We start from the raw sequence: 57,671 nt of genomic DNA, 5'->3' as shown, positions 1-57,671 counted from the left end.
TAAAACATATGCTGTACCATGCACATACCGGTTCTATGGGCGAAATATTAGGGGCCTTACTACCTTGCCCATGGACCTATTTAGAAATTGGCGACGAATTAATGAAGACGTATCAGCCAACACCAGATCATCCTTTTTATCAATGGATTACCTTTTATAGTGATGCTCGTACGAGGAGTACCACAACAGAAATGCGTGAACGATTAGATAACCTTGCCATAGAGGCGTCTCCTTCTGAAAAGAACCGCATACGTGATGCCTTTCGTAAAAGCTGTGAGCTTGAATTAGCATTTTGGGAAATGGCTTATACGTGCGAAGAGTGGCCTTCAGGAAAGGTAGTGAAGCGGATATGACACAAGTCCCATGTGCACTAACGATCGCAGGAACCGATCCAAGTGGGGGTGCAGGTATCCATGCTGATTTGAAAACATTTCAAGAGTTACAGAGCTATGGAATGTCCGTCATTACCTCGGTTGTTGCCCAAAACACAACTGGCGTGCAAGCGATTCACCACATTCCATTGGATATGATTGAACAACAGCTGGAATCTGTGATATCTGATATGCCTATTCACGCCTTTAAGACTGGTATGCTTGCTACTGTCGATATGATGAGAATCATTGCCAATCAACTTAGCAACCTCGATGCTCCTTATGTTATGGATCCTGTTATGGTTGCAACAAGTGGAGATACTCTAATTGAAAGCACTGCACGTGATTTTTTAAGAGAACAACTACTACCATTAACATCAGTCGTCACACCAAATATACCAGAGGCAGAATATTTAACTGGGGAGAAAATTACTTCTCTAGAAGACATGAAAAAAGCCGCTACAATTATTGTTCATGAGTTAGGTGCTAAAGCCGCATTAATAAAAGGTGGGCATTTACAAGAGGAAGCAATTGATTTTCTGTACGATGGAGAGCGTTTCTATTCCTTTGCTGCAGAGCGAATACCTAGTAAAAACACCCACGGCACAGGATGTACGTATTCGGCAGCCATTACTGCCTATTTAAGCAAAGGGGATTCCTTAGTTGCTGCGGTTGAAAAAGCAAAACATTTTATCACGCTAGCTATCAAGCACGCATCTAATCTAGGAGCTGGTAATGGCCCTACTAATCACTGGGGCATACGAGAGGAGAAAAACCGCTATGAACACGCAAATAATTGATACTGTACGAAAAAATAAGCCTTTAATTCACCATCTAACAAATCAAGTCGTAATGAATTTCACTGCCAATGGTCTATTGTCATTTGGTGGGGCACCAATCATGGCAAAGGCTGAAGAAGAAGCCGCTGCAATGGCTACGATTGCTGATGGTTTGTTATTGAATATCGGGACACTATCTGCAAATGATTTACAGGCCATGATTGCTGCTGGAAAAGCAGCTAATCAAAAAGGAATTCCCGTCGTACTTGATCCAGTTGGAGTAGCTGCAACTCCTTATCGTTCTAATGCAGTAAAACAACTATTGGAAGAGGTGCAGCCAACTGTTATTAAAGGAAACGCTGGGGAGCTTGCTCATCTAGTTAATGTCCCTTGGCAGACAAAAGGTGTCGATTCTTTTGGTGACGGAAACATAGAGGAAATAGCCAGAAAGGTTGCCAAAACATATCAGACAACGGCTGTACTAACTGGGAAACGCGATGTCATTAGTACAACAGAATCGACTACCATAAATGGAACCGGACACCCATTACTAGCGAAAGTAACCGGAGCAGGCTGCTTATTAGGTTCCATTATAGCTGCCTGTTTAACAACAGATGACTCTCCTTACGAGCAAGCTCAAACTGCAGTAGCCTTTTATGGATTAGCAGCGGAATACACTGCATCACAAGAACAGGTGAAAGCATCTGGAACCTTCATACCCCATTTTATTGATGCACTATCGATGGATGTCACAACACTTAAAGGAGAATCACTGTAATGCCTACTATGAATAAACAGCTCTTGCGAAAATATTTTATAATGGGTAGTCAAGATTGCACTAGAGACCCTGTAGAAATCCTAGAAATAGCAGCAAAAAGTGGTATTACCGCTTTTCAATATCGGGAAAAGGGGTACGGTTCGTTAAAGGGAAAGGAAAAATTGGAGCTTGGAAAAAAATTAAGAGCAGTTTGCAGAAGATATCATATCCCATTCTTTATCAATGACGATGTAGAATTAGCAAATGCTCTAGATGTCGATGGAATACATGTTGGTCAAGATGATCAGCCTATAGAGAAGGTTCGAGAAGAATATCCACATTTACTTATTGGCCTTTCAGTGTCTAATTGGAATGAACTAAATAATAGCCCTATTCATTTAGTAGATTATATTGGGGCTGGGCCAATATATCCTACTTCAACCAAAACAGATGCCAAAGCTGCAGTTGGTGTTGCATGGATTAAAGCAATACGTCAGCAATATCCTGACCTTCCTATAGTTGGGATTGGCGGAATCCAGCCAGACACTGCTGCCTATGTTATGGAGGCTGGTGCTGATGGAGTAGCCGTTATTTCAGCCATTACCCAAGCTGCTAACATTCAGGCTAGCGTAGAGAAACTATAAAATAGTATTGCTGTAAAAAATGGTTCCATTCTAAACGGATGTTTGGAATGGAACCATTTATTCTAATGACTTATTGGGATGTGCACGGTAAAAGTAGATCCTTTTCCTTCTTCACTCTCCACACTGATATTGAACTTATGGATGGATAAAATTTTCTTTACGATGGATAAGCCTAATCCATTCCCCTCTACTGACCGATTTCTAGAACGGTCCACCTTGTAAAAGCGAGCAAACAGATTCGGGATGGCTTCTTTTGGTATTCCAATACCATAATCTCTTACCCTAACCGTTATTTTGCCACCAATAATCTGTATAGCAATTTGGATTACGCCGTTTTCATCCGTATATTTAATCGCATTGGTAATCAAATTAAGCCACACTTGTTCCATTAAGTCTTTATCAGCAAAAATTTCCACCGGCTCTAAGTCTAATTGGATATCAATATGTTTCTTCGTCCATTGCGGTTCTGTCGTTAGTACCGAGTTTCGTATTTGCTCATCTAAGCGATAGGAAACAGGGTTATAAGGATGGTGCTCGGAATCTAAAGACGCAATTCGTAAGAGATTATCACTTAAGCGAGACATCCTTTCGATTTCTTGGTAAATAATCGTTAAATATTCTTTTTGATTTTCCTGAGGTACGACATCATCCATTATTGCTTTGGTGAACCCTTTAATAGATGTTAATGGAGATTGAATTTCATGTGATACATTGCTTACAAAATCAGCTCGCATCGTATCGATTTTTTCTAGCTCTCCAGTCATGTGATTAAAGCTATCAATTAACTCGCCAACCTCATCTTGATGCTTACTCCGCTTTTTATCTACTCGTACAGAAAAGTCACCCTTAGCAATTTGTCGAGCAGCAATGGTTAATTTACGAATTGGATTAACTAAATATCTCGAAGCAAGGAATATTAATAAACTTCCGACCAATAACACTAATAATAGCGATATAAAAATCCCCTGCTTCATATCCTCAAATTCATCTTCATAATCAATTCTAGTAATAAGTGCGTAGGGTTCTCCCGAAACATATATCGGAACACCGACAATCCTCGCAGACTTATTGTTCTTATCCAGTAACACTACCGGATCATCAAAGGAATGCCTTAAAATTTCCTCAACGTCCTCCATACGAACTGGAATAGAGAATTTATCTTCCTTCTTAAAAAAGATATCCTCCCCATTGGTAATCAACAATTCAAATTCGATGTCATCAAATTTATCCATTAATTCTGGGATACTCTCTGGCCCAGTCATTTGAATGACTTCAGCTAGACCGATAGATATTTTGGACAATTCTTCTTTAAAGATGACTTCCTGATTTAAGGAATACGGTGTTAGCACATAGGACATACAAATACTAACAATCACAACCGATATAAATGTACCAACGATCTTTAGATACAAGCTCCTAACCATGAATTGCCTCCAACCGATAGCCGAGACCCCTTACGGTGGTTATCGTGATATCGTGAAAGTGTTCTAGTTGCTCTCTTAGCCGTTTAATATGAACATCGACGGTTCTTTCATCCCCCTCATAATCAAATCCCCAGATTTTCTCAATTAATTGATTTCTAGTGAAAATCTTTCCTGGAGAACTAGCTAAGACCGCTAATAATTCACATTCTTTTCTTTTTAAAGTAACCGTCTCTTCTTCTGTTTGAACGACTAATTTCTCTTTATCAATAAGGGTGTTCCCTACTTTGACGATATTTTCATTGGTTAGATTATACCGCTTTAATAAGGCTTCTACGCGCAGGATTAGTTCAACTGGATCAAATGGCTTCACTAAGTAATCATCTGTTCCTGCTCGAAAGCCTTTTACTTTATCCTGGGATTCTCCTTTTGCTGTTACCATTAGGATCGGAATGTCTAAATAAGATCGAATGTCTTCTGTCAGTTCGTACCCATCCACCTTAGGCATCATAACATCAACAATAGCTAAGTCAATTTTATGCTTCCCTAACAAGTTAATAGCTTCCTCTCCATCCTCTGCTTCCACTACACCATAACGACTATTTTCCAAATATAATCGAATTAATTTCCGAATATGTGCATCGTCATCCACAACAAGAATCGTATTCATCTAGTATTCACTTCCTATAGGATTTACTATTTTTAGTTTAGCACCAGTAATGGGTACCGTAAATCTCCAACACGTTCAAAAAAAGCCAAATTCGCATCAATATTTTTCCATAGCTGACTAATACTATGAGAAACATAAAAAAGGAGTGATATATATGAAGGGAAGCTTAGTTAAACTATCGATTGGAATCCTAATGATGTTCGTGCTCGCTGCATGTAATACCGATAATGCCAATAATGAAAACCATGAAAATCCTAATATCTCTAGTATAAGCACCGATCAATCTAGTAGTGAGTACCCACATACACAACCAATCAAAACACAAGATGCAAAGTATGAGGCTCGCGAAGCACCACAACAAAACCAACAGCCTGAGCGTGGTCAAGAGCAACGTCAACAAGGGCAACAAGCACCACAGCAGCAAACAACGGAGAATCATGGTTTAAGTAAATTTGAAAGTGATGTTGTCGCTTTAACGAATAGAGAAAGAAGACAAGCTGGGTTAAATGCCTTAGAGGTTGATACAAGTCTAAGTCAAGTTGCTCGTCAGAAATCGACTGACATGCAGCAACAAAATTATTTCTCGCATACTAGTCCTACTTATGGCTCCCCATTTGATATGATGCGTGACTTCGGTATTACGTATCGTTCCGCAGGTGAAAATATAGCCAAAGGACAAACGTCACCAGAAGAAGTAGTACAAGCATGGATGAACAGCCAAGGCCATCGCGAGAACATTTTAAACGCTAACTTTACCCACATCGGTGTTGGCTACGAACAGAATGGAAACCACTGGACACAGATGTTTATAACAAAATAGTTAATAGGTGTCACGAACGTATCGTGGCACCTTTTTTCAACTGACTTATTTTGATTTATCCCTAACTATTTCTTCCTAGCCTTGAGTATAAACGTCGCCGGAATTAGCTTCGCCTTGTTGACCGAATACCACCGGTGATTATTACCTTCCGTTGCTACATTGGGCAATACAACGTCATCGATTACTTTCTCTATTTCAAACCCAACCGTAACAAGTGTATTTATGTAAGTACTTAACTTTCGATGTGGTATGATGACCGTATTATTCCATGCTTCATTATACTCGGGACCCTCTTGTAGGTAAGACTTATCTAGTATATATGAATCGTCTACTCGCTTTATTCGGTCATGCATCGGATGCTCCCAGCTGAAAACGAACATTCCACCAGGCTTTAAATATCGATGGATATGTGTCAGTGTTCTCTCTAATTCAACTGTCCACCCTAAAGCATAGATAGAATACACTATATCAAAATAATCCTGAGGTAGTCCGGGATTTTCTTCCATAGGGGATTCATATAGCTTTACAAATCCTTGCTGCTCTTGGAGTAGTTCTTGAGCAGTTTCAATTTGCTTCTTCGTCAGATCTAATCCCCATAACTCCTTCGCCCCATTATTCCCCATATATTGCAAAGAATGTCCGCTTCCACAGCCAATATCAAGCACTTTCTTATTAGCAACCTCCCCAAACAGATGTAAATCATTCTCGGTTGGTGCAAATGGGCCTAATTCCGGTAGTGCAGTTCTGCCAAAAAAACGCTCAGCCGATTGCTCCCAACCTGCTTTATTTAACTGTAATATTTCTTCCGTTTTCATACCCCTCATCCCCTACTTATTAATACTTGTAGATAAAAGCATACCAAACCACAATGATTAAGAAAATAAAAATATTTCCGAAACTAAATCCACTTTCCTTCGTAAGAACATTATCAATGCCTGATACAATCTTTGGAAAAATGATACAATAAAGATAGGAATAATCAATGTAAGGAGGGATATTCATGGTTGACTTCCAAATTGGGGATATGATTTTTCAATTAGCCTTTATTGCTTTCATTATACTTATCGCAATCGTACTTATTAATTTAATTCGTTCTTCCAGAAAGCGTAAGAAGCAGCTAGATGAACTTGCAGAAAAAATAGACGCACTTCAATCCAAATTAGACAAATAGGTCATTATAACTATTCCTATCCTTATGACTATCGGATGATTACCAATTGCTTTGTTAAGGCTACAATAAATATAAGCATGGTGAGTCGTTAGGGTGGGACCTTCACTTCCCTCTGGATCCATTTTATTGGTGAAAGGGGGGATGCCTTTGGATATCGTAATATCTATATTGATGTTACTCATCGCAGCGGGGTCTTTTTTGATATCGTTGCTGGAGTTTATAAGGCGGTTGATTGACGACAAGATTAACAATAAGTGAACCCCCACCCGTGACGGCTAAATCACTTTAGGGTGAGGGTTCTTTTGTTCATTTTTCAATTGTTAGATGTTCAGAGGGAACTCCCCCCGAAACTTCTTAACCATGTGCGGGCCGGGGATGATCGGTAACATCCTCGGTTCATATTATGCTAATTTGGCTATTATTATACATCTTACCTCTTTATCTGTCTACAGCCCCTCACCAACTATATCCCCCCATCATTTCATAAAACATTTATTCTCCCTATATTCATTTATCAGAATATTTATGATAAGCTAAATTAAAATACGAATAGGAGAACAAATATGATGTCATTAGAAAATACATTAACCAACTACTACAATAGCTGGAACGAAGGCTTCTCATCAAAGGATGATGCCAAAATAAGAAGCTATATGTCAGAACGATTTGTTGGTATTTTCGGCTATTCATCGATAGAAAAGCCTGAAGAATATCATTACAACTACGATATTAAAGCTGTGCTAAACCAATACAATGACCAAACTAGAAAAGAATTTGAGATCATATCCACTATGGAAAGAAGAAACGGAGAGAACTATGTGATAGTTGGTCTAGAAACGAGCTACATAGACGGGACTCCCCATCGAGCACACTGTATGTATATCTGGGAGCGAGAGAATAAGGAATGGAAATTACTGCGAGAGTTTATCGAAATAGAACAGTAGGAGGAAAGGCATGAAATACATAGTAAGAATGATTATTATTACCTTCTTCATGGTACTTTTAACCGCTTGTACTGAGAATTCTATTGAAGCAATGGTTACAATTAAAAAAAGTTCAAACGCTAACAATATGGAAGCCATTAAAGAACTACATTTAGGGACTTTATATGAATATGAGTATGAATGGAAACAAGCAAAAGAAACTTGGATTAAAATATGGGCTGAGGCTTATCAGGACGGTGTAAAGGTAGAGCCTAATTTGGCAGAATTGAATTACGGACGAGAACCAAATGAAGATGTTGTTACGGAACCGCTTGGATTTGGCATCATCGAAACGGACGATGAAGACTTTATCATGCTATATACTGGGAGTATTAAACAAGGCCCTAAGAAAATTACGTTAGAAGACTTCAAAAATGTTACGGCCAGTGCATGGGATGAAGCTTTTCAAAAAGAGTTAACGATGGAACTAGGCGAAACGAAAATCATCGGTGCTTATCGTGATACCTCAAATAATACGTTACGATCAGGGTACAACTTACAAGACGAACATGACATTAAGCAGATGATCGAAACCTATGACACTGTAATATTGTTTAAGATGAAAGTAGTGGAAGAAATTGAATAAACTCACTCATGCTAGTTATTTTCTTAATTTGGATTGGTCGGGGTCTTTACAAAGGATATAAGAAGCTTACATAGTAGATTTTGTGTTACAGAGAGGGAAATAAATGATTCCGTGAACAATGGAGAGATTTCCTGTTAGCTAGAATTAGGCTCTAATTCATGGATCTCTTGAAATTATAAATAAAGTTGTGCCACTTGGTACAACTTTATTTTTTTACTGTATGAAGTGAAATCACATCTATTATTTTTATATTTCCCCAAACCTAACAGAATGCTGTGTCGTCTATAATAGTAAGTGAGGTGAAAATACATGAGTGAGCTCGAGCGTGCTTTTTCTATAGAAGATACTGTCGAAGATCGCGAACAAATAATTGATGACCTAATGCATCAACATGGTGACGACATCCTCCACCTTGTCTATACATATGTTAAAAACCGGACAATAGCCGAGGATTTAACACAAGAAATTTTTATTAAATGCTATGAGAAGCTGGATCAATTCAAGCAACAATCTTCTATCAAAACATGGGCCTTTCGAGTTGCCAGTAACCATTGCAAGGATTACCTAAGAAGCTGGCATTATAGGAAAGTGATTCTCAATGAGAAGGTGTTAGACTACATCCCCTCTAAATCAAAGCAAGTTGAAGATGTCGTCATTACGAAAAGTGAGGATAATCGTTTAGCAAATGCTGTGATGAGTATACCGGTTAAATACAGAGAGGTTGTTTTTCTTCATTACTACAAAGAGTTATCCTTAGCGGAGATTAGTACTATTACTGGTGTTAATATCAATACGTTAAAAACAAGATTGAAGCGAGCTAAAGAACTAATAAAGAAAAAAATGGAGGAGTTGTCATGATGAACAATCCTTTTCAGAATTTAAACAGAGCAATGAAGAACACGGTATTTAAGGATGTTACGTTTTCTAATGAACGAAAAGAAGCGGTAAAAGAGGCGATTCGCGCTCAGCATCATCAAACAGAGCTTTCATCATGGAAGGAAGAAACGGTTCATTCCATATTACAGTTACTTCAACATGAACCAAAGAAGGGCTTTGATATTTCTAATCAATTGCTACAACATAATGAGCTTAGCTTTCAACAGAATGAAGGTCAATTATATACATTGTTACACTTACTTGAGAATAAGGAGCTCCTCGAATCCCATTGGGAAGAGGATCAAAAATACTATTCCTTATCGCTTAAGGGGAAAAAGTGGTTATCTAGATTCAGTCAAGGAAGTGTGAAACACCGTCTAGCTCTTCATTCATTAGTTGAGGAGGTATCACAGTGAGCCACTCCCATTTTGAGGAATATTTAACAAAGGTAACCTCGAAGGTGAAATCGAAAGAGGCTCGTGAAATGATAACGAAGGAGCTTCATTATCATCTAAATGAACTTAGTCAATCCTTCCAAAAGAGAGGCTTCCCTGAAGTAGAAGCGAACGATAAGGCTATTCAAGAAATGGGAGACCCCTCTGCACTTGGTGAAAATCTAAATCGCCTCCATAAACCAAAAATGGACTGGTTATTAGTCGGGATATTGTGTATTGTAGCCGCACTTAGTTTCCTTCCATTAATCGGTGGATTATATGACATTTTAAGGGAACCTGTTTCTTATTTTGTTAAACGACAAAGCTTTTGGTTAAGCCTTGCTCTACTTGTCATAATCGCTTTGATTGTATTTGATTATCGTAGGCTACAGCATTATTGGGTCTATTTTTACCTAGTCGGCGTGGCTATCCTTATATATACCTATTTCACAGGTTATGTACAAAATGATTCCATAACCTGGATACGTTTCTTTACCTTTAGCATCGACCCAAGGCCACTAACTTTATTTCTATTCTTCTTAGCATGGGCCAGTATTACCAATCAGATTAATCGATTTAATACATTGTTCAAGCAGGCACTCCTGCTGGTTCTTTTCTGGATCCCAATTTTGCTCTATTTAACACTACCAAACTATACGTTAAGTATCTTGTATGCTTTGTCCATATGTGTGATGGTCGCTTTTTCTCAAGGACTAAAGAGAATTGTCGTCAGAGTAGGTTCACTCCTATTTCTTAGCAGCGTTGTGCTCATTACGACAACCTTATTAACATTTCAGAATAGTACAGGAGCATTCCCTTTTTTACATCCAGATCTGGATTCTACTAGAGAGGGACATATTTATCAGATCCTAGGAAACATTTTCTCCCATGCTGGGTGGTTCGGTAACGGATTGGATCATGATTCTCTCATCGTATCATTACCTGGAAACCACACAGACATGGCCTTCCCCTATTTAGTTTATTCATTTGGATGGCTATTCGGGGTTATCCTATGTGTATTGCTACTGATGCTTATCGCTCGAGTATGGAAAAATGGCATAAAAACGAAAGAAAGCTTTGGCAGAATACTCATTACCGGTGGAGCAACCTTACTAACGGTCCCAACGCTTTGGAATCTCCTGATGATGCTTGGCATTGTACCAATAATCGAATTTTCCTTACCGTTTATCAGTTATGGAGGAAATATGTTATTGTTTAATGCGGCGATTCTAGGACTAGCCCTTAGTGTTTATCGGAGAAAAGAGATTATAGCAACAACCGTTAGCCGTAATGGATGAATAACTATTAGCCTGTATGCCTATCTCCTGTAGAATTTTGGTATACAGGCTTTTTATTGTAGAGATTTCTTATAAAATTTCTGTAATAGTTGACGTGGTTATTCGTCAAATAAATAGGGAGGGGGAATAGTATGAAGGAGCACACCATAGAAGAATGGTTTCATAGCTATGAGAAAGATGTAACTAGTTTTTTAGTCTATTTTACAGGATCCTTGGATGTTGAAGATTATGTACAAGATACTTTTCTAATTGCTTTAAGGCAATTTTCAAGCTTTAATGCCAGTTCACACCCAAAAACATGGCTAATTTCTATAGCTAGAAATCAAGTAATAGATCGTTATCGAAGAAAAATGGTATGGGAAAGATTAAAACTTGTTCTATCAAATGAATATACAAGCCAGAACGTTACTGAGATCCATTTCATGCAAAAACTAGAACATAATGAGTTGAACAGGGCAATTCAGCAATTATCCCCTGCTTATCGAGAAGTAGTCATCCTCAGGGGCATTATGGAACTCTCCTCAAAAGAAGCGAGTTTTATCTTACAATGTAGTCCAAACAAAGTAAATGTAATGTTCCATCGCTCGTTAAAGAAATTAAAAATGATATTGGAAAAGGAGGGCTTTAGTTATGAAGGATAACCAATCTATTCAGGAAGACCTACATAACCTTCCAACACATTCCTTAAACAAGGAACAAAAACAACGAATTTTATTACATTTAAAAGCCGGGGTAAGACCCGTAACGAGAAAAGTAATACGATTACCAATTTTAGCTATGATAATTTCCATCGCCTTCTTTATGATTCTTGTTATTTACGAATTTAATGATAATAACTCCCTTCCTCAAACAGCACATTCCCCATTAGAACTTCATGCCATGGAAGGAAAAACCTTTATAATGCCTGGTTCTGGGCAAGAACTGATCGGGATTGAAGATAATGTAGCACTATTAAATGTGTTTGATCACTTTGTTGCCGAAGACACAAGAAGAGTTGCTAAATTAATGATCTTTTATTGGGGCAATCCATCTGAATTAATTGAAAAGAATTATCGAGTGGAGGCAATCAATTCCTATGGACAACAACTTACCCTATCAGAAGGCAGCCTAAATTCCCCACTTTATCAAGAGGATGCTCATACATTAACTAGCTTTTCGCCTTTTCCGACTGAAGGAACGTGGCAGCTTTCCTTTTTAGTAGAAGATGAAATACACGGAGCTTTTACACTAGAGGTATTGCCGGCATTTCCAAAGACAGAACATTATACATTAATAGATTCACCACTAGAAATAGAAATTGGTCAAAAAACGGAAATATCCATTGAAAGTTCCTGGAAAGACAAAGAAGAAATTGAGGTGACCTTATTAGATGAAAACGGCATAGAAGTTGACTCAGATAATTTCTTGCAGAATGCAACAAATATTGATTCCGCAACTAATAATCCCATTTACCTCTATAGTGGCAGTCTATCGTTTCCAGAGAAAGGAACGTGGGTACTCGTTATTGATGGTGAGAAAACGGAAGTATTTGATAATTAGTAGAGACCCGAAAACAACTGGCATCCTAATCGAAAAGATTGTTATTAAGGACTTTTAGGGTATTCCTCTAAGTCCTTTTCTTATAAGTTACCCAAATTCTATCCTCTTTTATATGTTCAACTTCGAGTAACAATGTTAAACTAACGAAAGTAAGAATGAAATCGTTTCACTTTATCTTTATCTCATTCGAAAATTAAAATAGGTAATCCTAATAACAGGAATAGATGTAACACAACATTTATGGACTATACGGGGAAGGAAATATACCAATGAGCATAATAACTGAGGATAGTAGGAATTTCAAGAAAGCCAATCCACATTCCACCTACATTTCATTATCTAGAGAAGAATGGTCTAGTCTATATACTAGCCCTCCTATTGACCTATCCCAAATTGAAATCAAGAACTTGCAAGGGATAGTAGGAACCTTAACCAAAGATGAAATTTATAGTGCGTATCTTCCACTTATACAATATTTGTCTGTTCATATTCAGGCTACTAATCGCTTGCATAAGGCGAGAAATGATTTTTTTAAGATGGATACAAAGAAGCTACCCTTTATAATTGGAGTTGCTGGTAGTGTCGCAGTTGGGAAAAGTACGACATCACGGATCATTCAATCCTTACTTTCCAACTTACCTGATCGGCCAAAAGTAGATCTTGTGACGACTGATGGATTTTTATACTCTAATGCTGTTCTAAAGGAAAAAGGACTATCCGATCGAAAAGGGTTTCCAGAGAGCTATGACTTAAAAGCGCTGCTTGATTTTCTAACGGAAATTAAATCAGGAAATCCATGTGTTCAGGCTCCTGTTTATTCTCACTTACACTATGACATCATGCCGGACGAATACTATGATATTTGTCAGCCTGATATTGTGATTATAGAAGGAATTAATGTTTTGCAAACACCTAAACCGGTAGGGGATAGTATTCCGAGTAAGTTTGTTTCCGATTTCTTTGATATATCCATTTATGTCGACGCAAATGAACATCATATACGTCAGTGGTATTTGGAAAGGTTTAAGCTGTTAAAGGAAACGGCCTTTACAAAACCGGAATCTTATTTCCACCGCTATGCAACCTTAACCGACACCGAAGCAGAGGAATTCGCAACAGATATTTGGAATCGAATTAACAAGGTTAATTTAGAAGAAAATATCCTACCAACCAAGTTCCGAGCTGACATTATTATGGAAAAGAATCAAAATCATCAGGTACAGATGGTTAGAGTAAGAAAGATATGATGTTGATTTAAGACCTAAAAAATGGTAAAGGCCCCATGAAATCTCTTATTGTCCTATTGATTTCATGGGGTCTCTTTTCTAATCCGCTGTTTTATAGACATTCCTCTGAAACTTTTCGCCAGCTTTTGCGTCTAAATCTAAATCACATACAAAGGGGGTGTGCTTCATGAATCCACCAGTAGAAAGACAGATAAAGGAGCTATATGAAAGCTATCATCATGAAATTTTTAGCTTTATTTTTATCATGATTGGGGAACGACAGCAGGCGAAGGATCTAATGCAAGATACTTTCGTAAAGGCATTTATCCATTTGCAGGACTTTAGAGGGGATGCTAGTGCTAAGACATGGTTGTATCGTATTGCACGAAATGTAGCGATTGACTTTCTTAGAAGAAAAAAGCCTGTATCCTATTACTTAGATTATTATTCACCCATTCGTTCCAAGCAACCAACTCCAGAGGAGATTCTGCAACTAAATGAAAATAAACAACAGCTTTATCAGGCTCTTTCCCAGTTAAGAAAAGGATATAGGGATGTTATTATCTTGCGGAAAATCCAGGAGCTTTCCATTAAAGAAACCGCTGCAATCCTAGCTTGGAAGGAAAGCAAGGTCAAAACAATGCTACACCGTGGACTTGAAGCACTTCGAGGCGAATTGGAGAAGGAGGGTTTTGTCCATGAATCGAAATAATGAAAAACAGCATAACCTAGAGAACGAGCTAAAAGGTCTAAGCCAAGTTTCCTTAACAGAAGCGGAATCCACAGAAGCATTTCAGATAATCATGAATAGAATTAGTAAAACGAACAAGCAAGCAAATAGACGTCTATATGTAACCCGAGCTTTTGTTACCACTTCTACCTTATTCGTAATTGCTATCATAGGATGGTTTATATACAGTGGAATAAGTCCAGAACACGATTCATTCCGAAGCGCATCCAACTCCAATCAACTGGACGGGATTGAATTAGAAATCACAATAGATAAAAAACACTATTCCTTACATGAGGGCCTTATCGCTAATGTCACCCTAACCAATCATACGAATAAACAAAGAGTAATCTATGTACCTACTTCAGTTGAGGAAGAAGAGGGCATTGCGGCTGTCATGATAGAAAAACGAAACGAAACAGCAGTCCAATTCTTAGACCCAAAAACTAATCTTGACCTGCCAAATATTAATGGGCGCGTATTCGATGATTATGTCCAAGTAACATTAGGAGCAAATGAAACGATTGAACAGAAGTTCCAGTGGAATAAAGCATTATTTAACCAGGAAGCAGAAGATATTGTGCCAGCGGATACAGGCGAGTATATACTAAGCTCCTTTGTTGTATTAGATGATTTACAAGCTCAAACGGAAGATGCTGAGCCTGAGAAGCAATTGATTACGAAGCTCACCCTTAATCTATATGATAAAGAAAAACCTCATGACTTATACACGGAAGAAGCATGTGCAGATACTGCTATCGTATGTGTTAATGCTAGGACAAAGGATAATGCTATCAAGGTATCGATTGGTAGTAGTCAATTGGGTAATGAAGAAGGTCGCATGATCATGGGAGACAGCTTCGAGCGTGATATAAACACGGAGACCCTTCTAGTAGAGCCTCATGGTACTATTACATTAGAATTTATCCATCACTATCCTGAAAAGCTCACTATCTATCAACTAGATCATCATGAGCGAGGAGAAGGAAAAGAGCTTGAACTGCCCAGCTTTCAGGCACCGGAAAAGTCCGGGTATTATACGTATGAAATTGATGGCGTCTACTCCAACGGCCATGCCATTCATTATTTAAAAATAAAAGTGAAATAAGTAAAATTGGCTGGTTTACGTTCTTTGAAATACAGAACGATAACCAGCCAAACCAATACAACATGATACTTCTTTGAATCACAATCTTTATATAGACCTATTTCCATTAAGATTCATTCGTTAACCCATCATAAATTCGGTCCAAATTCCATTTCATCATAGCGTAGTAACTATCTCCCTCTTCGCCTTCTTCTGCTATAGAATCGGTGAAGACTTTGGAGAATATTTCAATTCCGGTTTCTTGAGATATAGTTTTCATAGGACGATCATCTACACTTGATTCGACAAACAAGGATTGCACTTCGGTATCCCGGAGCTTATCTACCAGATTTTTAATTTGATTTGGAGTCCCTTCTTCTTCCGTGTTTATTTCCCAAATATAGGCGGAAGGAATGTTATAGGCTTCTGAAAAATATTTAAAGCACCCTTCACTCGTTACAATCCATTTCTTATTTGCCGGAATAGAATCGAATTTACCTTTTGCTTCCTCATCTAATTCCTTTAATTTATCCACATAATTCGCTAAGTTCTCCTGATAGTATGCTTTATTCTCCGGATCCTTTTCTGATAATTGCTTTTCAATATTTTGTGCATAGATAATGCCATTTTCGAGGTTTAACCAAGCATGTGGATCTTCTTTTCCTGCTTCTTCTTTTCCTTCCAAATACAACGGTGCTACACCTTCACTAACAGCAAAGTAATCCTTATTTTCTTCTTTGTTAGCATTTTGCATGAGTTTCGTAAACCAAGCATTTCCACCTGTCTCCAGATTTAAACCGTTATAAAATACGATATCCGCATCAGTTGCTTTTACAATGTCATCTGGTAGTAGTTCATATTCATGTGGGTCTTTCCCTACCGGAACGATACTATGCAAGTTGACATTGTCACCTGCAATATTTTTCGTTATATCCCAAATAATCGAGTTGGTAGTCACGACATTCAATTTATCATTATCATAAGAGCTATTATCCGTTCCACATCCAGCTAATAACAATAGGCTTCCTACTACAATGGTTAGAAATATTGTAGCTTTTTTCGTTATATTCATGCTCTTACTACCTTCTTTCTAAAGACGTTTTGCTTTGGTGATAAGAAGAAGCTAACCGCAAATAGAATGGCGGAAGTGAGTACAATACAAGAACCAACAGCTATATTAAACGTATATCCAATTACTAGACCGATGATGGATGATGCACCTCCAAGAATAGAGGAGAGAATCATCATTGAGCTTAATCGGTTGGTAAACAAATAGGCTGTGGAAGCTGGTGTTATCAGCATAGCCACAATTAAAATAGTACCGACACTTTGCATCGCGGTAACGGACACCACGGTTAATAGAATCATTAATAAGTAGTGATAACGGTTGACGTTCATTCCAAATGCTTTTGCCATATTAGAATCAAAGGATGTAATCAGTAACGGCTTAAAGAAAATAACTAAAATAATAAGGACGATAAATAAAATCGAAACCGTAAGCCATTTATCAAAATTCTGTACCGCTAATACATTCCCAAAGAGAATATGGAAAAGGTCGGTTGAGCTATTAGCAATTCCAATTAATATAACCCCTAATGCCAGGAACGAGCTAAACGTTATTCCAATGGCGGCATCGTTTTTTATTTTACTGTTATTGGAGATATACGTAATTATAAAGGAAGCTAATAATCCTAGCGCGATTGCTCCAACTAGGTAGTTAACACCTAATAAGAAGGAAATCGCAACCCCAGGTAGTACGGCATGGGAGATAGCATCGCCCATTAGCGACATCCCTCTAAGAATGATGAAACACCCAACGGCACCAGCAACAATACCGATTGCGGTCGCTGTAACAAATGCATTCTGTAAGAAATGATAGTCAAAAAAGTCATGGATAAAGTTCCCTAGCATTATCCCTCACCGCCTTTCACTACAATGGAATCTCCATATGTTTTAATCAGATTATCCTCTACAAATACTTTTTTTGTATCTCCATAGGCAATTAATTGCTTATTCATTAGAATGAGCTGGTCAAAGTATTCCTTTACTTTCCCAAGATCATGGTGAACGATGAGAATCGTCTTTCCTTGGTTTCGAAATTCAACTAGCAAATCCATGATAATCTTTTCACTCACCGTATCAATTCCCACAAAGGGCTCATCAAGGAAAATCAAATCTGCTTCTTGTACTAATGTCCTAGCAATTAGAACGCGTTGGAATTGCCCACCAGACAAAGCCCCAATTTGTTTATTTTGATACTCGTGCATGTGCACCTTCTTCAAAGCATCCTCTACACGCTTCCAATCTTGTGCCGTAATTCGTTTAAATAACTTCCCTGAAGGATATAAGCCTAATGATACACATTCTCTAACCGTAATCGGAAATGTATAATCAATAGCGCTCTTCTGCTCTACATAAGCAACTTTTCTTTGCACATTTTTTAACATGGTTCCGTTATAATAGGTTTCCCCACTACTTGGTATTAATCGAAGAATTCCTTTTATAAGGGTTGATTTACCCGCTCCATTCGGACCAAGTATACCAACTATAGACGGCTTCTCTATTTGGAAGCTAACATTTTCCACTACATTGGTTCTGCCATCATAGCTAATGGAAAGGTCTTTTACTGCTAACATGTGTATCACCCCTGCTTTGTGTCATCATCTATTTACGAAAGAAGTCAATTCTCGAAAAGAACTAACTTATTTTGCACTCCCATCGAAAAATGTCCTTCATGTAAAAATGTTTCCCTCGGTAAACTTTATACTTAATATACTCCTTTCAGTTGGTTTTGTAAAGTAAATAATTTTATGGGTTTCTTTCATAGAATGCGCTTGTTTCTAGGTTTTCAATACTAAAAGAGGAGGCTTTTTTCCAATATAAAATGTACCCATGAATAAATCTCATAGGTACATTTCAACCTTAAACAATTTATAAACCAATCTAGTATTACAGTATTATTTCCCTAATCACGAAACACTACCTCTTAAACACCCGATCCCCATCATAACTATAAACCACAAGCTTATCATCCACATATGTCTCCATATACACCTTCCTTCCCCATAACTGGTATATATAAGGCAGGACATTTTCTAAATAATGTAGATCAAGCTCGGTACCTTCGTAGCCATGTACCAAATAGAGCTCGCCATTACGTAAATAGTCCCCATCTACTACACGAATATACGGAAATCCACCATTCACGCGCATAGACACTAGTTGATCACGGATATTTTCATAATCCTTATCCGAAATGCGGTAGTAGGCACCTTGCTTTTCGAATAGGTACAGGTCCTCTTGCTCTACTAATTCCTTTGTCAGATAGTTACGGATGAAGGAAATGTCGGATTCAATTTCCCGTACTTCGAAAATCTTTTCCCGACCTGATCCTGGTTTTATTCCTCTTTCTTTCATCTCCTCTGTCGGGTTGTTATAGCGTTCTTCGATGTCTTCAAATATTTTTAACCCTAAATAGTATGGGTTGATTTGTTGTTTGGACGGCTGTACGACAGCAGAGTTTAGTTTAGCAAATTCGACGGTTTCATCGGATGTTAAGTCCAGTTCACGTAAGATGCGTTGGTGCCAGTAGGAAGCCCAGCCTTCATTCATGATTTTCGTCTCCAGCTGTGGCCAGAAATAAAGCATTTCCTCGCGCATCATTGTCAAAATATCGCGTTGCCAATCCTCCAATTCTCGGCTGTAATGCTCAATAAAGAGGAGCAAATCCTTTTCTGGCTTTGGCGGGAATTTCTTCCGCTTCTTCACACTTGGCTTCTCCTCTTCTTCTTTTTCTGTTTCATCTAATCCCCATAAATCATCATATGGGGAAGTGGCCTTCTTAATTGGGGACTCCTCCTCATCCCAAGCATACTCCGTAAGCTTAGGGCGCACGATGGAAGGGTCGATATGTTCTTGAATAGCAAGTACTGCATCTAAGAATTTCTCCACTTCATCTCTACCATGCAGAAGCTCATAGTGTGCAATACGTTCTGCGGTCGCTGTCATGCTTTCGACCATATCCCTTCTCGTATTGGAGAAACGAACATTATTTTTAAAGAAATCACAATGAGCTAGAACATGAGCAATGATTAATTTATTTTGAATCAGACTATTCGTATTTAATAAGAAGGCATAGCATGGATCTGAATTAATGACTAGCTCGTATATTTGACTTAAGCCTAAATCATATTGTAACTTCATCCGGTGGAATTGTTTTCCAAAGCTCCAATGGGAAAAGCGTGTAGGCATCCCATAGGCACCAAACGTATAAATGATATCGGCTGGACATATTTCATAACGCATCGGATAAAAATCTAACCCAAACCCTTCTGCAATTTCTGTAATTTCCTCAATTGCATTATGCAGCTCTTTTGCATCGGTCAATGATGATCCCTCCAAAATATGCTTTTTATAGTTTATGAGGGAGTAAAGGAATGATGAACCACATAAAGGAATAATGTGACACTTCATGTAGAAGAGATAGTAAGTTTTTCCACTTAAGGCTTAGCAATGAAAGGCTATAAATAAAGGATTCCTATACAAATTCGTTATTCTGACGGCACTTGAATTTCAATTCGCTCATTGTTACATCAATTATGACAACTTACGAAACCAGCTTAAATCGTAACAACTACTATTTACAAAACGTAACCGTTCCGATATAATCATTTCTGAACGATTTAAGGGAGAGTTGTCATTTGAAAAATATCTGGTTATTAACTAGTTTTATAGGATTACTATTACTATTAGCAGCATGCAACACGAATGATGAAAATGCATCATCAGCTGCTGGTGTTCAAAATACAGACGATACACTAACGATTTTCACTTCTATCTATCCATTAGAAGATTTTGCCAAAAAAATCGGTGGAGAGCATGTACAAGTAAATACCCTTATCCCACCAGGAGCAGACAGCCATACGTTTGAGCCTACCTCTAAGGATATCTTAGATATTGCCAAGGCAGATGCCTTTATCTTTAATGGACTTGGTATGGAGTCGTACGCGGAAAAAGTAAAGGAAACACTGAAGAACGAAGATGTGGTATTCGTGGAGGCAGCAGAAGGTATGGAAGCTATTCCACATGATCATGAGCATCATGGCGAAGAAGCAGATAGTCATGGTCACGACGGCGATGAGCACCAGGATTCAGAACACGATGATGGTCATCACCATGGGGATCAAGATCCACACGTATGGATTGACCCAAACCAGGCGATTGTTCTCGCTGAACATATTAAAAATACCCTCGTTGATCTTAAGCCTGAAGCACGTGAAGCGTTCGAGGAAAACTATGAAACATTGAAACAAGACTTGGAAGCATTAGATGAGGAATTCCATCAATTAGTAGATTCCAAGGAAAATCCGGAGATGATTGTCTCACACGCTGCCTATGGATATTGGGAGAAAAGCTACGGCATTAAATCCATCCCAATTGCCGGTCTATCTTCTAGCCAAGAGCCGTCTCAAAGTGAATTAACAAAGCTAATTCAAGTAGCAAAAGAAAAAGATTTAAAATACGTTATCTTTGAACAAAATATAACCCCTAAAGTTGCAAAAGTTATTCAAGACGAGATTGGTGCGGAACCCCTGTATTTGCATAATATATCCACACTGACAGATGAGGATATCGCAAATGAAGAAGATTACTTCAGTTTAATGGAGCGAAACTTGGAAACATTAGATAAAGCACTACGATAACACTTCACATCTGAAACAGTACGTGAACAACTAAAATATACTACAAGAAAGCTTGGAAATGGGTGTGACCCTCATTCCAAGCTTTCTTCATCTTGCTATTGTATTTAACGTACCCGCTATACCGCACATTTATCCTTAAGCTTTTTCGTCTCTAGCTATTTTATTAGAAATTCGACTTGCCTATCTTGGTTTAATAAAAGGTACAAATTTTTAAAGTGACTTATCTTATCCTGATCCTTCATTTCAAAATTAACATCACTAATGCTTGCAGAATACTTACTGAAATCCTCATCACTTTCATGAAGGGTTAATTTTATTTCTAAATACTCATTTTCATTTTCAAATTGAAGGACAAGGAGATCATCCTGTAGTTCATACTTCCCGTCACCGTACCTATTACTTGTAAATCCATTTCCACCTTTAAATTCTATTGTCATAATAGAATCATATTTCATCGATCCACCCTCTAGTGGCATATATGGATGAGCAAGTCTGAAGGTTTGACCAGATAAATCATCGCTAGGTGTAGAGCCAAAAGGTAACATGCTTAACGCAAGTGGAACAAAAATAGCTAGGCAGGCAATAGCCGCTATATAAGGAAGAACTTTGGAAGTTATCTTTCTTTTCCTAGGAATAGGCTTCACCTTAGCCCATAATTCTTCTTTCAATCCCTCTGGCACTTTAATTGAATCCATCTCCTTGGTTATGTGTTCTTTTATGTTCTCTTCTTTTAGATTATGATTCAACACCATTATCACCTCCCAATTGATACTGATCATATAATTTCTGTTTTGCGCGATATATTCTTGATTTAACGGTTCCTAATTTAATCGAAAGTAGGCTTGCAATTTCTTTCTCTGTTAAATCTTCTATATATTTCAAAACCAATACTTGTTTTTGGTCTGGTGGAATAGCATCTAGATATTTTTCTAACTCATCTTTCTTATAGTTAAATTCATTTGAGATGGCGATATGTTCTTCTTTTAATTCATATGCTAGTTGTTTTTTATTTTTATTATAGATATCAATAGCCGTACGTGTTGCAATAGTAGTAATCCAAGCATTAAGTTTGGATTGCTGCTTCATTTTCCCCCAATTTTTAAATACCTTTATAAAGGTATCATGTGTCGCATCTTTGGCTAGCTCCTCATTTTTCAAGATATAAAAGGCAGTTTTATACACTTTCTCGAAATAGACTTCATATATTGCTGCTTCATTTAGCCCACTAATCCCAAACACCCCCTGTATATATACAGACCGTATAACACCTTGAAAAGTTCCTCTTTGACTAAAATTTTTAGGCTCTACATTGAATTACAATATAACAGGATTTTAACATACCTAATACACAACCAATTCCATTTTTAACAACAAAAAAATAGTGCTATCCCCAGGATGAGATAGCACTATATATTTCTCTATAAAATTAAAAATTTCCCACTACTATTGTTAACGATTATTAAGCCGTTACCATAACTTTACACATATTATTCGTAAATTCAACTGGATCCTCTACTGGTAGGCCTTCAATTAGTAGTGCTTGATTGAACAAAATGTTAGTGAATAAATCTAATCTTTCTTTATCCTTCTCAAATGCATCCTTTAATGTTTGGAATACTTCATGGTTTGGATTAATTTCTAGTACCTTTTCCGCTTTTACATGCTGGTTATTATCCGGCATCGCATTAATAACCTTTTCCATCTCAATTGAGATTTCCCCATCTGCAGTTAAGCATACTGGATGAGAACGTAAACGCTTGGATAGTCGAACTTCTTTTACCTTTCCAGCTAGCTTTTCCTTCATGTATTCGAAAAGCTCTTTGTTTTCCGTTGTTTCTTCTTCTGTTGTCTTATCGTCTTCTGAGTCAATGCCTAAGTCTTGGCTAGAAACGGATTTGAATTCTTTTTCCCCATAGCTCATAAGCATGCGGATAGCGAATTCATCAATTTCTTCTGTAAAGTATAGAATTTCATAGCCTTTATCCGCTACAAGCTCTGTTTGTGGAAGCTTGTCTATACGGTCAATCGAATCACCTGTTGCATAGTAAATATACTTTTGATCCTCTGGCATTCTGGATACATACTCTGCCAAGGTCACCAGCTTCTTCTCTTTAGAGGAGTAGAATAGCAAGAGATCTTTTAATGTATCTTTATTCGCTCCAAATTCGTTATACACACCAAATTTCAACTGACGACCAAATGCTTGGAAGAATTTCTCATATTTTTCTCGATCATCTCGTTGCAGATTAATCAGCTGTTGTTTAATCTTCTTATTAATATTTTTGGCAATCAGCTTTAATTGTCGATCATGCTGTAGCATTTCTCGGGAAATGTTTAGGGATAGGTCCTCTGAATCGACAAGTCCCTTTACAAAGCTAAAGTGGTCTGGAATCAAGTCTCCACACTTCTCCATAATTAGTACACCATTGGAATATAGCTCTAATCCCTTTTCATAATCCTGCGAGTAGTAATCAAATGGACGGTTCTCCGGAATAAAGAGAAGCGCATTATAACGAATCGTACCGTCGACACTTAAATGAATATGTTTTAATGGTTTATCAAAACCATATCGCTTCTCACGATAGAAGTTTTCATAATCCTCATCAGATAGCTCGCTTTTATTCTTTTTCCAGATTGGAACCATGCTGTTGATGGTTTCTTCCTCTTTATAGTCGATATATTCATCGCTATCGTCATCCTTCTTGCTTTTCGTTACTTCCATCTTAATAGGATAACGAATGAAATCGGAATACTTCTTCACGATTTCTTTCAGACGATATTCTTCTAAGTACTCATCATAATTCTCATCTTCCGTGTTTGCTTTTAGCTTTAATGTAATTTCTGTTCCAACTGAATCTTTTGACGCAGCTTCTATTGTATAACCATCTGTACCTTTGGATTCCCATTTGAACGCTTCGTCACTTCCTAATGCTCTACTTACTACTGTTACAACATCTGCAACCATAAACGCTGCATAGAATCCGACACCAAATTGTCCGATAATGTCATGACCATCTTTAATTTCATTTTCATTTTTAAAGCTTAAGGAACCACTTTTAGCAATAGTACCTAAGTTTTTCTCTAGCTCTTCTTGGGTCATCCCAATACCAGTGTCAGTAATGGTTAATGTTCTTGCCTCTTTATCCGCTTCAATCTTTATATAATAATCACTTTGATTAAAGGTTAAATTCTCATCGGTTAATGCTTTGTAGTAAATCTTATCGATTGCATCACTCGCATTTGAAATTAGCTCACGCAAGAATACCTCACGCTGTGAATAAATCGAGTTAATCATTAACTCTAATAATCGCTTGGATTCTGCTTTAAATTTCCTTTTCCCCACGCTCAACACTCCTTTATCATGATTCCATAGATTGGTTTAGATTATTTTTAGCACTCTATAGCCGAGAGTGCTAATCACTACCACATAAATACCATATTTTATGAAAAGGTGTCAATTGGTAAGGATAGATTTCGCATATTTCTATACGTTTCAGGAGAATTTATAAGCAGGAGGGATCGTTATGGAACATCAATTTTTATCTGTTGAAGCATTTAACGAGCTTATTCAACAGTGGAGCGGAAGACAAGTTAAAATAACGAAGCACGAAATGGACGATGTTGACCAAATCGTGCTTCATTTACAAAGTGTATCGTACGACCGTAATACGCGTAGAATAGATGATTATGTGCCCATGCACAGTCTACAGTTACATGGGGAAGGTCAGATTCAAACATTAGCAACGATGAGTACACAGCCCCTTCCTTCTCCTTCTTACGAAATACCGCTACAGGACAGTGCCATGTATGAATTTGATGGGGAAAAATTTTTTATTACGACAGAGCGTGGGGTTTATAAGATAGAGTTGGCTTAAGTAGTAGGGGCTGATTTAACGGCCCTTTTTCTTTGTACAAAAAGCCCTCTTTCGTATGCTACGACAGGAATTCGCATGGCATGTTTATCCATCCGCTCAGATAAAATTCCATTACGTTAGGATATTCCTCACCTATCATGTGTAATATTTATACTATAGTTCAACCAAAGAAATGGCTGTTTAATTGACTCTTTTTGCTGTAAAAATAAAACGCTCTGGTGCATCTCCAATATAGCCAAAAGGATAACACGTGGTAACAGTTAATATTTCTTCGGGCGCAGTAGGCTTAATAACCGTAAGATCATCAGCATCGACGATTTTGGTATCCACAATCTCGTAGGTAAAATCTCCATATTGTAATTTAACAATAAACTGATCGCCAATACCTATTTGATCAAATTTTTTAAATACCGTGTCACGATGTCCGGACAACACGATTTGATCATTTTGATTAGGTAAAGCAGTCCCTATATAGTGGCCAACACCTTTACGAAGCTGCTCACTATCAGTACCTTCAATTATTGGTAGCTCCTCATCGATTTTAGGCACCTCTAATATACCGATCGCATCCCCTATTTGAAATTCCGGGATATCAATCTCTTCCTCTTCTTGCAATGGAGATTCGGAGATTAGCCCTTTAGCTTCTACCAATAATTTATCCTGCTGTTGGGCTGAATTCCATATATTAAATATAGAATATCCTGACAAGGAAACACCAGCTACAATTAATAATACAGTAACAAAGGAAAGTATCTTTTTTGCCATGCTATTTCACCCCTAGCTTTCGCATGATTCTAACTACTCTTATCATACCTATTTTATTGGTAAATGTTAAGAGGAGTTAATTTATTTTACATTACCAAAAAAAGCCCTCAAGATTGTTAAACCTTGAGGGATCCTATCATTTATACGGTTACTGCCTCTTGTTGGAAGAAGCTTTTCATTGCATGGTACACATCACGTTTTTCTTTTAAAATATAATGGCGAAATTTCTGGTTCTCAATGCTATTATAAGCTCGCATTAGAGTGGAGTGGCGATTATAAATATTAACCTCTGCATAACCGAACATATTGGACACATCCATAATTTCATTCACAAGCCGGATACATTTTGGATTGTCAGAGGTAATATTCTCACCGTCGGAAAAATGAAAAGGATAAATATTATAGCTCGAAGGATTATAGCGATCTTCAATCAATTCAAGGGCCTTCGTATAGGCGGAAGAACATATCGTTCCACCACTTTCCCCTTTTGTAAAAAATTCTTCTTCGGAAACTTCCTTTGCCTCTGTATGATGAGCAATAAAGGCGATATCAACTTGCTCATATTTGGTTTTAAGGAATCGGTTCATCCAGAAAAAGAAGCTTCTGGCCATATACTTCTCAAAAGACCCCATCGAGGCACTCGTATCCATCATTGCTAAAACAACTGCTTTGGACTCTTTTTTCACTTCTTCATTCCAAGTTTTGAATCGCAAGTCGTCATTATAGATTGGGGTAATACCAGGATTTCCTTCTCTAGCATTTCGTTTTAATGCGGTTAGAATGGTTCGTTTCTTATCAATATTTCCCATTAAACCTTTCTTTCGGATATCATTAAATTCTATCTTTTCGGTTACAATCTCAGCCTTTTCCTTCTCTTGCAAATTCGGTAGCTCTAACTCTTTAAATAGGGCCTCCTCTAGCTTCTCTAACGATACCTCAGCTTCATAGTAGTCACTTCCAGGCTCATCGCCTGCTTTCTTTCCATCGCCAGGACCTTGCTTTTGTTGTCCTTTCGCATTAGGATCTTTTGCTACTACATCTCCTACTTTACTATCTCCATCCCCTTGCCCTACATGCTTTGACTTATTGTAATTGTACCTGATTTTATACTCATCTAATGAACGAATCGGTATTTTGATTACATCTCGGCCATTGGACATCACGATTGCTTCTTCACTAATTAAATCTGGTAAATTATTCTTAATGGCTTCCTTAACTTTATCCATATGACGCTGTTGATCTTGAAAGCCTTTGCGATGGAGGGACCAGTTTTCCTCAGAGATGACAAAGTTATGTTTACCTTCCTGCACAACATCCCCTCCTATTCTGTTTAGTAAAAAGTATCGTGCTCCTCTTTTAGAAGATTACGATACTTTTCTCTATACTATGCAACTTGTCGCATATTATTGCATTCTATTTTAAAAAATGGTTTACAAAAAGGTAACAAGACTAGCCCGTTTGCGAGTCTTGTTACCTTCCTCCATTGTATGACTACCGATTTAGCAAGCTTCCCACATAGCGTAAAAGCTCATTAGCAGAAACAGAATTATAGCCATATTCATCTATTAATCTAGCAATTACTTCATTAATTTTCTTCAGCTGTGATTCATCCGGTGTCTTGGACGATGTCGTTATTTTGACAACATCCTTTAAATCAGCAAACAATTTCTTTTGTATAGCTTCGCGTAATCGTTCGTGTGAATTGTAATCAAATCGTTTTCCTTTTCGTGCAAAAGCAGAGATTCGGATTAAGATTTCTTCACGGAAAGAGCGCTTTGCATTTTCTGAAATACCAATTTGCTCCTCAATAGAACGCATCAGTTTTTCATCTGGATTCATTTCTTCTCCGGTTAATGGATCACGAAGCTTGTTTTTATTACAATATGCCTCCACATTATCTAAATAATTATTCATTAACGACTTAGCCGATTCTTCATACGAATACACAAATGCCTTTTGAACTTCCTTCTTCGCAATTTCATCATATTCTCTTCTAGCTACTGAAATATAATTCATATATTTCTCTTTATCTTCATCTGATATAGAAGGATGTTGATCGAGACCTTCTTTTAAGGAGCGTAGTACATCCAGCGCATTGATTGAAGGCACTTCTTTTCGTATGATAGCAGAAGATATTCGGTTTATCACATATCGAGGGTCAATCCCCTCCATCCCCTCCGTAGGGAATTCCTTTTTTAGCTCCTCTACATCTAGCTGATTAAAGCCCTCCACATTCTCGCCATCATATAGTCGCATTTTCTTCAGTAAATCCATTCCTTGTTTCTTGGATTCTTTTAATCTCGTTAAAACCGAGAAAATAGCCGCTACTCGTAATGCATGTGGAGCGATGTGGACATGTGCCATATCACTTTGATTAATCATTTTTTCATAGATTCGTTCTTCCTCACTAACCCGTAAATTATACGGGATAGGCATCACAATAATTCTAGAATGCAGTGCTTCATTCTTTTTATTGGAAATAAAGGAACGATACTCCGATTCATTCGTATGCGCTACAATAAGCTCACCAACTGTATAATGATATATACTAAAATTATACAAATATAAAAATGACCACTGGATTATTAATTTCCAGTGGCTAACCTTTTTTGTTTCATTAATAAAATCCTTGCTATTAGTGAGTTAATATCTGCATCTCCTTCTACATTTTCTTGGGGAAACTTCATTACTCTAATTCCCCCAAACTTACCTTCTATTTCTTTAATGACTTCCGCTGTTTGTCCCTCAGTATGTTTGGTATTAGGATTGTTTAAATCATTCATTACAACCCCTCCCCTTGAGACAATATATGTACCTCAAGGGTTAAACTTTCCTGTAATATTCTTGTATTTCCTTCATATATTTACTAAACTTTTTATAGACAAGCATACCCAACTAATCAAAGTTGGCTGACTTTAATTGAAGTACTTTTATTTGCGCCACCTATTGAGATGGATTGAAATATTGCTTTTTCATATTCATCGATTACTATCAACTCATCAATATCATATTTTCCGTCATTAACAAATTCAAGTATTTTTAGTACTTTAAGTTCCTTTCCTGAAACTCCTTTCGCTAACTCATTTGCCAACTCTGTGTAATAATCTTCTAATTCTCCGTTTCTAAGAATTAATATGTTATTGTCTAATAAGTCATTAAGAAACTTATCGATTTTATCTTTAAGTGGTTCTTCTATGTCTAAGTAACTTATTTTCTTACTCACTTTTGGCCTTAGGTATTCCCATAATCCCAATAGATCCTCATTAAAGTTACGGCTCTCACACATTTCATCTAACACTTCACATAAAGCCTTTGCGTCATTTTGATTTGGATCTAGTATTTTCTTCTTAATTTCTTTCGACTTTTTAAAAGTTGATTTATATGAGGTCAATTCTTTTCTAATAGAATTAAGTGTATCAATTTTAAAGTTCCCAATATACTCTCTTATTTGTTCTAATCCATTCTCAAGGTAATCAAAATCTGCAACGACAAAGTAGTCAATACCTAAATCTATCAATAGTGATAGGTATATACCAAATTGGCTTTTTCCTCCAACTTTAATTACTGATACATTATGCTTATCTAAAACACCTTTTTGTCCTATCGAGAAGTCTGCAATGGCTGGGATTAAATATTCTTCTCCACCTTCCACTAAAATAACCTTATCAGCAAAGAATAATTCAGAATTTCTACTCCAAAGTAATTGCTTAATTTTTTGTATATCTTGTAGATTCCTTCCACTTGAAGATAGAGAGAAAGTTTTAGTACTCATAATTTTCGACTTTCTAACTACAATTATATTCTCTATTTCTGTATTTCTAATAAATTCTTGACTATGCGTAGCAATAATAACTTGATTAGAATATTCGTCATTTAAAGAGACGAATTCATCTAGTTTATTAGATAACATCCTTCTTGCATGTGGATGTAAAAATAATTCCGGTTCTTCTACTGCCAACAACGAGTTTGTTTTATGAAACCTCGAACAATAATAAGAAAAAAGACCAATGATCAATGCACTTTGAATACCTGACCCCTTTTCTGAAATTTGGGATTCAAATCCATCATTAATATAGATGCTTATATTCTTGAAAATGTCGTCTTTTGAATCTGGTAACACTCTAAAACTTAGATTACTATAACTGATTAATTCTTCTAGTTTTTCTTTCAAGTCAATGGTTGCGCTCTCAAACACCTTATCGGTTGATTTTCTAATCAAATCACTATAATTTTTAATATCTTTATCGATTTCATCGCTTCTACTATCCCAAAGCGACTTTATTAGTTTTCCATACCAAGTCCAATTGTTTGCTTTTAACTGATTTGCAGGTTCCCTGAAAGCAGGTAATATAGAACTTGTTATGAAAGAATCTCTTAACTTTTTTGTTACAGGAAAACACCTAAAATACTTATCGTCTATTTTATCTTTTACAAACATACCATGAATTAAATTAATTTCTTCTGTTCCTTTTTCCCTTTGAGCATAGATATAAAATACAACTTCTTCTTTTTCCTTTATCCAATACTTTATTTCATTGCTAGAAAAGTAATCAAAGTCATTCTTCTCAAAATCAATCGAATCCTTTTTAATATCTTCACTAATATTTACCGAGTCAATTTCGAAACCACACCAATATCTAATGCCAAATCGCTCTTGTCTAATATGATTTATTCCTTCTAAACCTTCCACCTCTGAAACCTCTCCAATTAACTTTACTGCAATAAATAAATCATTCTTATGCTCAAACAGTGTATTATCTCCAACTATCTTTTCCTCTGCATGAAAGTCTTTCAGATTTAGAGAATTTCTGGTAGGAAGTTTCTCACCCATTAGTAAATCAAGCGCCTGAATAATATTACTTTTTCCTGAGTTATTCTTTCCAATTAAAATATTTTTACCACTTTTAAACTCTACATGGATATCCTTTATACTTCGGAAGTTTTTTATATATAAATCAGATATATACATTGTTCAATCCCCCATCAAAGTCTTTATTCTCTTAATTATATCATTTCTCATTGGTTAATCTTACAATTGCCAATAATCACTTAACATTGCAATAACACTATATATTTAAAACAACATATAAAGAAAGAGACTAACCATTCTGTTTGGCTAGTCTCTTCTGCTTCTTAAGTAAAACTCTTGCTAATAGACTATGGAGGTCTTCACCTGTATTAGTATTATCTCCAGAAGCGACCTGAACAGTAATTGTCCCGTAGTTTCCTTCAATCTCTAGATTACGTGAAAGAATTTGTGTCTCCAAACATTCTCTGTTTTCACATATTGTATGAGAATTAACATTGAATTGTCGTATTGCAGCATGTTTTACTATAAGTTCCTCTTGTTTTTGAATAGTTGCCTGTCCCATTATTTGTTTCCTCCCTATATAAAAATGGGAGATTTTGCGACAAATAGGGATATATTATACTGTCCTATAGTTGGACATTGCCCCTACTCCATTAGCATATTGTTTCCCAGGGATTCGTTTGCGAACAGGGATTTATTAAGTTTCCAATAAACAAGATTACTAGTATTATATCGAATTTATTGGATTTTGAACATCGAGATTTGCATATTCAGCATATCTAGACTTTGTTTGCTTTAATTTATTTTAGATCCTTTACCTTATTCAGTATATTTCCTCCATCGTAAGGCTGACTATATAAGACTTTACCGCACTTTAAGCACTCTACATCGCATAAGCGATTGTAATTAACCTTATCTTTAAGTCCTTCAGGGTACTTTTCAACCCTGATAACATGAAAAACTCCGCCACATTTACAAATCATTTGTACACCTCACTGACATTAATCAATATTCCTCTGCTAACATTGTTGTGACACAACTTCCGTCATCAATTATAAATACTTTTCCAGTAAATTGATTTACTCCCCCGGTAAACATTAATTGTTTATTATATTTAGGTTCTTCTTGACTATGGTTTATATAGGTGGTTTTGCCATTGGTAGATAAGGAAATATCAAATACCTGAAGATAATCTAGTTGCGTTACCTTTTTCATTTCCATAATAGAATCTAACATACCTTTTACCATATCAGCACAGATGTTAGTTTTAACTCCTTTTGTTATGTAGTAACTTTTAGTAGTATCAAACATTATTTTCACCTCTTGTAGTTAAAAAACTTATTATCTTTTTATATATCACGTCACGAATTTATAATTATTTTCATTTGTTATTATAACATCATTAATTAGTTAATCTATCATCAGAGTAAACACGAATATCCCTCTTTAAAAGGAAGTGAAATAACAAAAACGGGAACAGAATAAAACTTCAAAATGTCATTTTAATAACAATCATAAGCCATCTTTCCGTTTTTCTGTTTTTTACAAGAAACTCTAATATAACTATGATTTAAGTGCCAATTTTAGAGACTTTCCTTTTTAATACCTTTTTATAAAAAAGTGGGAAAACGGGATTATATACATAGGAACCTATAATTTCAATAGTTTATCCATCCCGTTTTAGTTTTCGTATCCCGATTTACTATAAATATCCCTTTTTTACTTTATAATTCGAAAGAAAAAGACACTTATTTAAAGTGCCTTTTAACCTTGAATAGAAGGAATTCTTATTCCCTTTATTGCCCTTTTCCCATTCTCCTTTATATTATCTCCATACTGACAACCAAATTCAGTCTGAAGAGTTTTTAATACTTTATTCCTCCCCAGTGGGGTTTTAATTCCTAAATCAAATTTGCAAAAATCTTTGTACTCTCTCATAAAACGTTCAGTTGTTATTTTACTCTCAGAATCAAACTTACACTCTTCCTTTACAAACTGGTGTAAAGTGCTACTTTCCGTTTTGTAATTCAACACTTCATTTAGTACAGTTCTTGAGTCAGAAAACTTAAATCCTCTTGAGTAAAGTCGCTTTAGTCCTTCTAAAGCCCACATAAATATGTAGTCTGCTTCATTTTTAAACTTTTCACCCAAATTTGAATCCAGTTCATTTTGTGGCTTTGCATATTTAAATGGAATAATCATAAGACGATTATAAAATGCTTCACTCTTATCCCCATAATTACTAGGCATTCCGTTTGTACTAAAGAGCATTTTAGACCTATTATAGAACTTAAATGCCTCTTTATGTTTCCTATCGGCTAATGCTTCATCTTCTCCTGTTAATACCTTAATTTGATTATCATCACTTATAGGAGTATTAGGTAAATCAGCAAAAACATTTAGGGTCTTGTTATACAAATACTGTATGTTAAACCCATACAAGTTTTGTAATGCCACATTCGATACATTTTCATTTCCAATTAGGTATGTCAAAATTTCTATAATCTTAGATTTACCACTGTTAGATACTCCATCAAAGACGAAGAACTTCTTAGCATCTACGTACCTAGTTAAGCAGTAGCCCATGATCTCTTGCAATACACATTGTACTTCCTTATCTGGTAATGCATAATCAAGATAGTTATGCCATGCCTTTCCATTTACCTCTTTAGTAAGTCCTTCTTTGTACGATGCGTTAATCCTTATTGTAATTAAATGATTTTTATCATGCCTCGGTGTAAACAAGTCCTTCTCTACATCATAAATACCATTCTTTAAATTTAGAAGGTTGTTATCCTTATTAACTTCATTTTCATCAACTTGCATCGAAGTATGGAATTGCCACATATTAAACACATCATTAATAATGTGACCTGTTCGAACACGTGGATTTATTTGATTCTGTATAAATCCTTTAATCTCACTGTCTGTCATTTTTTTATAATATCCATCTAGATAGATATAAAAGTCTTGATTTAGACAGAAACCAACAATCTTATTAACGAGTTCCTCTACAAACACCCCTCTGATAAATCCAGTAATATTACCATCTTTATCATAGTTGTAATATTCCTTCTGTGATTCTGTTCCTTTGAAAGAAATATTTTTATTACTAGATTTTTCGTCACGCAAAGGTATAAGGTGTACACCAATATGCTCCTTGTTTCTTTCTTTTCTAATAGATTCCATTTCGTTTCTTTTTTGATCACTAAATTTAAATAAAGACATATTATAACATTCCTCCCCACTTATCCTGTATTTCCTTCTCGGATTTCCTACTAGATAGAAGGAATGTACCCACTATCATCTCCTTTAAAAGTTCTATGAATAAACCTTTCTCCGATCTAGTAACTATTAGACCTTTCATAATATTACCTCCTAAATATATACTTGAGAATTTGTTATCCTCAGATTTTTTTACCCTCAAGATTTAGGAGCCCTACTTATATTAAAGATGTATATAAATCAAAGAAATCTTAAACTATTAATCATTAATAGTAAGATTATTCCGGTATATTTATTCTACTGAATCCAATAGAGAATATATAATCAGTCCACTAATAATGTATAGTGGTACATGACCACTATACATTATTATTAAAAAGGTAGTTCACTCAAATCTTCGACCACGAAACTTCTCATAGAGTCCAGCATCTTATCCAATCCCTCCATCTTACTAGTATCAATTTCCTCTCTTGCAATAATAAGTGGTATTCCCAAATCTATTAGACCTTTGACGCATCTAATGAATCGATCTAACTCTTCAAAATTCGATACTTGGTCCACTAAAATTGCTTCAATCAGATTATCATTTAATAACTTTGCGAAGTTACTACCATTTCCGATAATATTATTGTTCAACTCATTAATATTTTCCATTATCTCTTTCTCACCTATAAAATCGTTAGGACTAGAGGGATATTTTGAAATTTCTACCACCTCAAACCCTTTAATACGAGCAAGTTCTTCTGCATAATATTTAACAAATGAAATGTTTACAAAGCCGACCTTTTTATAATTAAACTCCATACTCAATTGAAATTCCTCCCATATCTTATTTTTTTGTCACAATTACTTTTTCAACAAAGCACATTATTTAAAGCCATTAAAAAAGTCCCCTCCTTTTTATTACAAATAAAAAAGAACAAATAACCTTATACAAATACTCAATTAGTATTGAATGCTTATTAAAAGCACACTCAATCAACAAAGAACTTAAAGTATGCTTTATAAAAGCCATACTTGTCCTTGTCCTGTTTATTGTGTATATTTGTATAATTTTATTTGCTCTTCCGAAAGGTAATAAGAAGAAAGAGACTTAAGTATATTAGTTATATAAATTTAATTTGTAAAACTATAATATATATTGCTTATAATATATATTATAGGATAATTGAATATTTGTAAAGGACCTACCTTATTTTTTTTGGGGGAAGACCTCTAGAAAGCCTTCCCAGTATATTAAAGTATATTAGATATATTATATCTAATATTATATAACGTTCAAATAAATAAATATAGTAATCATGGAAAAGAATCCGTCTACAACACTAATTTGTAATCACTAATTTAGACTTAAATGTAAAAATCCCACTAAATATGACAATATAATACCGATCAATAATAACCTACCAATCCATGGACTATAATCATCGCTATATTTCTTTCCTTTATTACTTTTTGCCCAGATATATCCCCTAATCACGCAATACCAAAAATAGCCCCCACTCCAAAGACATAAAACAAAATATAAATTAGGAAAAAAACTATTGATTGGTAGTTCTAAAACCAAAAGTAGCAGCGTATATAATACTACTTTTCCACAAAAAATCTTTATTATAAAATTTATTGGTAGACCACTTTCTATTTTCTCTTTTTTATTATGATATTTTACTAGTAAGAGACTATTAAAAACTAGTCCACCAGAAACCAATCCCACAAAAGTAGCAAGGAAGTAATCAATAATGGAAACTTTGTAATATGTCCACATTGCAGGTAAACAAATAATAGAGAACATGAAAAAATAGCAAAATATAATTCCTAATAAGGCTATTTTATGCCAGTATTTTTCTACTATAAATCCCAACTTTATATCCTCCATTCCATAGTCATTTATAAACAATAGTAATAAATTAAAAAATTTATGTTATGAGTTTTTTGGTGTTCATATCTTCCAATATGCGACATCCATTTCTAGAAGTCCTAATATAAACCATCAGAATCCATCATCTAAGAAGTATTATTTTGCTCCTCTTCGCATTGCTACTTTAATCAAAGTAAGTGCCTGATATTCAGACAAACTTTCTATTTTCTGATATATTGTTTCCATTGTGTTTTTCTTTAACTTTTTTGTTTGCCACAAATTAATTAATCCGTGAAATAATCTTTCCTTGAAGGAATATGCTTCAGGAGATTTTCTGATACCCTCCAACCATACTTCCCTAATAAGGGGTAATCCACAATCTACAAACATTGCTGAAACTTGATCTTCTGTTTTCTTAACTTTTTCATCCATTGATTTAAGTCTTTTATTAATATAAACTTCTTCTTTATCTGTTAAAGATAACTGATACTCCATTAATATTGCTCCTTTCTACATGCTGTTATTTTAATGTTTCTATATAATATTAGTAAGATAACCTAAAGGTATGTCTACATCGCTGTGGATATCCTGCTTTATAATACTATACTCAAGACCATATGCTTTACAGATATTAGAAAATCTCTTAAACTCTCCCCAACTTCCTAATTCTTCGTAATCATACATTAGGACTCTATCTATTACCTTTGGATCTATAAACTTAAGATGTAATTCCAATAAATCAACATTTACTAAAAGGTACATTTGTAGTTTCTTATGGAAAAAGTCTGCATGTATTTGTAAACTTTTTTCAATGTCCGTGTATCTTTCCCCATTAAATGTAATGCCAAAGTAAATTCCCAAAACTATTCCTCCTAAATGTGTTTGATGACAACTATAGCGCGAATCTAATCATCCACAAGTGTTTTGTTTAAAAAATAATTAGTATGCTTTTTCCAGAAAAGAGTAGCAAAGTAATATTTTCCGGTTTTCAGGGATTTAAGGCTAAAACAAGCAATTTTAGGCATTTACAATTAAATGTCGGGAAATATCTAATTAATTCTATTTAAATCTTTTTTTTCGTATACACTTATTTTATTTATTGCTATATAGCATTTTTTTCATCTAAGAAAGTTTATTAATTTCATCTAACTAATTTTAAGTGAATTTTTAGTAGTTTTTCGTATGAAACTTTTATACATTAGTATTTATAAATAATCAGAAATAATGATTAACAAACAATATAATAAAAACCAACAATTATATATATAAACAATGATTATAATCAATATAATCATTATCGTTGATTAGGTTTTAGAGAAAATGATTATATTTGTTGTATCTTTAGCAACAAAAAATGTCCCCGAATAGACAGGAACATTTAAAAATTCTATTTTTCTTTCACTAAAAGGTCTACCACACCTAAGATGTCATCTAATGCATCCTCCTCTGTTTTGAATCTATTTCCATATATTAGTTCAAATGATTCATGCACTTCGTCCTTAAATATTTGTGCAAAGACAGTGTAAAACCATAACTGTTCCTTCTCTTCTCCTGTAAGAATAGCAATACGGTATACACTATCATCAACATATATATCTTTATTCATAATATAATCATAACCCATAATAAATCCCTCCTTTTCTATATAATTATAGGAAAGGAGGGAAAATCCTTTTGTATATGCAAGTCACATAATAAAAATTATATACCCTTCTAATGTGGTTTGTAATTTATCAGTACAATATATTAAATTGCTATAATCGTTAAAATTCAGTTTTCTTTAATGCACTTTGTAACTCCTGAATGGAAGGTGTAACATAAATTCTTGTAGTATCAACACTGCTATGTCCAGCAAGTTCCGCAATAGATTGAATATCAACACCATGCTGCGCTAACTGTTTGCAGTATGTATGCCGAAGCGAGTGAGGCGTAATCTCTATACCTAGTTGACTACTATACTTTTTGAAAATATGCTGTATGGCTCTTGTACTTATATGATTGTTTTTACTACTTACTAACAAATACTCCGATTCTTGATTACGTTCCCTTAACCAGTTAACTATTGCTTCCTTAGTATTTTCGGTCAACGGTATGATTCTGTGTTTATCCCCCTTACCGTTAACCTTGATAATGCTCCTCCGCAGATCCACATCAGAAATTCTAGCATTACACATTTCATGCACACGAAGACCTAAATTTACTGCTAAATAAACTATCGTCTGATGAAGCAAACCTTTTTTATAATTTTGTTGCTTAGTCAATTCAATAGCATGCAGTAACTTACCAACTTCTTTTCTCGTTAGCCAACGTATGTTATTCTGTCTTTGAACCTTTTTGATTTTAATGTTAGTTGCAAGATTAATATTTGTTGAACCAATAGTTACTAGAAATTCAGACCATTTCATTAAAGATATTAATCTCCTATTTATTGTAGAGGGGGCAATTGTGGAGTCAGACTTGAGTTGACGTTCATAATCCTTTAAATCCGTCGAGGTAAGAATAGAAATTAAATGAGGCGGTTCATATCTTTGATGAACCCACTTGAAAAAATAGTTTAGATCCTGACTGTAACTTTTAATTGTGTTTAAACTTTTGTCATTCTCAAGAAGATAAATTTTAAATCTCTCAATTGATTGTGAAATTGTGGCTGGAGCCGTGTTCATAATGATAATCCTCCCTGCTATGTTATACGACGAAATTAGTATTTCCTTTATTGGTGTTATGCGACAAGAAAACCAATGATTGTTAGGTGGTATTGTCGTATAAACCATATTATGTGACAACACTAATTTGATCGTATTATAACGCGTTAATGAACTTTTGACAGCCTATTTAATTTCATTATTCACAACAACATTCATCCTCAAACTTATCTATTTTTTGTTGTAAACTCCCATCAATATCTAATATATGACAATCTTTGCGACCACATTCCCAGCATGTAAATAAAGGCTTTCTAAATCTAAACATAATTTCCATACTTTCCAGAGAGAGTAGGCTTGTTCTTACCCTCTTTACATTAAGATACTTATTAGATTTCCAGACGGTGAATGTAAATCCATCCATATAACTTTGGAAGTAAACGGCAAGGTAATCCCCATTAATGTTTTTATATATTTCAATGTATGGGTTTTTTGTACCGTAAAATGATAAAAATGTTTCTCTTTCAATTTGCTTCCAGTTTTCGGAAATGTTTATACTATCATCAACAATAACATTTTTATAAAAGACACCTAAGTTTTCATGAACTTTTATAATATAAGAATTTAGTTTTTCATCTTTAGTAATTACTTCTACCATTTAATCCCCCCCCTTCACCATTCCTCCTTGAAGTTTATTTGCTTTTTAATATACTATTTTTATTTAAGAAATAATTTTCTTCACATAAGAAAGTGCACTGTCCGCATAATATTCATATTCATACTGATTTTTGGCAGTACCAACACAAGTCATTGCACCTATAATTTTGTCATTTTCTTCATCCGATAAATTATGTTGTTGTTTGGTAGCCCAAAGGTAATACATAGTCATTTTTTTCTTGTTAATTAAATCCAGTTGCTCATTTAGTTCAAAGTTTAGTTGTTCATAAACATTTTCTTTCACTCTAATCTCCTCCTTTATTTATTCCTTACTGAAAGTATAACTTAAAAGTTAAAAGACGAGAAAAGTATGTTATAACATAATTGTAAAATACCATAGTTTTTTTAAAAATTTAACAAAAAGACAAATGTCTAAAGACTATTAAAGCCTTTAGACATTTTTTTCTTGTTAATTCATGTTAAAAAAACCTATCTTAGGATCAATTAACAATGTTCTATCTAGAAAAAGATTACCAAGTTCACAAGAAGTTTCAGGAAGATAGGAACAACTATGGCATGCAGCAGGTTATTTCCCATCATCATTACAAAGTCTATATTTGTCCAAGAATTGTTAAAACTCAATTTTGGCATGGGAAAACACACCTAAAATTCAATTTTGTCCTAGAGAAAATTGAATTTTGATGGTGTAAATACGCTCCAAAATTCAATTTTAGCCTTTTGTCAAAAACAATCAAACTTGCTAATCTATATGCAAATAACGATAAAGGAGGATATATTATGACTGAGATATTACATTGTTCTATTTGTAGAAATCCAGTAGACTTTTACGACAAAGTACACTTAGATTTCCTCAATACTATTACTCATCAATACTGCGAAACAAAAATGGAGATTAAAGATTTTGGTACCTTCATAGAAATAATCAATAAGTATCCATTCTTTAAAAAATCCTTCGTTACACCTAATTAAGAGTGGAATCTACAGTGTAAGTAGTTCAGATAACTTGGAGAAGAAGTAAAATATCATGTTAAATTCAATACCAACAAACTTCGACACTAACACTCTTAGTAACATACAAAACGCTTGGAGAAATCCGGGCGTTTTCTAATTTCTTTTATTTTTGTCGTTCACCTAAAGCACCCGTTAGCACAATAAATAAATCTTACTCTTGACTCGTTTTCCTAAACCCGAAAAAGCCACGAAAACCCAAACCTTCATAATATGAACGAGATGAACTATTTGCAAGTAATTCAATTCTTGTGTTCGGATATAAATTATGTAAAAAGCGAATAATTTCTTTACCTAATCCCAAACCTCTATGCTTTTTATCAATTAGCAATTCACAAATATATAGGCTTACACATTTGTCAGTTAGTCCTCTAACATAGCCAACTACCCCTTCTCCTTTTGATTCAACAACATAGGCTACATTTGAATTTCTCCACGCTTCCTTGGTATCCAAATTATTCTCGACTAAATTTGTCCAACCTTCTTCTTTGTTTAAATCTTGTATCTTATTAAAGTCTTTATCTTCATATGGTCTTATATACGCTTTTGGATTTTCTTTCAACCTATTCCCATAATACATCTCCTTCCGTGAAAATATTCTTAACTTCTTACCCAACAATCCTGCCCCTTTAATCAAATAAGATGCCATCGTGACGAACTGCTTGTTGTGTTAAAGCACCCGTTACTTCAAGAAAGAACAACTGCGAATCTTTTACCCTTCACTTTGTTTCTGTTTTGTAAAATAGAGGTTTAAGTCGTCATCTACCAAAACTTGACTTCCTGGAGAAACAGGCTGTTCTTTATACATGACACCTCTCCCGTCTGGGATATAACCCCTCTTCGCATAAATGCGTTGGGCACTTCCATAACTATCATACAAACCAACACCAATTCCGACTATTCCAAAGTCCTTTAAAGCAATCTCTTCTATCGCATCCATTAAGGCACTTCCAATCCCTTTCTCTCTTAATATAGGGATGACGTTAAAATCGTTGACTTCTGGAATTCCATTTTCTAAAAAAAATGGATAGTATGATTTAAAAAGAAGATGTAAACTCCCGGCAAATTGTTCTTTGTAAAACGCGAGTAATGTTATTCTTTCACCTGTTTCATTTTGCTTCCAGCATTCTGATATGTACTCCAATGATTTACCAATATTGTTCTCGGCGAAAACTCGATATACGGTGTCTATATCTTTACTTGTCATCCGTCGAACCTCTATTTGATTATACAAATTCAATTCCTCCAATAACTCTCCGTTTGCACAACAACTTCATAGTTAAATATTAACATAATATTCAAAACATATATTATGAAAATAAGAACCATCAAATTTGATGATCCCTTATTGAACTATTGCACTCGTTACTTGAATAACGAATCATTTTATGTTCACTATATTTTTAATAATAATGTTTACAATCTCGGATAAAGGTAACTTCCCATCTACAATGAGATCAGAATTTGGTTTTGTCGTTTTTAACATATCAAGAAAACCCTTTCTTCCTCTATCTATGTAGTTTTCCAAATCTAGTAAAAGATTCTCAACTGTACCATCTTTATAATCTCTAATTATTCTTCTTGCCATTGCAACATCAAGTGGTGAATCAACGAATACTGAAAAATCTATAAGTTCTCTAGTTTTACTATGTAGGTAGGAAAATGGAAAATCTAAAATTATGTAATCTAAAGGTTCGATAAGTAATCTTCTAATATCCCTAATAAGTGGTGTTAAGTCCCATTCATCAGGATTACTACCATTTTCAATCCATCCAACAAAGTCATCTGGACCATCAAAATCGTATTCATCAAAAAATAGTGCTTTAGAATTATGTAACTTCCCTTTTAATTCAGAAGTTACCGTTGTTTTGCCCCCACCTGAAACCGCTGCAATCGCAATCACAATTGGTAAATCTCTTTCCATAAACTCCCTCCAGTAACTCAAAATTTTTAACCTAAACTATCCCTTTTTAGTTAAAAAAACCGCCTCTAGTGACGATCTCTTGTTGTATTAAAGCACCCAATAGTTTAAGTACAATATTTCACAATATCAATACATTATAGTCAAAAATTTATATAGTAATTTCCATCAACTTCATAAAAATCCCCTTGTACTTCTCCAAGCCCCTGAATAAGGATAATATCATTTCGAATGACTGGTTTTTGATCTAAAACAATATGTAATCTATTTATTGTATTGATTTTGTCATTATAATGAACAATAACAGGTTGGTTAATATGGTATTCTCTTTTGTTTATTGAAACAGTAATAAAATTTTTATGTAATTGCTTATTAGCATCTACAATGACATTCATAGGATCGAATGCTTTACGATTTATATCACCTGAAATATAAAGGTGATGACCATTTTCATGTTCAAATTGATGGAAAATTTCATCCCTCTTTTCATTTATTCCATTAATAATGGAAATGGTCTCCTTACTAATTTTAATATTATCTATATTATTAAATTCCCATTCAACTTTTTCTTTTAACGTATCGTATAATAATATTTTAGAACCAAAAAACGTCTCTTTCCAATTTGCAAAAAGTTCATCTAACAATAAACAGATAAATAAACCAGAACTATAGCAACTTTTTCTAAGGTGATAGGTTGATTCTCGATTATCTTTTAAATCCTTGCTATATTTATTTAATACTTCCTCGTATGATTTGTTGCTATATTGAATATAAGCATGTAATTCCACATAGAATGCTGGTCCTTCTACTGTTTCGACAGAGAGTTCGTAATCCAAATATCTATCTATGTAAACTCGTCTATTCTCTCTTAAATTAATAAAACTCATTAAGTTCTTGACTTTTTCTTCTTTAACAGAAGATATGACTGCGTTGTAAAGAAAATCTCTTTCTCTATTACGCATTTCCACATTTTCCTTTAATAATGGATAGTTCATTCCTAACACTTCATTAGGAAACCTTGTTTCTCCTTGAAGATGTTGAAAACCGTGAAATAGTTCATGAATAATTATTGAGTAGATACTTTCCATATCTTTATAGTTATCCAAATTTACTATAGCAGTAGGATAGTCTTCATATAATATAATCGTATCTGCTCCATTGAATTGCTCATTCCATTCCAAATAGTAGGATTTATTTTGGGATGAAAAATTGGGATGATTATACAAATAAGCCCCTTCTTTATCATATAATGCAAAAGCGACTAATTTAAAGTTTGGCCAATATAAATTTACTTCTTGTTTTATTTTCTCATAGAGATAATCTAAATTTAACATCACAACACCTCATTACATAAATTTCATTTTCCATGATTTAATTATAATTCTTCTTAAATAATCCTGCCCGTTAGTGTAAGAACGATCTTTCACAATCTCTATATCTATATTTTACCATAAAAATTTATGTATCTCTTATAAACCTTTAATTAGCATAGGTTTTGACCTCGTTTTTAGCACACATTTGACTTGCTAACAATAACTGTTGTCCGCTTGTTAAAACCCATGCTAAAAACGTTGCTATTTCAATGTTAAATCATAATAACGCTTGTCATTACAATAAAAAGAAACAAGCGAATTACTATGTGAATTCGCTTGTTAAAAGACTTGTGATTTTACATTTTCTACTTTATAACCGAACTATTTAGATTAACCTTGTCTTTTAATACTTATGAAGCGGATTAAGTCTTTCAATTTTTTCTATACATGCTACAACTTCTTGTCTTTCAAGAATGTATTCGCTTAATATCACTTTTAAATTAGATTTAAGAATTTCGAAAGTTGGATAAGAAATGTTTAATAGTAAATTCTCAAAAAAGTTTTCCCCACGAACTAAACGGCTGTCGAATATATAAATAAAATACTTGTATTGATTGACACCCTCGTATTCCATCCAGTTGACCCTTTTAAAACGTGTAATTATAAACAAATAATTATTAAACTGATATTCTTCGATATCATTTTCTTTATATCCCTTTCCTGAGTTATTCATGTTTGGCATAATTAATCTCCTCCATTATCTTTAGTTACAACTTCACAATCAGACTCTTAGATATGGAGAAGTTAATACCTTTAAAACTTTATGTTTTACGCTTATCCTACGCAGCATGAGTTTTCTTCTCAACTTATGAATCCGGCTGCACATAATTAAGGTATACTGAATTTAAATAATATAATGAAAGAAGGGATTATATTGGCTGATACTACAGGCTCGTCAAGTGTGAACAAAAGAGTTCTTGTTGAAAATTTAGGGCTACAGCAACTCTCTAACACTACTATATTTAAGAAAGGTAATTATTTTGTACTATCTCCTTCTGTACAAAATAATTATAGGTGGTTTGATTTACGAAAAAAGAATTTAAATCGTTACAATAGAGAGGTCTATAAAGGGTATTTGCTTATTAGATATCTAGATACATTTCTTTTAACAAATCTGAATAACTTTGCGGATAGAATGTTACCTTTAGACAAATATGTAATAACAAAGAGTATAGGAATACATTGGAAGTTTAATATTGAGCGTATAGATGGTAAATACTTAATTGTTAATCGGCAAAACAAGGATTTAACTTATGAGATAGAAGAAGTATCAGTAGAGGAACTACAAAAGACATTAATATAACCCATCTCATATCTTAATATAATTCAAATAAAAAAGAGTTGAATTTATGGTTCAACTCTTTTAGTTTGTGACTAAATATCCACTTTTAGTTCTTCATTCAAAATGTAATCAAATAGATTATCGAGATTTTTCCATGAGGAAATATGAATTTCATTATCATCAAATGAATCCAAATCTTTTATATTTGACCAACCTACCAATACTCCACTTAAATTATTTTCATTACCCTTCACACTTTCAAAATCCTTTAGATAACCAAATAATTTATAGGCTCCATCAACAAGATATCCCCTCTTGTTTGACCTTTTAACTTCAATAATGTAATAACTCTTCTTTGTACGATTTGTTACCTCAACAACTATATCCGGCCTTCTAAACCTATCACTTAGTCCATACTTATTCATCAACGGCCCATATCTACTCTCTTTTTCAAACTCCTTAGGTATGGACTGATAGTACACTTTTAACTTCTTAGTACCTAATTTAAAATGACTAATAATAGATGAACTACCACCAATAAGACCAATATTCTTTTCAATCCAGCCATTTCTTCTTGTAGCACTAAAAAACTTAAACAATACAGCAATTTCATATAATGTATCCTTGTTAAGTGGCTCTAAGGTCTTTATATTAAGTACTTCTTCAAGGTAATTTATAGGCTTATTTAAAATTAAGTAATACATCCTTCCAATATTCGCTAATCTTGTATACATTTGTCCGCGTGTTTTTTCTGTCTCCATAATAACTTTAAATGACAAATCATACATTTCGCCAATCTCTCTTATAAAGGGGTTTTTTAGTAATTTATTTGCCTTAAGACCAAATTCAGTGACTGTATCAACCCATTTATCACTAAACCTATTTAAATCAATATTTGTTTCACTTATATCATTTCCTGATAAGGATTTACTAATAGATACAATTCTTTTTAAAAGAAAAAGTAATAATCTGTTTTCAGGCAAGTCAAATAATGATGACCTTTGACTACAAACAAATATTGATTGATCTCCACCAGATGCATACCTTTCAGTTAGTGTCTTACCCCAATTCACCTTTCCCCTAATATTTCCTCGAAGAACTTTATACTCCCTTAATGAAACCTTTGATAATCTGTTTAAAATCGAAGGCGCAATCTCCTCTACAAACTCTCTAACTTCATCGGATAACAAAAAGTAAATTTCGCATAATAATTGTAAATTCTTTTTTGATACACCTGTTAAATTAACAAATATATCTTCAGCAGGAGCAACAGAGGCATTCTTTTGTACAAACCTCCATAGTTCATTATTAGTTTTCTTTAGAATATACCTGTGATCCTGTTCAGTCCAACTGTCATTTCTACCATGTAGGGACATAATTATGAACCCCTTTTATAATATTATTACTCTTCTGAGTCATCGTCATTTTCATCTTCTGTAATAGTTTCATTTTCTTCTACGATTTCTTGCTCTATATCTCTGTCTGCACTCCTAAATAAATTGTTAGGGATATCAAAGAAACTACTGATAAAGCCTTTAAGCATTTCTCTTTCTTTAGCCGATAGAAGCGGTCCTATATTCTTATATAAATTAAGTATTTCATTATAATCTAACCCCTCATATTGAGGTATTACTGTTCCACAAATTGCCTCAATTCTACCAGTGTTATTTGTAATATTTATATAATCAATTAGTTCTAATACAATGGCAGGTCCCAATGGTTTCGGCGTAAATTCAACCAGTTTATGAACAAACTCTTTATTCTCTTGTGTAAGTCCTGTATTTCCATTTATTAAATTTGAGTAAAATGACAAATCCGGGATAGCAATTTCTATAAATGCAAACCTCCTCATAAAAGCATATGAAAAAGCAAAAAGACTATTTTTATCAAAGGAATTCATAGTACCAATAACTCGCCAATTCCTTCCAATATAGTAAGTACTAGATGAATCATCATAATATGAGTTATTACCATTGTAATGACTAATTCTGATTGGTTGTCCATTCCTTTCAAACTGCAATTCCACATCTTTTCCAGACAATACTGTAAATAGTTGGCCAAATGCCTTATCGATATCTGCACGGTTAAGTTCATCAATAATAATCCATTTATTCTGTCTTATACTTTTTAAAACTATTCCCTCATGGAACTTTAATTTACCTGCTTCATCAGGATCTGGCATATAACCGCCAATTGTATCAAAAGTACTCCAGTCATCCGTTGCTGTACTTAGTATAAAGCCGTCAATATATTGAGTTCTCACACCTTCTTCCGCCGCTCTTTCAGCAATGGTTGTCTTACCTGTCCCCGGTGGTCCTGTTAAAATAATATTTTTTCTGATATTTATATAATTTTTCAGATATTCCAATGAATTTTTTTCCATTTCAAAAGAACCTTTTATATTTTCTATGCTAGGTTCATACATATCATTATTTTTAGTTGGCGATTCACCTTGATTCTGTTCTTCCTCTTCTTCAACTTGACGACGCCTATCTTCAAATGACTGCTTTTTTTCGATTAAATATGTCATTTCATCCTTTACATTTATCATAAATCTTTCACCAAAGATAGAAGTTAGTTCTACTTCTAAGTCTGGATATTTATCTAATATTGCTCTTACTAACCCAACTGTTTGTGGACCGTATATTGCACTTAAAGCCTGATTAGGCTCCCCTTTTGTCATTGGCGATATTCCCGGTAAATTGTATGTAGTTATGTATGGAACCAAATCATCCTTTTTGATATTGCTTTCAAGCAATATATCGACATTAATCTGTAATTTAAAATTTCTTCCTTGGTACCCAATCTCATAAGGTGCTCTTGCCACATGGCCGATAGCAATTAAACCTGTTTCCCATGTAACTTCTGGTCTTCCCCTATCACCACCAAATACAATAAAAATAATTTGGTTAACTTCCAGTTCATCCCTGAATCTATTTAACTGTAGTATTTCTACTGGATTATCAAGTTCCGATATCGAATCAACAGTTGTTGGATTACCGGTTTTAATACTATAAAATACTAGTTCATTAAGTTCGTCTTCAGATAACGGTACATCCTCCAACCCTACCTTTGCAGTTTCATTTGAATTTATGTTTTCTGTCATTTCCAATCCCCCTAATCTAATATCTTTTATCCTTACGCGTCTTATTAAATTTTATCAAAGCATTCTAATAAAACATAGGACCTTTTTAGACCTAATAAAAAATAAAGACATTTAGGAAAGGAGATTGCGTTGAAATTAAAAATAGAAGCCTTTTAATTGGGCTTCTATTTCATTTCGATAATTCAATTATTATTAATTATTTACCTTGTACCTTTGATTATCAATTATATGATTTATATATCTAAGTTCTTCTAAATTACAGTAATACTTATGCCCATCTTTGAGAGTAATCTGTACTGGATATCGTTCTACGGTCTTATCTACTTTAACTTCAATAGAATCGTACACTCCAGAACGAACAATGTTACAAATATCTTCTACATAAAAATTGCTTAGCACCATTATCAAGTCTCTCTTGCTCATTAAGAACTCTTCTATAACACCATCATCATAAAGTGTTAGTAAAGCAGAATTTCCTGTCATATAAATAATAGTTGCCTTTGTAGCACCATTGTAAAAATCATTAATTTCAACTAATTCCTCTACCCTTAACAATGATTCCACCCCCCTCTACCGTTTACTTCTACAATAAAGCGGTTATTACTTCATTTTAACAATTAGTTTTCTATATAAACTGAATAATGTTTGATTTAAGAGGGAACAGAATAACCCAGAATATTTGGGAAGTATTAAATTAGCCCTAAATTATTATAATCAATCTATACGTCCAGTAGAAAAGAAACGTTGGAATGATTAATACTCATGAATGGCCTAATAGCCGCTCTTTTATATAAACACCTTAACCATTATATAACTCGCAGTAGAAACGTGATTTAGGATTAATTTTTAGCCAATTTCTAAACAAAAAGAGACCCATAAGCGGGTCTCAAGCAGTTATCACTTCGTTATTTCTCGTATATACGGAATGTAGAGCCACTAACATATTTGTTGCTAAACGTTTTATAACAGGAACACTTACTGCGTTTCCTGCTTGTTTGTATACATGAGAATTAGCCATACCTTCTACAATCCTGTAGTCATCATCTACTGGGAATCCCTGAAATCTTAATGCCTCTTTTGGTGTTAATTTACGGAATCCCCAATCGTCAATTATTAAAGGAACATTATGACCTCCGGTGCCCATGTTGGCAGTTAATGTGGGACATACATTGCTCTGGTTCTCCCGTACATATACCCTTCTAATTTGATAAACAGTGTCCCTTTTTCGCATTGTTTCCTGCAACATTGGGTAGTACTGAGAATCTTGAGTATAGTAGAAGTTATCATCTTGTTTCTCATGACGATCTAAAATATCATCAATTGTTTTAGTTAATGGAATTTTATCAGGCCATGTGAAGTTCTCTAAAGCCTTTTCTTCCCTAAAACCCACAATGAAAATTCTCTCCCTGTTTTGTGGGATATTTCCATATTCCATCGTATTAAAAACTCTACTATCAAAATAATAACCACTTTCCCGTAACATTTCCTCGATAACTTTAAAAGTATTTCCCTTGTCATGACCTTTTAAGTTCTTAACATTCTCCAAAAAGATTGCCTTAGGTTTCTTTACACGAATGAAGCGGATTACATCAAAGAAAAGGGTTCCTCTAGGGTCAATGGCATCCGTGTAACCCCCACATTCTGGACAAACGGCACCGTTGATATATTCCTCGTAAGTCACACTATGCTCATGTTCACATACATGACATTTATATTTCATACCGTGCCTATTGCCTGCTACTGAGAACGCAACACAAGGCCATCCAGCCGTTAATATATCCGTATCAGGCATATCATTGCCATCTAAATTTCTAATATCATCTTCTATTAATGTATGGTTAAAGTTTTCACGATAAGTGATACAGGCATTTTTATCTATTTCATTCGCCCAAATAACATCTGCTCCTGCCTGTTCAAATCCTTTATCAATTCCACCTACTCCCGCAAAAAGCGAAGCGACAGTAAAAGTACTTTCATTCATAAGTTATACCTCCAAACAGAAACTAGTGTTCCTATTAATTGTGCATACTTAATTGTACCATGAATCGATAATTTTGGCTGCCCCTAAGTTTAATTTCCTAAAAGTTTTTGTCTAAACCAATCAATTTTAATCATATCGCCTGATTGTATGTAGTAGTTATCAGCATCTAATTCTGTGTATGTATTATTTAAATAATTCCCCTTTACTACTGTTTTCGAATCATTAATAACTTGTCTAATAAAATCTATAGGGATATATGATAAGTCAAATTCATAACTAAAATCAGATAATTCTTTTTCCAACAATTCAGGTTGTATGGTTGCTTCTTTCAATAAATCTCTTTTTCTTAACCTGCTTTCTACATCGTATTTTACTCTTACAAATAAAAAATGGTTATAATCAGATTTCCCTTTATTTAAATTAGGGATATATTGTGCATTGTTATTCCAGTCCCCAGTTTCCAATAATAAAAGGTTACCAAAACTCTTTGTAGTTTTTACACCTATTTTTTGAGAGTTATATTCAAAGTCATAATCATCCCACTCATTTTCCCCGGCAATAGTTATATCAGGAAATGGCATAAATATTCCAAACGACTTAAAATACTGATAGACAGCAAATTCCCCCAGTTTTCCTAAGAAAGTATTAGAAAACACTTCTACATTACTTCTTTCGTGGCCACCACCAGTTCTATTCCTTCGATGATGTCCTTCATCTGAAAATGCCATTCCATAAGCAAAGGCAAAACTTAAAATTACGTATTCATATTTTACCGTACCTATTTTTTTAAAATAGTAGGGCTTAGTAAATTTGTAAATTGTTTTTCCATATAGGGTTTCTTGACGTAAATCGTTAAACTGATACCTACTCACACTAACATCTCCTATTCTTTATATTCATCCTCGAAATCAGCATAAGACCCTTTGGACGCAAAATTGATTTTAAATCGATAGTCATCATTTTTTGTGATTAACACTGAATCAATACCAACTCGGTCTAAATCATGATAAGTTACTAATTGCCCCGGCGGAATCTCTAAAATAGTTCTTAGAATCCAATGTCCAAGTTCTTTATTTGGCTTACTCATGAACCCTTTCCCACCTTGTTGGCACACCTTAGCAGGTATTTCCCTTCCATCAGGCAATATAAGAGTAAATGATTCTTTATGATCCGTTTCTATATCATAAGGAAAGAATCCTTCAAACTGTTTGTGTATCCATCTTGGAATCGGAATATATACTTCATCTTCATGTCTAACCCGCCCTCCTGCATTCCATTGGTTCAAGCCACTCTTTTCTTCAACTTGACCACTTCTTGCAGAGTATAATGGAAGAAATACTTGTTCGTACTTGTCTTCTTGTTCGTGTACCATATAGTATTGTTTACTTTCATCGGATAGTAGGAACTCAAAGGGATTATCCAAAATTTCTACAGCAAATGATGCAATAGGATTATCACAGAAAAATTGTTTATACAATGTAGATTTTGCTATGTAAAATTTGTAATTTGCATGTTGGTCACTGAAGAATATATTTTTATCAGTAGTTTTCTTTTTATCTAGTTTCAATGTATCGAAATCTATATAGTGCATTTCTTCTTCGTAAAGTTCAAATTTACCATTCTTTCGTGTAACAAGATGATACAATTTCTTCGTTGTTCCATGTGCCCTTTCTGTAGCGGCTATCCGGTTGTTTCTAAGTTCCGCAATCTTTTCCATAGTACCTATTTCATCTAAATGCCTAAACTTTTCTATATCCTTATTGAATTCGGCTACTTTCTCAAACTTTTTTCCATTACCATGAACAAATGTCTTTAACCCAATACCTACATCACCTTTAAAAGCATCAAAAGAAACATCACCACGTGCAAGGTTATTAGCATTTAATCCCTTGCAGAAAATGTTTTCAGCGGCTCTATAATACAAATATGGTGTTTTGCTCTCACTAAATAGATTTGAGAGAGACCCTACAACTTGAAGAAGTTTTATATAATGCTCTTGTTCTGCTTTCGTTTGCTTATCAAAAAACATCCTATCACCCCTAAACTAATTTAATAGTATCAAAGAATTGTCGAAAACTTAAGGACCAAAATAATAATCTTTAGTATGCGTAACACATATATTTTTAGTAGTATTTAATATAGATAGATAACTACTAAAGGAGGAAATAACAAAGGTGCTTCCAGAAACGGTTGAATATATTTATGGATATATTAGAAGAAGTAGACAAGATGCTGAAAGGGAAAAACGGGTAGACCAAGACACTTTAGCAGAACAAAGAACATTAATAGAAGGATTACTAGAAAAAGACTATAAGAGATTCGATTGGGATATGTACGAAGAAATAGGTTCCGGCGGAGACGAAATTAATAGCCGTCCTGTTTTCTCATCTATCATCGAGGAAATAAAATCCAAGGAACCGAGATCATGTGCTATATGCGTAAAAGAGATTTCCCGTCTAGGACGTGGGGATTACTCTCAAATGGGTATTGTTTTTGACTTACTTTTAGAAAAGCACTTATACATTATTACTCCGGGTAAAGTATATGACCCATATGATAGCCATGACCAAAAGGTTATTAAATTTAATATGTTTATGGCTAACATGGAATATGACATGATAAAAGAAAGAATGGTAGAGGCGCGTGCTCACTATGCCTCACAAGGGCGCTGGATGACTGGAGGGGGTGGTATTCCTATGGGATATAAATTTGATAGTTATACTCAAAAATTGGTCCCTGACCCAGATACTGCACCTATAGTGCAACGCATCTTCCATCTTTACGTTAACGAGGACATTGGTTACAATGCAATTAGCACGCAACTCACCCGTGAGGGAATAAAAACGGCCACAGGGAAGGATTATTGGAAACCCATGGTCATTCGTAGGATGCTATTAAACAAAGCCTATATTGGAACAGTAGAATTCAGAAAATATAGGACATATAAGAAAAAGAAAATAAAACAAGAAGAAAAAGATTGGATAGTAGCGGAAAATGCCCATGAACCAATTATAGATAAAGACATCTTTGAAAAAGCGGGTCAAAAAATGGAAAAGAATAGGAGTAGTCCAAGAGTGAAATTAGAGTTCGAACCTACCCCACTTGCATCATTGATTGTCTGCTCTAGTTGTGGTAATAAAATGCAGAGACAGTATTCTACACAACACTATAAAAAGAAGAACGGTGAAGTGTCTGTTTATAAAAAGGAATTTATGATTTGTCTTGAATGTAAGGTATATATGAAGTATTGGGATATAGAATCTGAATTAATTAGAATTCTTGAAGAAGACTTTATTCAAGTTAATGAAGATAAATTAAAAGAAAAACTTCAGGAAATGGTTGATATAGAAAGATTACAACAAAGTAAGCAATTAGATCCAGAGGATAAAATAACTCTTTTAGAAAAGCAATTAGAAGATATAAATGGACAAATGAAAGAACTTAGAAGAATGCTAAGAAAAAAGAAAATATTAGATGACGAGTATGATGAAGATCGCGCGGATTTAATAAAACATAAAGAAGAAATAGAAAGACAAATTAAATTCCTCAAAAAGGAAACACAAGCAGAGCAAATTGAAGAACTAAATATAGATGTTATTCAAGCAGGCTTTAAAGATATCCTTGACCTATATAGAAATGGTGAATTATCTAAGGGAGAAAAAAATGAATTACTTCGTGGAATTTTTGACCATGTAGTTTTAGAGAAAACTGGAAAAGGCAAATTTAACCTACATGCATATATAAATCCATCAATTATATTGAATACTACTATACATTAAATATTATATTAGGGGATTGGGAATCGTGATTGTAAAAAGAGGAGAAATATATTTTGCTGATTTATCCGATGTTATTGGTAGTGAGCAGGGTGGCATAAGACCCGTTTTAATAATACAAAATGATATAGGAAATAGATTTGCACCTACTGTTATAGTAGCAACAATAACTTCTGCTATTAACAAAAAAAAGCAACCAACACATGTAGAACTAAGTGGAGAAGAGTACGGTTTTAAGAAAGATGTAGTTATCCTACTTGAACAAGTAAGAACAATAGACAAAACAAGATTATCGCATAAAGTAACCATCATTGATAATAAAAAAATGGATGAGGTCTCTAGAGCATATCAAATTGCTGGTGGAATTATCACAGATTTTCAAAATCAAGAAGTAGTAAATCAATACAAGTTTATCCTAGGAGAATCTGTTGAAATGATGGAGGATCATGAGTATGAATTTAAAGAAACAAGCCATAATCCCCCCCGTGAGATAATTAAAAAAAATGTTGCAGAAAATACGGTCTCATTCTTAAATTCGCATGGCGGAAGAATATTTTATGGTATTTCCAATGACAGAATAGTAAAAGGACTTGCCGCCACTCCAGAAGAAATAGATGATATTCAAAAATTAATACATGATAGGCTTAGAAAAATTGAACCTGCTGTTTCAGGTAACAGGTACACTATTAACTTTCATGAAGTGTACGATAAGAATTCCAATATAGTTAATGACGTATATATTTTAGAAATTGTTGTTCCAGTTCCTACTGTGTATGAGAGGCATAATATATATTTCTCAGACGGCAAGTATCTATATGTAAGACTAAAAGGAGCAAAACACAAATTAACTGGACCAGAGACCGTTTCTTTCATTCAAGATAAATTAACAAAAAAAGAATTAGACCACGAAATCTGATTTTCCGTGGTCTAATTAATTAATTTCAACATATTATTTTAGTAGTTATCAATTAACAATGAGTTCATCTGCTGAAATAAGTGCAAATCTTCCCGCCTTAAAGTTTCCTTCCTGTGTAAGCGATAGTAAATGCCACAAAAATTTCTCATCACATTTCAGCATTTCCTGAAACTCCATCATTCCACGGTTGGCTTTATTCAATTCGCCATCAAATCGATATGCCCTCGGATCCGATTCAGATCCATACTCGGCAATCGTTGAAAAATCAATACTTCCGGTTAAATCCGCAATATCCTGGGACTTCGGATCGGACGGACTGAAGGTTCCAATCCCAACACGCTTATCCTCTGATAAGAAGATGCGCTCTACCATGACATCCTCTACACGCCCACCATAGTCCTTTTCCAGTCGCATCGTATTAAGCGGTGACAGATTCCCTTCGATTCGAATGCCATATTCATGGAAAAAGTCCTCTCGCAAATGTTGGGGAATAAGATGCAAGGGGTCCCCATGTATTCGATAAGTAATCCATTAAATCCTCTTTAAATCATACATCCATTTCCCTTTTGTGGCTTTTTTTAATATGTATCTTCTTTCTTTTGAACGATTATTGTCTAACATAGATTTGCTATCTGTAATTATATTTTCCAACAAAGTAACATCTCTAAATGCATGTGTCAATATTAGTGAAGTAATAGAAGCTATTGTTAGTCCTGTTACATATGACAAAGTATCTATTCTTTTATAATCATTCTGTTTTAAGCGTAGACTCAATCTTTCCTTGGGGTCAGTTATTTTTAATCTCCTGGAATAGTTTTTTGCTTGAGCGATGTATATTAATCCTTCCTCGGGTGAATAATCCCTGATGAAATACATAGATACATGATCTAATACAAATAACGATCTAGCTCCTTTTACAACTAGTAACTCACATACATCCTTAATAGGCATTCTAGTTATATATGACAATCTCAATATACAGTCGTATAGTTCGAATGGAACAAATGGTTTTACATCATGTTTTTTATCACTACGAATCTTTCTTATTTCTCCTACCCTACTCATCTTTTATTCACTCTCCCTATGATTTTCCTTTGAACTCTGTCCTAGTGTCCTAGACTTATAGATATCTTTATGTGGGGAGGGGGAAGAGTATTCTTGGTAAAATAAATATTATTAGAGGATATTTGGGACTTTTGCAGAAATATTATATAAAGGTATTTTTATTAGGAACATTTGATTAAATGAGGGAGATTATTATGAATGATCTGGTTAAGAAATTTGTAGCCTACCCACTTGCAGTAACAGTGTTTAAACAAGATAAGGATAAGTTTAACGACTTTAAGCTAGGTAATCTTTATCTAGATATGCTGGACTCTGTCATCGAGCGTATGCAACGGGATTTCTTTCAGCTAAAAGCTGAATTACTATCCAAGCATCACATTGATGTGCAGCGTATCGAAGTTGGAAAATATAGAGTAAATGGTGAAATTGTTGAGTTTTCTCCGGAGGAACTTAAACAATTGACTAATCAGTTAATGAGTGATTATCTTTATGGGGATAAGGCTCAAGGATTTGAAAGAAAAGATAGGATATGGAAGAAATAATAGTAAAGGTTAAAAAGGGGGTGTAATCATGACTGGAAAAAGGGTTGATATTCAAAAACTTTATAGTAAAGAGTTAAATGACATAAAGTACATTCTAGATAACCTTGAAAAAGGAAACATCTACGAACGCACAGGAGCTACAATGCATGGATATCTAGCAACTAATGTTATTGAATTGAGAAAAAAACTCAATTTCTTACTTAATGAAATTCAATATGGAAAGACAACAAGTTTGGATGAGATGGATGACCTATTTAATTAATAAAAAGCCCTCCTGTTTTTACAAGAGGGCTTTTTCTATATCTACTCTACATCTTTTTTGTAAACCCAAGACATAATTTCTTTTAACAGAACACGATCAGCTTTAATTTGCTGTATCGTGTATTTTTTGCCTTTTACCCAATTAGGAATGTTTTCCCCTGTAGCGTATTTTTTAGCAGATTTTTTAACTTTAACCTTGGCATTTACTTTTAACGACGGCTTAGTTGCAGCCTTTTTACTGTTGCTAGGCAGTTTAAGTTTTTGACCAGGTACAATTAGATCACCACTTATTTTATTTAAACTCTTTAACACTGCAACAGTCGTATTGTATTTTTGAGATATGCCCCATAGCGTATCACCTTTTTTAACTACGTGTACACCACTTGTGCTTTCAACTTTACTCTTAGATTTCTTCTTCAAGCCAAAATGAGCAGCAAGAGCATCAGCTAGCGCCCTTCCAGCACGGTCTAATACGTTGCTATCTCTCAATTTGACAATATCGATAGTAGAATCCATAAACCCACCTTCAATTAGAATAGCTGGCATTTTAGATTCACGTAGCATATGGAAGTTTTCCGATTTAATACCGCGATCACGTAAGACCATTGCCCCTACAATTGCTGGATGAATTTTACTAGCTAATGCATAACCAGAAGATGAACCAGGATAATGATAGGTTTCCGTACCAGTCCAAGTACCCCATTGGCCTGTGTTAGCGTTGTGGTGATAAGATATCAAAATGTCTGCACTTTCACTGTTTGCCTTATTCGTTCGTTTAGTTAAAGATATATCCGTCTTGCCTGTAGGGTCATCTAAACGAATTACTGTTACATTGTCATACTCGTTTAGATATTTGGTAGCTGCAGTCACTACTTTACTGTTAAAAGACCACTCACGTTCACCATCCGGAGTTCTCTTCCCCGGTGTATTCATACCATGTCCTGCGTCTAATGCGACTTTTACCATAATTATTTATCCCCTTTCGAATTTAATGTATCTACTGCCTTTTTCAACACTGCCGGTATTGGTAAATTAGTTCGACCAACCGTTTCTAAAATTGATAGCAACTCATTTGCAATATAAAAGAAGATGACCGCATCTCGGATAAGATGGCCATCTCCTAGGATTGAATCTATAGCGTGTGCTACTGCTACGAGCACTAGAATTGTTACCTTTTTGGCGATACCTCGAAAACCTTTTTTACTGCTTAACTCTCCAAAACTCGCAGCTACTAGAACTGCTAAGATGTAATCAATTGCAATAAATAATACAAGTGTTTGAATCAAGACTGACCATCCTCCCCATAAAAAAGAGGCTAGTCCGCCCCCCACTCCTACGATGATTTTAATAAAGTTTTCCAATTGTTTTCCTCCTGTTTTTAGACATAAAAAATAACGCCCTATTCAGCGTTTTGTAATTGCTCCAATTCGAATTGAAGCCTTCTTATTTCTTTTTCCCTTTCGGTGAGTTCAGGTTCAATTATTTCCTCTCCC

At 34.7% G+C, this 57,671-nt stretch carries 65 protein-coding genes and 3 pseudogenes (1 of these 68 running past the window's edge); 26 read left to right on the top strand and 42 right to left on the bottom strand.

All coding sequences use genetic code 11. The features are described from left to right. The 4 genes in view from tenA to thiE are tightly spaced (at most 8 nt apart) and all read left to right on the top strand, a layout consistent with a single transcriptional unit that may run on beyond the window. Window positions 1-353 carry the 3' portion of a thiaminase II gene (tenA, locus tag AAIB49_RS06445; RefSeq protein WP_343457549.1) on the top strand. It extends 337 nt beyond the left edge of the window, so only the last 353 of its 690 coding nucleotides appear in the window; the start codon falls outside the window, past its left edge; its stop codon occupies window positions 351-353. Continuing rightward, a complete protein-coding gene (gene thiD, locus AAIB49_RS06440; protein ID WP_339212749.1) occupies window positions 350-1,171 on the top strand; it encodes a bifunctional hydroxymethylpyrimidine kinase/phosphomethylpyrimidine kinase in 822 nt (273 codons plus the stop codon). Before tenA ends, thiD begins: the two co-directional genes overlap by 4 nt. After that, a complete protein-coding gene (thiM, locus tag AAIB49_RS06435) occupies window positions 1,152-1,928 on the top strand; it encodes a hydroxyethylthiazole kinase (RefSeq protein ID WP_343457548.1) in 777 nt (258 codons plus the stop codon). The genes thiD and thiM overlap by 20 nt, the downstream gene beginning before the upstream one ends. A gap of 8 nt (window positions 1,929-1,936) precedes the next feature. Next, window positions 1,937-2,551, top strand: a complete 615-nt coding sequence (thiE, locus tag AAIB49_RS06430; protein ID WP_445254544.1) for a thiamine phosphate synthase — start codon at window positions 1,937-1,939, stop codon at window positions 2,549-2,551. 62 nt (window positions 2,552-2,613) lie between these two features. On the opposite strand, the gene AAIB49_RS06425 is transcribed toward thiE, so the two are convergent. Both AAIB49_RS06425 and AAIB49_RS06420 read right to left on the bottom strand, forming a co-directional pair. After that, on the bottom strand, window positions 2,614-3,975 hold the full coding sequence (locus AAIB49_RS06425; protein ID WP_339212741.1) for a sensor histidine kinase: 1,362 nt from the start codon (window positions 3,973-3,975) through the stop codon (window positions 2,614-2,616). Next, window positions 3,968-4,642: a response regulator transcription factor gene (locus AAIB49_RS06420; RefSeq protein ID WP_186868090.1), complete on the bottom strand. Its 675-nt coding sequence runs from the start codon at window positions 4,640-4,642 to the stop codon at window positions 3,968-3,970. The genes AAIB49_RS06425 and AAIB49_RS06420 overlap by 8 nt, the downstream gene beginning before the upstream one ends. 154 nt (window positions 4,643-4,796) lie before the next feature. Between AAIB49_RS06420 and AAIB49_RS06415 the strand changes: the two genes are divergently transcribed. Beyond that, the gene (locus AAIB49_RS06415; protein ID WP_339212738.1) at window positions 4,797-5,462 is read left to right on the top strand and encodes a CAP domain-containing protein; all 666 of its coding nucleotides are present in this window, start codon (window positions 4,797-4,799) and stop codon (window positions 5,460-5,462) included. A 65-nt stretch (window positions 5,463-5,527) separates the two neighbouring features. On the opposite strand, the gene AAIB49_RS06410 is transcribed toward AAIB49_RS06415, so the two are convergent. Beyond that, on the bottom strand, window positions 5,528-6,277 hold the full coding sequence (locus AAIB49_RS06410) for a class I SAM-dependent methyltransferase (protein WP_339212736.1): 750 nt from the start codon (window positions 6,275-6,277) through the stop codon (window positions 5,528-5,530). A gap of 185 nt (window positions 6,278-6,462) precedes the next feature. Between AAIB49_RS06410 and AAIB49_RS06405 the strand changes: the two genes are divergently transcribed. The 12 genes from AAIB49_RS06405 (at window position 6,463) to AAIB49_RS06355 (ending at window position 15,413) form a co-directional block, all read left to right on the top strand. Next, window positions 6,463-6,633 carry a DUF4083 domain-containing protein gene (locus AAIB49_RS06405; protein ID WP_343457547.1) on the top strand — a complete coding sequence of 57 codons (171 nt, stop codon included), beginning with the start codon at window positions 6,463-6,465 and terminating at the stop codon, window positions 6,631-6,633. A 141-nt stretch (window positions 6,634-6,774) separates the two neighbouring features. Further along, a complete protein-coding gene (locus AAIB49_RS19960; RefSeq protein WP_366480634.1) occupies window positions 6,775-6,891 on the top strand; it encodes a putative holin-like toxin in 117 nt (38 codons plus the stop codon). 308 nt (window positions 6,892-7,199) lie between these two features. Beyond that, complete coding sequence (locus tag AAIB49_RS06400) at window positions 7,200-7,577, top strand: DUF4440 domain-containing protein (protein WP_186868086.1); 378 nt, start codon at window positions 7,200-7,202, stop codon at window positions 7,575-7,577. A gap of 10 nt (window positions 7,578-7,587) precedes the next feature. Next, window positions 7,588-8,202 carry a hypothetical protein gene (locus AAIB49_RS06395; RefSeq protein ID WP_343457546.1) on the top strand — a complete coding sequence of 205 codons (615 nt, stop codon included), beginning with the start codon at window positions 7,588-7,590 and terminating at the stop codon, window positions 8,200-8,202. Between the two features lie 309 nt (window positions 8,203-8,511). Beyond that, the gene (locus AAIB49_RS06390; RefSeq protein ID WP_186868080.1) at window positions 8,512-9,060 is read left to right on the top strand and encodes a sigma-70 family RNA polymerase sigma factor; all 549 of its coding nucleotides are present in this window, start codon (window positions 8,512-8,514) and stop codon (window positions 9,058-9,060) included. Beyond that, window positions 9,057-9,494 (top strand): PadR family transcriptional regulator, encoded by a 438-nt coding sequence (locus AAIB49_RS06385; RefSeq protein ID WP_186868079.1) that lies wholly within the window; start codon window positions 9,057-9,059, stop codon window positions 9,492-9,494. Before AAIB49_RS06390 ends, AAIB49_RS06385 begins: the two co-directional genes overlap by 4 nt. Continuing rightward, a complete protein-coding gene (locus AAIB49_RS06380; RefSeq protein ID WP_343457545.1) occupies window positions 9,491-10,810 on the top strand; it encodes an FtsW/RodA/SpoVE family cell cycle protein in 1,320 nt (439 codons plus the stop codon). Before AAIB49_RS06385 ends, AAIB49_RS06380 begins: the two co-directional genes overlap by 4 nt. A 131-nt stretch (window positions 10,811-10,941) precedes the next feature. Continuing rightward, complete coding sequence (locus tag AAIB49_RS06375) at window positions 10,942-11,451, top strand: RNA polymerase sigma factor (RefSeq protein ID WP_339212721.1); 510 nt, start codon at window positions 10,942-10,944, stop codon at window positions 11,449-11,451. Further along, window positions 11,441-12,349, top strand: a complete 909-nt coding sequence (locus AAIB49_RS06370) for a hypothetical protein (protein WP_339212719.1) — start codon at window positions 11,441-11,443, stop codon at window positions 12,347-12,349. The genes AAIB49_RS06375 and AAIB49_RS06370 overlap by 11 nt, the downstream gene beginning before the upstream one ends. Before the next feature lie 269 nt (window positions 12,350-12,618). Then, window positions 12,619-13,596, top strand: a complete 978-nt coding sequence (gene coaA, locus AAIB49_RS06365; RefSeq protein WP_343457544.1) for a type I pantothenate kinase — start codon at window positions 12,619-12,621, stop codon at window positions 13,594-13,596. A 166-nt stretch (window positions 13,597-13,762) separates the two neighbouring features. Next, a complete protein-coding gene (locus AAIB49_RS06360; RefSeq protein ID WP_343457543.1) occupies window positions 13,763-14,287 on the top strand; it encodes an RNA polymerase sigma factor in 525 nt (174 codons plus the stop codon). Continuing rightward, window positions 14,274-15,413 carry a hypothetical protein gene (locus AAIB49_RS06355; RefSeq protein ID WP_343457542.1) on the top strand — a complete coding sequence of 380 codons (1,140 nt, stop codon included), beginning with the start codon at window positions 14,274-14,276 and terminating at the stop codon, window positions 15,411-15,413. The genes AAIB49_RS06360 and AAIB49_RS06355 overlap by 14 nt, the downstream gene beginning before the upstream one ends. 106 nt (window positions 15,414-15,519) lie before the next feature. Here AAIB49_RS06355 and AAIB49_RS06350 read toward each other — a convergent pair whose 3' ends face one another. From AAIB49_RS06350 to AAIB49_RS06335, 4 genes are all read right to left on the bottom strand, one after another. Beyond that, window positions 15,520-16,464: a metal ABC transporter substrate-binding lipoprotein gene (locus tag AAIB49_RS06350; RefSeq protein WP_339212712.1), complete on the bottom strand. Its 945-nt coding sequence runs from the start codon at window positions 16,462-16,464 to the stop codon at window positions 15,520-15,522. Then, window positions 16,461-17,303 carry an iron chelate uptake ABC transporter family permease subunit gene (locus tag AAIB49_RS06345; protein WP_343457541.1) on the bottom strand — a complete coding sequence of 281 codons (843 nt, stop codon included), beginning with the start codon at window positions 17,301-17,303 and terminating at the stop codon, window positions 16,461-16,463. The genes AAIB49_RS06350 and AAIB49_RS06345 overlap by 4 nt, the downstream gene beginning before the upstream one ends. After that, window positions 17,303-18,028, bottom strand: a complete 726-nt coding sequence (locus AAIB49_RS06340) for a metal ABC transporter ATP-binding protein (protein ID WP_339212707.1) — start codon at window positions 18,026-18,028, stop codon at window positions 17,303-17,305. Before AAIB49_RS06340 ends, AAIB49_RS06345 begins: the two co-directional genes overlap by 1 nt. Window positions 18,029-18,371: 343 nt before the next feature. Then, on the bottom strand, window positions 18,372-19,778 hold the full coding sequence (locus AAIB49_RS06335; RefSeq protein ID WP_343457540.1) for a SpoVR family protein: 1,407 nt from the start codon (window positions 19,776-19,778) through the stop codon (window positions 18,372-18,374). A 314-nt stretch (window positions 19,779-20,092) separates the two neighbouring features. Here AAIB49_RS06335 and AAIB49_RS06330 point away from each other — a divergent pair, with 314 nt between their 5' ends. Further along, on the top strand, window positions 20,093-21,094 hold the full coding sequence (locus AAIB49_RS06330; RefSeq protein ID WP_343457539.1) for a metal ABC transporter solute-binding protein, Zn/Mn family: 1,002 nt from the start codon (window positions 20,093-20,095) through the stop codon (window positions 21,092-21,094). A 155-nt stretch (window positions 21,095-21,249) separates the two neighbouring features. Here AAIB49_RS06330 and AAIB49_RS06325 read toward each other — a convergent pair whose 3' ends face one another. The 3 genes from AAIB49_RS06325 to htpG form a co-directional block, all read right to left on the bottom strand. After that, window positions 21,250-21,843 (bottom strand): hypothetical protein, encoded by a 594-nt coding sequence (locus tag AAIB49_RS06325; protein ID WP_343457538.1) that lies wholly within the window; start codon window positions 21,841-21,843, stop codon window positions 21,250-21,252. Further along, window positions 21,830-22,333 (bottom strand): RNA polymerase sigma factor, encoded by a 504-nt coding sequence (locus AAIB49_RS06320; protein WP_339212698.1) that lies wholly within the window; start codon window positions 22,331-22,333, stop codon window positions 21,830-21,832. The genes AAIB49_RS06325 and AAIB49_RS06320 overlap by 14 nt, the downstream gene beginning before the upstream one ends. A 220-nt stretch (window positions 22,334-22,553) precedes the next feature. Beyond that, window positions 22,554-24,437, bottom strand: a complete 1,884-nt coding sequence (htpG, locus tag AAIB49_RS06315; RefSeq protein WP_339212695.1) for a molecular chaperone HtpG — start codon at window positions 24,435-24,437, stop codon at window positions 22,554-22,556. 181 nt (window positions 24,438-24,618) lie between these two features. Between htpG and ymzB the strand changes: the two genes are divergently transcribed. After that, the gene (ymzB, locus tag AAIB49_RS06310) at window positions 24,619-24,969 is read left to right on the top strand and encodes a protein YmzB (RefSeq protein WP_343457537.1); all 351 of its coding nucleotides are present in this window, start codon (window positions 24,619-24,621) and stop codon (window positions 24,967-24,969) included. A gap of 180 nt (window positions 24,970-25,149) precedes the next feature. Here ymzB and AAIB49_RS06305 read toward each other — a convergent pair whose 3' ends face one another. The 17 genes and pseudogenes from AAIB49_RS06305 to AAIB49_RS06225 form a co-directional block, all read right to left on the bottom strand. After that, window positions 25,150-25,734 carry a class D sortase gene (locus tag AAIB49_RS06305; protein ID WP_343457536.1) on the bottom strand — a complete coding sequence of 195 codons (585 nt, stop codon included), beginning with the start codon at window positions 25,732-25,734 and terminating at the stop codon, window positions 25,150-25,152. A gap of 140 nt (window positions 25,735-25,874) precedes the next feature. Beyond that, window positions 25,875-27,044, bottom strand: a complete 1,170-nt coding sequence (gene yhbH / locus AAIB49_RS06300) for a sporulation protein YhbH (RefSeq protein ID WP_343457535.1) — start codon at window positions 27,042-27,044, stop codon at window positions 25,875-25,877. Window positions 27,045-27,225: 181 nt separating this feature from the next. After that, window positions 27,226-28,260 (bottom strand): annotated as a pseudogene (locus AAIB49_RS06295) (protein prkA); the annotation flags it as partial. Between the two features lie 59 nt (window positions 28,261-28,319). Next, a complete protein-coding gene (locus tag AAIB49_RS06290; RefSeq protein WP_343457534.1) occupies window positions 28,320-28,517 on the bottom strand; it encodes a hypothetical protein in 198 nt (65 codons plus the stop codon). A gap of 116 nt (window positions 28,518-28,633) precedes the next feature. Then, complete coding sequence (locus AAIB49_RS06285) at window positions 28,634-30,703, bottom strand: AAA family ATPase (protein ID WP_343457533.1); 2,070 nt, start codon at window positions 30,701-30,703, stop codon at window positions 28,634-28,636. Between the two features lie 130 nt (window positions 30,704-30,833). Then, window positions 30,834-31,106: a hypothetical protein gene (locus AAIB49_RS06280; RefSeq protein ID WP_343457532.1), complete on the bottom strand. Its 273-nt coding sequence runs from the start codon at window positions 31,104-31,106 to the stop codon at window positions 30,834-30,836. A 443-nt stretch (window positions 31,107-31,549) separates the two neighbouring features. Then, window positions 31,550-31,855 (bottom strand): DUF960 family protein, encoded by a 306-nt coding sequence (locus AAIB49_RS06275; protein ID WP_343457531.1) that lies wholly within the window; start codon window positions 31,853-31,855, stop codon window positions 31,550-31,552. Between the two features lie 453 nt (window positions 31,856-32,308). Beyond that, the gene (locus AAIB49_RS06270; RefSeq protein WP_343457530.1) at window positions 32,309-33,772 is read right to left on the bottom strand and encodes a DNA primase family protein; all 1,464 of its coding nucleotides are present in this window, start codon (window positions 33,770-33,772) and stop codon (window positions 32,309-32,311) included. A 1-nt stretch (window position 33,773) separates the two neighbouring features. Beyond that, window positions 33,774-33,911: a hypothetical protein gene (locus AAIB49_RS06265; protein ID WP_343457529.1), complete on the bottom strand. Its 138-nt coding sequence runs from the start codon at window positions 33,909-33,911 to the stop codon at window positions 33,774-33,776. A 230-nt stretch (window positions 33,912-34,141) separates the two neighbouring features. Continuing rightward, window positions 34,142-34,579: a hypothetical protein gene (locus tag AAIB49_RS06260; protein WP_343457528.1), complete on the bottom strand. Its 438-nt coding sequence runs from the start codon at window positions 34,577-34,579 to the stop codon at window positions 34,142-34,144. Window positions 34,580-35,108: 529 nt separating this feature from the next. Then, entirely contained in the window at window positions 35,109-35,630 is a 522-nt protein-coding gene (locus AAIB49_RS06255; RefSeq protein WP_343457527.1) for a hypothetical protein, read from the bottom strand. Window positions 35,631-35,783: 153 nt separating this feature from the next. Next, the gene (locus tag AAIB49_RS06250; RefSeq protein ID WP_343457526.1) at window positions 35,784-36,122 is read right to left on the bottom strand and encodes a hypothetical protein; all 339 of its coding nucleotides are present in this window, start codon (window positions 36,120-36,122) and stop codon (window positions 35,784-35,786) included. A gap of 39 nt (window positions 36,123-36,161) precedes the next feature. Continuing rightward, window positions 36,162-36,488, bottom strand: a complete 327-nt coding sequence (locus AAIB49_RS06245; RefSeq protein WP_343457525.1) for a hypothetical protein — start codon at window positions 36,486-36,488, stop codon at window positions 36,162-36,164. Between the two features lie 526 nt (window positions 36,489-37,014). Then, window positions 37,015-37,251 carry a hypothetical protein gene (locus tag AAIB49_RS06240; RefSeq protein WP_343457524.1) on the bottom strand — a complete coding sequence of 79 codons (237 nt, stop codon included), beginning with the start codon at window positions 37,249-37,251 and terminating at the stop codon, window positions 37,015-37,017. 139 nt (window positions 37,252-37,390) lie between these two features. Then, complete coding sequence (locus tag AAIB49_RS06235; protein WP_343457523.1) at window positions 37,391-38,290, bottom strand: tyrosine-type recombinase/integrase; 900 nt, start codon at window positions 38,288-38,290, stop codon at window positions 37,391-37,393. A 178-nt stretch (window positions 38,291-38,468) separates the two neighbouring features. After that, on the bottom strand, window positions 38,469-38,927 hold the full coding sequence (locus AAIB49_RS06230; RefSeq protein WP_343457522.1) for a hypothetical protein: 459 nt from the start codon (window positions 38,925-38,927) through the stop codon (window positions 38,469-38,471). 63 nt (window positions 38,928-38,990) lie between these two features. Continuing rightward, complete coding sequence (locus AAIB49_RS06225) at window positions 38,991-39,230, bottom strand: hypothetical protein (protein WP_343457521.1); 240 nt, start codon at window positions 39,228-39,230, stop codon at window positions 38,991-38,993. 494 nt (window positions 39,231-39,724) lie between these two features. Here AAIB49_RS06225 and AAIB49_RS06220 point away from each other — a divergent pair, with 494 nt between their 5' ends. Beyond that, entirely contained in the window at window positions 39,725-39,916 is a 192-nt protein-coding gene (locus AAIB49_RS06220) for a hypothetical protein (protein ID WP_343457520.1), read from the top strand. 193 nt (window positions 39,917-40,109) lie between these two features. Here the strand turns inward: AAIB49_RS06220 and AAIB49_RS06215 are convergent, their stop codons facing one another. From AAIB49_RS06215 to AAIB49_RS06195, 5 genes are all read right to left on the bottom strand, one after another. Beyond that, window positions 40,110-40,571 (bottom strand): GNAT family N-acetyltransferase, encoded by a 462-nt coding sequence (locus AAIB49_RS06215; RefSeq protein ID WP_343457519.1) that lies wholly within the window; start codon window positions 40,569-40,571, stop codon window positions 40,110-40,112. A gap of 96 nt (window positions 40,572-40,667) precedes the next feature. Further along, on the bottom strand, window positions 40,668-41,189 hold the full coding sequence (locus AAIB49_RS06210; RefSeq protein WP_343457518.1) for a GNAT family N-acetyltransferase: 522 nt from the start codon (window positions 41,187-41,189) through the stop codon (window positions 40,668-40,670). A 147-nt stretch (window positions 41,190-41,336) separates the two neighbouring features. Continuing rightward, a complete protein-coding gene (locus AAIB49_RS06205) occupies window positions 41,337-41,879 on the bottom strand; it encodes a nucleoside/nucleotide kinase family protein (RefSeq protein ID WP_343457517.1) in 543 nt (180 codons plus the stop codon). A gap of 140 nt (window positions 41,880-42,019) precedes the next feature. After that, window positions 42,020-43,210 carry a hypothetical protein gene (locus AAIB49_RS06200; protein ID WP_343457516.1) on the bottom strand — a complete coding sequence of 397 codons (1,191 nt, stop codon included), beginning with the start codon at window positions 43,208-43,210 and terminating at the stop codon, window positions 42,020-42,022. 382 nt (window positions 43,211-43,592) lie between these two features. After that, complete coding sequence (locus AAIB49_RS06195) at window positions 43,593-43,931, bottom strand: hypothetical protein (RefSeq protein WP_343457515.1); 339 nt, start codon at window positions 43,929-43,931, stop codon at window positions 43,593-43,595. A 192-nt stretch (window positions 43,932-44,123) separates the two neighbouring features. Here AAIB49_RS06195 and AAIB49_RS06190 point away from each other — a divergent pair, with 192 nt between their 5' ends. Next, the gene (locus tag AAIB49_RS06190; RefSeq protein WP_343457514.1) at window positions 44,124-44,552 is read left to right on the top strand and encodes a hypothetical protein; all 429 of its coding nucleotides are present in this window, start codon (window positions 44,124-44,126) and stop codon (window positions 44,550-44,552) included. A 71-nt stretch (window positions 44,553-44,623) separates the two neighbouring features. Here the strand turns inward: AAIB49_RS06190 and AAIB49_RS06185 are convergent, their stop codons facing one another. The 6 genes from AAIB49_RS06185 to AAIB49_RS06160 all read right to left on the bottom strand — a co-directional run bounded on the left by AAIB49_RS06185 (window position 44,624) and on the right by AAIB49_RS06160 (window position 51,647). Continuing rightward, window positions 44,624-45,907, bottom strand: a complete 1,284-nt coding sequence (locus tag AAIB49_RS06185; protein ID WP_343457513.1) for a hypothetical protein — start codon at window positions 45,905-45,907, stop codon at window positions 44,624-44,626. Between the two features lie 26 nt (window positions 45,908-45,933). Further along, complete coding sequence (locus tag AAIB49_RS06180) at window positions 45,934-47,637, bottom strand: AAA family ATPase (protein WP_343457512.1); 1,704 nt, start codon at window positions 47,635-47,637, stop codon at window positions 45,934-45,936. A gap of 192 nt (window positions 47,638-47,829) precedes the next feature. Continuing rightward, window positions 47,830-48,192 (bottom strand): hypothetical protein, encoded by a 363-nt coding sequence (locus AAIB49_RS06175; protein WP_343457511.1) that lies wholly within the window; start codon window positions 48,190-48,192, stop codon window positions 47,830-47,832. Window positions 48,193-48,523: 331 nt separating this feature from the next. Beyond that, entirely contained in the window at window positions 48,524-49,618 is a 1,095-nt protein-coding gene (locus tag AAIB49_RS06170) for a DNA cytosine methyltransferase (protein ID WP_343457510.1), read from the bottom strand. Between the two features lie 89 nt (window positions 49,619-49,707). After that, a complete protein-coding gene (locus tag AAIB49_RS06165) occupies window positions 49,708-50,490 on the bottom strand; it encodes a hypothetical protein (RefSeq protein ID WP_343457509.1) in 783 nt (260 codons plus the stop codon). A gap of 11 nt (window positions 50,491-50,501) precedes the next feature. After that, window positions 50,502-51,647 (bottom strand): phospholipase D-like domain-containing protein, encoded by a 1,146-nt coding sequence (locus AAIB49_RS06160; RefSeq protein ID WP_343457508.1) that lies wholly within the window; start codon window positions 51,645-51,647, stop codon window positions 50,502-50,504. Window positions 51,648-51,792: 145 nt separating this feature from the next. Between AAIB49_RS06160 and AAIB49_RS06155 the strand changes: the two genes are divergently transcribed. The 3 genes and pseudogenes from AAIB49_RS06155 (at window position 51,793) to AAIB49_RS06145 (ending at window position 54,310) form a co-directional block, all read left to right on the top strand. Next, a complete protein-coding gene (locus tag AAIB49_RS06155) occupies window positions 51,793-53,397 on the top strand; it encodes a recombinase family protein (protein ID WP_343457507.1) in 1,605 nt (534 codons plus the stop codon). A 25-nt stretch (window positions 53,398-53,422) separates the two neighbouring features. Beyond that, window positions 53,423-53,764: pseudogene (locus tag AAIB49_RS06150) on the top strand (type II toxin-antitoxin system PemK/MazF family toxin); the annotation flags it as partial. Between the two features lie 63 nt (window positions 53,765-53,827). After that, window positions 53,828-54,310, top strand: a complete 483-nt coding sequence (locus AAIB49_RS06145; protein ID WP_343457563.1) for an ATP-binding protein — start codon at window positions 53,828-53,830, stop codon at window positions 54,308-54,310. Between the two features lie 54 nt (window positions 54,311-54,364). Here AAIB49_RS06145 and AAIB49_RS06140 read toward each other — a convergent pair. Together AAIB49_RS06140 and AAIB49_RS06135 are read right to left on the bottom strand one after the other, a co-directional pair. Next, window positions 54,365-54,826: pseudogene (locus AAIB49_RS06140) on the bottom strand (P-loop NTPase family protein); the annotation flags it as partial. A 15-nt stretch (window positions 54,827-54,841) separates the two neighbouring features. After that, window positions 54,842-55,375, bottom strand: a complete 534-nt coding sequence (locus tag AAIB49_RS06135) for a hypothetical protein (protein WP_343457506.1) — start codon at window positions 55,373-55,375, stop codon at window positions 54,842-54,844. A 194-nt stretch (window positions 55,376-55,569) separates the two neighbouring features. Here AAIB49_RS06135 and AAIB49_RS06130 point away from each other — a divergent pair, with 194 nt between their 5' ends. Together AAIB49_RS06130 and AAIB49_RS06125 are read left to right on the top strand one after the other, a co-directional pair. Further along, on the top strand, window positions 55,570-55,917 hold the full coding sequence (locus AAIB49_RS06130) for a YhjD family protein (protein WP_343457505.1): 348 nt from the start codon (window positions 55,570-55,572) through the stop codon (window positions 55,915-55,917). A 28-nt stretch (window positions 55,918-55,945) separates the two neighbouring features. Next, window positions 55,946-56,179 carry a hypothetical protein gene (locus tag AAIB49_RS06125; protein ID WP_343457504.1) on the top strand — a complete coding sequence of 78 codons (234 nt, stop codon included), beginning with the start codon at window positions 55,946-55,948 and terminating at the stop codon, window positions 56,177-56,179. 41 nt (window positions 56,180-56,220) lie between these two features. Here AAIB49_RS06125 and AAIB49_RS06120 read toward each other — a convergent pair whose 3' ends face one another. Beyond that, window positions 56,221-57,144, bottom strand: coding sequence for an N-acetylmuramoyl-L-alanine amidase family protein (locus tag AAIB49_RS06120; protein WP_343457503.1), 924 nt, complete (start codon window positions 57,142-57,144; stop codon window positions 56,221-56,223). A gap of 2 nt (window positions 57,145-57,146) precedes the next feature. Next, entirely contained in the window at window positions 57,147-57,539 is a 393-nt protein-coding gene (locus AAIB49_RS06115; protein ID WP_343457502.1) for a phage holin family protein, read from the bottom strand. Between the last annotated feature and the right edge of the window lie 132 nt (window positions 57,540-57,671).

Source organism: Ornithinibacillus proteolyticus (assembly GCF_039581225.1).
GTDB classification, from domain to species: domain Bacteria; phylum Bacillota; class Bacilli; order Bacillales; family Amphibacillaceae; genus Ornithinibacillus; species Ornithinibacillus massiliensis.
Note: the sequence above shows the minus strand (reverse complement) of the source record. Positions and strands in the feature narration are given on the sequence as shown.

What these genes read in the sequence shown, in the direction of transcription:
- thiD (WP_339212749.1), top strand. Translation starts at nt 350, where the DNA reads ATGACACAAGTCCCATGTGCACTAACGATCGCAGGAACCGATCCAAGT.
- thiM (WP_343457548.1), top strand. Translation starts at nt 1,152, where the DNA reads ATGAACACGCAAATAATTGATACTGTACGAAAAAATAAGCCTTTAATT.
- thiE (WP_445254544.1), top strand. Translation starts at nt 1,937, where the DNA reads ATGAATAAACAGCTCTTGCGAAAATATTTTATAATGGGTAGTCAAGAT.
- AAIB49_RS06425 (WP_339212741.1), bottom strand. Translation starts at nt 3,975, where the DNA reads ATGGTTAGGAGCTTGTATCTAAAGATCGTTGGTACATTTATATCGGTT.
- AAIB49_RS06420 (WP_186868090.1), bottom strand. Translation starts at nt 4,642, where the DNA reads ATGAATACGATTCTTGTTGTGGATGACGATGCACATATTCGGAAATTA.
- AAIB49_RS06415 (WP_339212738.1), top strand. Translation starts at nt 4,797, where the DNA reads ATGAAGGGAAGCTTAGTTAAACTATCGATTGGAATCCTAATGATGTTC.
- AAIB49_RS06410 (WP_339212736.1), bottom strand. Translation starts at nt 6,277, where the DNA reads ATGAAAACGGAAGAAATATTACAGTTAAATAAAGCAGGTTGGGAGCAA.
- AAIB49_RS06405 (WP_343457547.1), top strand. Translation starts at nt 6,463, where the DNA reads ATGGTTGACTTCCAAATTGGGGATATGATTTTTCAATTAGCCTTTATT.
- AAIB49_RS19960 (WP_366480634.1), top strand. Translation starts at nt 6,775, where the DNA reads ATGCCTTTGGATATCGTAATATCTATATTGATGTTACTCATCGCAGCG.
- AAIB49_RS06400 (WP_186868086.1), top strand. Translation starts at nt 7,200, where the DNA reads ATGTCATTAGAAAATACATTAACCAACTACTACAATAGCTGGAACGAA.
- AAIB49_RS06395 (WP_343457546.1), top strand. Translation starts at nt 7,588, where the DNA reads ATGAAATACATAGTAAGAATGATTATTATTACCTTCTTCATGGTACTT.
- AAIB49_RS06390 (WP_186868080.1), top strand. Translation starts at nt 8,512, where the DNA reads ATGAGTGAGCTCGAGCGTGCTTTTTCTATAGAAGATACTGTCGAAGAT.
- AAIB49_RS06385 (WP_186868079.1), top strand. Translation starts at nt 9,057, where the DNA reads ATGATGAACAATCCTTTTCAGAATTTAAACAGAGCAATGAAGAACACG.
- AAIB49_RS06375 (WP_339212721.1), top strand. Translation starts at nt 10,942, where the DNA reads ATGAAGGAGCACACCATAGAAGAATGGTTTCATAGCTATGAGAAAGAT.
- AAIB49_RS06370 (WP_339212719.1), top strand. Translation starts at nt 11,441, where the DNA reads ATGAAGGATAACCAATCTATTCAGGAAGACCTACATAACCTTCCAACA.
- coaA (WP_343457544.1), top strand. Translation starts at nt 12,619, where the DNA reads ATGAGCATAATAACTGAGGATAGTAGGAATTTCAAGAAAGCCAATCCA.
- AAIB49_RS06360 (WP_343457543.1), top strand. Translation starts at nt 13,763, where the DNA reads ATGAATCCACCAGTAGAAAGACAGATAAAGGAGCTATATGAAAGCTAT.
- AAIB49_RS06355 (WP_343457542.1), top strand. Translation starts at nt 14,274, where the DNA reads ATGAATCGAAATAATGAAAAACAGCATAACCTAGAGAACGAGCTAAAA.
- AAIB49_RS06350 (WP_339212712.1), bottom strand. Translation starts at nt 16,464, where the DNA reads ATGAATATAACGAAAAAAGCTACAATATTTCTAACCATTGTAGTAGGA.
- AAIB49_RS06345 (WP_343457541.1), bottom strand. Translation starts at nt 17,303, where the DNA reads ATGCTAGGGAACTTTATCCATGACTTTTTTGACTATCATTTCTTACAG.
- AAIB49_RS06340 (WP_339212707.1), bottom strand. Translation starts at nt 18,028, where the DNA reads ATGTTAGCAGTAAAAGACCTTTCCATTAGCTATGATGGCAGAACCAAT.
- ymzB (WP_343457537.1), top strand. Translation starts at nt 24,619, where the DNA reads ATGGAACATCAATTTTTATCTGTTGAAGCATTTAACGAGCTTATTCAA.
- AAIB49_RS06305 (WP_343457536.1), bottom strand. Translation starts at nt 25,734, where the DNA reads ATGGCAAAAAAGATACTTTCCTTTGTTACTGTATTATTAATTGTAGCT.
- AAIB49_RS06290 (WP_343457534.1), bottom strand. Translation starts at nt 28,517, where the DNA reads ATGAATGATTTAAACAATCCTAATACCAAACATACTGAGGGACAAACA.
- AAIB49_RS06285 (WP_343457533.1), bottom strand. Translation starts at nt 30,703, where the DNA reads ATGTATATATCTGATTTATATATAAAAAACTTCCGAAGTATAAAGGAT.
- AAIB49_RS06280 (WP_343457532.1), bottom strand. Translation starts at nt 31,106, where the DNA reads ATGGGACAGGCAACTATTCAAAAACAAGAGGAACTTATAGTAAAACAT.
- AAIB49_RS06275 (WP_343457531.1), bottom strand. Translation starts at nt 31,855, where the DNA reads ATGTTTGATACTACTAAAAGTTACTACATAACAAAAGGAGTTAAAACT.
- AAIB49_RS06270 (WP_343457530.1), bottom strand. Translation starts at nt 33,772, where the DNA reads ATGTCTTTATTTAAATTTAGTGATCAAAAAAGAAACGAAATGGAATCT.
- AAIB49_RS06265 (WP_343457529.1), bottom strand. Translation starts at nt 33,911, where the DNA reads ATGAAAGGTCTAATAGTTACTAGATCGGAGAAAGGTTTATTCATAGAA.
- AAIB49_RS06250 (WP_343457526.1), bottom strand. Translation starts at nt 36,122, where the DNA reads ATGGAGTATCAGTTATCTTTAACAGATAAAGAAGAAGTTTATATTAAT.
- AAIB49_RS06240 (WP_343457524.1), bottom strand. Translation starts at nt 37,251, where the DNA reads ATGGGTTATGATTATATTATGAATAAAGATATATATGTTGATGATAGT.
- AAIB49_RS06235 (WP_343457523.1), bottom strand. Translation starts at nt 38,290, where the DNA reads ATGAACACGGCTCCAGCCACAATTTCACAATCAATTGAGAGATTTAAA.
- AAIB49_RS06230 (WP_343457522.1), bottom strand. Translation starts at nt 38,927, where the DNA reads ATGGTAGAAGTAATTACTAAAGATGAAAAACTAAATTCTTATATTATA.
- AAIB49_RS06220 (WP_343457520.1), top strand. Translation starts at nt 39,725, where the DNA reads ATGACTGAGATATTACATTGTTCTATTTGTAGAAATCCAGTAGACTTT.
- AAIB49_RS06205 (WP_343457517.1), bottom strand. Translation starts at nt 41,879, where the DNA reads ATGGAAAGAGATTTACCAATTGTGATTGCGATTGCAGCGGTTTCAGGT.
- AAIB49_RS06200 (WP_343457516.1), bottom strand. Translation starts at nt 43,210, where the DNA reads ATGTTAAATTTAGATTATCTCTATGAGAAAATAAAACAAGAAGTAAAT.
- AAIB49_RS06195 (WP_343457515.1), bottom strand. Translation starts at nt 43,931, where the DNA reads ATGCCAAACATGAATAACTCAGGAAAGGGATATAAAGAAAATGATATC.
- AAIB49_RS06185 (WP_343457513.1), bottom strand. Translation starts at nt 45,907, where the DNA reads ATGTCCCTACATGGTAGAAATGACAGTTGGACTGAACAGGATCACAGG.
- AAIB49_RS06180 (WP_343457512.1), bottom strand. Translation starts at nt 47,637, where the DNA reads ATGACAGAAAACATAAATTCAAATGAAACTGCAAAGGTAGGGTTGGAG.
- AAIB49_RS06170 (WP_343457510.1), bottom strand. Translation starts at nt 49,618, where the DNA reads ATGAATGAAAGTACTTTTACTGTCGCTTCGCTTTTTGCGGGAGTAGGT.
- AAIB49_RS06160 (WP_343457508.1), bottom strand. Translation starts at nt 51,647, where the DNA reads ATGTTTTTTGATAAGCAAACGAAAGCAGAACAAGAGCATTATATAAAA.
- AAIB49_RS06145 (WP_343457563.1), top strand. Translation starts at nt 53,828, where the DNA reads ATGATGGAGGATCATGAGTATGAATTTAAAGAAACAAGCCATAATCCC.
- AAIB49_RS06135 (WP_343457506.1), bottom strand. Translation starts at nt 55,375, where the DNA reads ATGAGTAGGGTAGGAGAAATAAGAAAGATTCGTAGTGATAAAAAACAT.
- AAIB49_RS06130 (WP_343457505.1), top strand. Translation starts at nt 55,570, where the DNA reads ATGAATGATCTGGTTAAGAAATTTGTAGCCTACCCACTTGCAGTAACA.
- AAIB49_RS06125 (WP_343457504.1), top strand. Translation starts at nt 55,946, where the DNA reads ATGACTGGAAAAAGGGTTGATATTCAAAAACTTTATAGTAAAGAGTTA.
- AAIB49_RS06120 (WP_343457503.1), bottom strand. Translation starts at nt 57,144, where the DNA reads ATGGTAAAAGTCGCATTAGACGCAGGACATGGTATGAATACACCGGGG.